Origin of the sequence: Neisseria sp. P0001.S007 (assembly GCF_051963655.1) — a bacterium.
GTDB classification, from domain to species: Bacteria; Pseudomonadota; Gammaproteobacteria; order Burkholderiales; family Neisseriaceae; genus Neisseria; species Neisseria subflava_A.
The window spans coordinates 360,438-418,108 of record NZ_JBQCUB010000001.1 but is presented as its reverse complement, the minus strand read 5'-3'; the positions used below and the strand labels follow the sequence as shown (position 1 = coordinate 418,108).

At 47.4% G+C, this 57,671-nt stretch carries 42 protein-coding genes, 1 other RNA gene and 2 pseudogenes (2 of these 45 cut by a window edge); 31 read left to right on the top strand and 14 right to left on the bottom strand.

The window, feature by feature from the left end; all coding sequences use genetic code 11:
• From ACTHRE_RS02040 to ACTHRE_RS02030, 3 genes are all read left to right on the top strand, one after another.
• Positions 1-118, top strand: partial view of a multifunctional CCA addition/repair protein gene (locus tag ACTHRE_RS02040; protein WP_377072812.1) — the end only. The gene continues 1,145 nt to the left of window position 1, outside the view; 118 of the gene's 1,263 nt are visible here — the last part of the coding sequence; its start codon lies off the left edge, out of view; its stop codon occupies positions 116-118.
• Positions 119-200: 82 nt separating this feature from the next.
• A complete protein-coding gene (locus tag ACTHRE_RS02035) occupies positions 201-512 on the top strand; it encodes a hypothetical protein (RefSeq protein WP_070585331.1) in 312 nt (103 codons plus the stop codon).
• A 167-nt stretch (positions 513-679) separates the two neighbouring features.
• Positions 680-1,897: a uracil-xanthine permease family protein gene (locus ACTHRE_RS02030; protein WP_070585333.1), complete on the top strand. Its 1,218-nt coding sequence runs from the start codon at positions 680-682 to the stop codon at positions 1,895-1,897.
• Between the two features lie 117 nt (positions 1,898-2,014).
• On the opposite strand, the gene ffs is transcribed toward ACTHRE_RS02030, so the two are convergent.
• Positions 2,015-2,111: signal recognition particle sRNA small type (gene ffs / locus ACTHRE_RS02025), an RNA gene on the bottom strand.
• Between the two features lie 260 nt (positions 2,112-2,371).
• Here ffs and ACTHRE_RS02020 point away from each other — a divergent pair.
• Entirely contained in the window at positions 2,372-6,205 is a 3,834-nt protein-coding gene (locus ACTHRE_RS02020; protein ID WP_440344755.1) for a DUF3683 domain-containing protein, read from the top strand.
• A 187-nt stretch (positions 6,206-6,392) separates the two neighbouring features.
• Here ACTHRE_RS02020 and ACTHRE_RS02015 read toward each other — a convergent pair whose 3' ends face one another.
• The 3 genes from ACTHRE_RS02015 to ACTHRE_RS02005 are packed head-to-tail and all read right to left on the bottom strand — an operon-like array spanning position 6,393 to position 9,321.
• Positions 6,393-7,847 carry a LutB/LldF family L-lactate oxidation iron-sulfur protein gene (locus ACTHRE_RS02015; RefSeq protein WP_049333852.1) on the bottom strand — a complete coding sequence of 485 codons (1,455 nt, stop codon included), beginning with the start codon at positions 7,845-7,847 and terminating at the stop codon, positions 6,393-6,395.
• Entirely contained in the window at positions 7,844-8,545 is a 702-nt protein-coding gene (locus ACTHRE_RS02010) for a LutC/YkgG family protein (RefSeq protein WP_371492925.1), read from the bottom strand. Before ACTHRE_RS02010 ends, ACTHRE_RS02015 begins: the two co-directional genes overlap by 4 nt.
• A complete protein-coding gene (locus ACTHRE_RS02005) occupies positions 8,542-9,321 on the bottom strand; it encodes a (Fe-S)-binding protein (protein WP_049323225.1) in 780 nt (259 codons plus the stop codon). The genes ACTHRE_RS02010 and ACTHRE_RS02005 overlap by 4 nt, the downstream gene beginning before the upstream one ends.
• Before the next feature lie 667 nt (positions 9,322-9,988).
• Between ACTHRE_RS02005 and ACTHRE_RS02000 the strand changes: the two genes are divergently transcribed.
• The 11 genes and pseudogenes from ACTHRE_RS02000 (at position 9,989) to clpP (ending at position 22,287) form a co-directional block, all read left to right on the top strand.
• Positions 9,989-11,899: an amylosucrase gene (locus tag ACTHRE_RS02000; RefSeq protein ID WP_440344756.1), complete on the top strand. Its 1,911-nt coding sequence runs from the start codon at positions 9,989-9,991 to the stop codon at positions 11,897-11,899.
• 153 nt (positions 11,900-12,052) lie between these two features.
• On the top strand, positions 12,053-12,877 hold the full coding sequence (locus ACTHRE_RS01995; protein WP_377072819.1) for an amino acid ABC transporter substrate-binding protein: 825 nt from the start codon (positions 12,053-12,055) through the stop codon (positions 12,875-12,877).
• Positions 12,867-13,583 (top strand): amino acid ABC transporter permease, encoded by a 717-nt coding sequence (locus ACTHRE_RS01990; protein WP_049336124.1) that lies wholly within the window; start codon positions 12,867-12,869, stop codon positions 13,581-13,583. The genes ACTHRE_RS01995 and ACTHRE_RS01990 overlap by 11 nt, the downstream gene beginning before the upstream one ends.
• Positions 13,584-13,592: 9 nt before the next feature.
• Positions 13,593-14,360, top strand: a complete 768-nt coding sequence (locus ACTHRE_RS01985) for an amino acid ABC transporter ATP-binding protein (RefSeq protein ID WP_377072821.1) — start codon at positions 13,593-13,595, stop codon at positions 14,358-14,360.
• 171 nt (positions 14,361-14,531) lie between these two features.
• The gene (locus tag ACTHRE_RS01980; RefSeq protein WP_377072823.1) at positions 14,532-16,451 is read left to right on the top strand and encodes an ATP-binding cassette domain-containing protein; all 1,920 of its coding nucleotides are present in this window, start codon (positions 14,532-14,534) and stop codon (positions 16,449-16,451) included.
• Positions 16,452-16,498: 47 nt separating this feature from the next.
• Positions 16,499-16,852 (top strand): nucleolar protein, encoded by a 354-nt coding sequence (locus tag ACTHRE_RS01975; protein ID WP_377072825.1) that lies wholly within the window; start codon positions 16,499-16,501, stop codon positions 16,850-16,852.
• A 36-nt stretch (positions 16,853-16,888) separates the two neighbouring features.
• Positions 16,889-17,440 (top strand): hypothetical protein, encoded by a 552-nt coding sequence (locus ACTHRE_RS01970; RefSeq protein WP_377072827.1) that lies wholly within the window; start codon positions 16,889-16,891, stop codon positions 17,438-17,440.
• Between the two features lie 188 nt (positions 17,441-17,628).
• Positions 17,629-18,331 (top strand): annotated as a pseudogene (locus ACTHRE_RS01965) (DNA translocase FtsK 4TM domain-containing protein); the annotation flags it as partial.
• A gap of 101 nt (positions 18,332-18,432) precedes the next feature.
• Positions 18,433-20,073, top strand: a pseudogene (locus ACTHRE_RS01960) (DNA translocase FtsK); the annotation flags it as partial.
• Positions 20,074-20,265: 192 nt separating this feature from the next.
• Positions 20,266-21,576 carry a trigger factor gene (tig, locus tag ACTHRE_RS01955; RefSeq protein ID WP_440345262.1) on the top strand — a complete coding sequence of 437 codons (1,311 nt, stop codon included), beginning with the start codon at positions 20,266-20,268 and terminating at the stop codon, positions 21,574-21,576.
• 90 nt (positions 21,577-21,666) lie between these two features.
• Entirely contained in the window at positions 21,667-22,287 is a 621-nt protein-coding gene (gene clpP / locus ACTHRE_RS01950; protein WP_377072829.1) for an ATP-dependent Clp endopeptidase proteolytic subunit ClpP, read from the top strand.
• Between the two features lie 65 nt (positions 22,288-22,352).
• Here clpP and ACTHRE_RS01945 read toward each other — a convergent pair whose 3' ends face one another.
• Positions 22,353-24,341, bottom strand: a complete 1,989-nt coding sequence (locus tag ACTHRE_RS01945; protein WP_377072831.1) for a site-specific recombinase — start codon at positions 24,339-24,341, stop codon at positions 22,353-22,355.
• A gap of 229 nt (positions 24,342-24,570) precedes the next feature.
• Positions 24,571-27,144: an ATP-dependent chaperone ClpB gene (clpB, locus tag ACTHRE_RS01940; RefSeq protein ID WP_377072833.1), complete on the bottom strand. Its 2,574-nt coding sequence runs from the start codon at positions 27,142-27,144 to the stop codon at positions 24,571-24,573.
• Between the two features lie 259 nt (positions 27,145-27,403).
• On the opposite strand from clpB, the gene trpS reads away from it, so the two are divergent.
• From trpS to tpx, 3 genes are all read left to right on the top strand, one after another.
• The gene (gene trpS / locus ACTHRE_RS01935) at positions 27,404-28,414 is read left to right on the top strand and encodes a tryptophan--tRNA ligase (RefSeq protein ID WP_377072835.1); all 1,011 of its coding nucleotides are present in this window, start codon (positions 27,404-27,406) and stop codon (positions 28,412-28,414) included.
• An 83-nt stretch (positions 28,415-28,497) separates the two neighbouring features.
• Entirely contained in the window at positions 28,498-29,037 is a 540-nt protein-coding gene (locus ACTHRE_RS01930; protein WP_285070137.1) for a hypothetical protein, read from the top strand.
• Between the two features lie 43 nt (positions 29,038-29,080).
• Positions 29,081-29,575 (top strand): thiol peroxidase, encoded by a 495-nt coding sequence (gene tpx / locus ACTHRE_RS01925; RefSeq protein ID WP_377072837.1) that lies wholly within the window; start codon positions 29,081-29,083, stop codon positions 29,573-29,575.
• A gap of 122 nt (positions 29,576-29,697) precedes the next feature.
• Here tpx and ftsH read toward each other — a convergent pair whose 3' ends face one another.
• Both ftsH and ACTHRE_RS01915 read right to left on the bottom strand, forming a co-directional pair.
• The gene (ftsH, locus tag ACTHRE_RS01920; protein WP_377072838.1) at positions 29,698-31,644 is read right to left on the bottom strand and encodes an ATP-dependent zinc metalloprotease FtsH; all 1,947 of its coding nucleotides are present in this window, start codon (positions 31,642-31,644) and stop codon (positions 29,698-29,700) included.
• Between the two features lie 70 nt (positions 31,645-31,714).
• Positions 31,715-32,335 carry an RlmE family RNA methyltransferase gene (locus tag ACTHRE_RS01915; RefSeq protein WP_070460733.1) on the bottom strand — a complete coding sequence of 207 codons (621 nt, stop codon included), beginning with the start codon at positions 32,333-32,335 and terminating at the stop codon, positions 31,715-31,717.
• A 111-nt stretch (positions 32,336-32,446) separates the two neighbouring features.
• Between ACTHRE_RS01915 and yhbY the strand changes: the two genes are divergently transcribed.
• The 7 genes from yhbY (at position 32,447) to mpl (ending at position 43,474) form a co-directional block, all read left to right on the top strand.
• On the top strand, positions 32,447-32,734 hold the full coding sequence (gene yhbY / locus ACTHRE_RS01910; RefSeq protein ID WP_377072840.1) for a ribosome assembly RNA-binding protein YhbY: 288 nt from the start codon (positions 32,447-32,449) through the stop codon (positions 32,732-32,734).
• A 225-nt stretch (positions 32,735-32,959) separates the two neighbouring features.
• Entirely contained in the window at positions 32,960-34,390 is a 1,431-nt protein-coding gene (locus ACTHRE_RS01905) for a tetratricopeptide repeat protein (RefSeq protein ID WP_377072842.1), read from the top strand.
• A gap of 592 nt (positions 34,391-34,982) precedes the next feature.
• Positions 34,983-37,646 carry a pyruvate dehydrogenase (acetyl-transferring), homodimeric type gene (gene aceE, locus ACTHRE_RS01900; protein WP_377072844.1) on the top strand — a complete coding sequence of 888 codons (2,664 nt, stop codon included), beginning with the start codon at positions 34,983-34,985 and terminating at the stop codon, positions 37,644-37,646.
• Between the two features lie 148 nt (positions 37,647-37,794).
• Positions 37,795-39,402: a dihydrolipoyllysine-residue acetyltransferase gene (gene aceF / locus ACTHRE_RS01895; protein ID WP_377072846.1), complete on the top strand. Its 1,608-nt coding sequence runs from the start codon at positions 37,795-37,797 to the stop codon at positions 39,400-39,402.
• Positions 39,403-39,479: 77 nt separating this feature from the next.
• Positions 39,480-41,264: a dihydrolipoyl dehydrogenase gene (lpdA, locus tag ACTHRE_RS01890; protein ID WP_070460743.1), complete on the top strand. Its 1,785-nt coding sequence runs from the start codon at positions 39,480-39,482 to the stop codon at positions 41,262-41,264.
• 89 nt (positions 41,265-41,353) lie between these two features.
• Positions 41,354-41,692, top strand: coding sequence for a P-II family nitrogen regulator (locus ACTHRE_RS01885; RefSeq protein WP_003683576.1), 339 nt, complete (start codon positions 41,354-41,356; stop codon positions 41,690-41,692).
• A gap of 405 nt (positions 41,693-42,097) precedes the next feature.
• Positions 42,098-43,474: a UDP-N-acetylmuramate:L-alanyl-gamma-D-glutamyl-meso-diaminopimelate ligase gene (gene mpl, locus ACTHRE_RS01880; protein WP_254342235.1), complete on the top strand. Its 1,377-nt coding sequence runs from the start codon at positions 42,098-42,100 to the stop codon at positions 43,472-43,474.
• 155 nt (positions 43,475-43,629) lie between these two features.
• On the opposite strand, the gene ACTHRE_RS01875 is transcribed toward mpl, so the two are convergent.
• From ACTHRE_RS01875 to lon, 6 genes are all read right to left on the bottom strand, one after another.
• Entirely contained in the window at positions 43,630-46,560 is a 2,931-nt protein-coding gene (locus ACTHRE_RS01875) for a class I SAM-dependent DNA methyltransferase (protein ID WP_377072850.1), read from the bottom strand.
• Between the two features lie 118 nt (positions 46,561-46,678).
• Entirely contained in the window at positions 46,679-46,807 is a 129-nt protein-coding gene (locus ACTHRE_RS01870) for a FeoB-associated Cys-rich membrane protein (protein ID WP_003683546.1), read from the bottom strand.
• Positions 46,804-48,672, bottom strand: a complete 1,869-nt coding sequence (gene feoB, locus ACTHRE_RS01865) for a ferrous iron transporter B (protein WP_063069033.1) — start codon at positions 48,670-48,672, stop codon at positions 46,804-46,806. Before feoB ends, ACTHRE_RS01870 begins: the two co-directional genes overlap by 4 nt.
• 27 nt (positions 48,673-48,699) lie before the next feature.
• Complete coding sequence (locus ACTHRE_RS01860) at positions 48,700-48,969, bottom strand: FeoA family protein (protein ID WP_377072852.1); 270 nt, start codon at positions 48,967-48,969, stop codon at positions 48,700-48,702.
• 350 nt (positions 48,970-49,319) lie between these two features.
• Positions 49,320-49,589 carry an HU family DNA-binding protein gene (locus ACTHRE_RS01855; protein WP_003683413.1) on the bottom strand — a complete coding sequence of 90 codons (270 nt, stop codon included), beginning with the start codon at positions 49,587-49,589 and terminating at the stop codon, positions 49,320-49,322.
• 185 nt (positions 49,590-49,774) lie between these two features.
• Positions 49,775-52,234: an endopeptidase La gene (gene lon / locus ACTHRE_RS01850; RefSeq protein WP_314765951.1), complete on the bottom strand. Its 2,460-nt coding sequence runs from the start codon at positions 52,232-52,234 to the stop codon at positions 49,775-49,777.
• 213 nt (positions 52,235-52,447) lie between these two features.
• Between lon and ACTHRE_RS01845 the strand changes: the two genes are divergently transcribed.
• The 6 genes from ACTHRE_RS01845 to ACTHRE_RS01820 form a co-directional block, all read left to right on the top strand.
• Positions 52,448-52,723: an HP0495 family protein gene (locus tag ACTHRE_RS01845; RefSeq protein ID WP_254323680.1), complete on the top strand. Its 276-nt coding sequence runs from the start codon at positions 52,448-52,450 to the stop codon at positions 52,721-52,723.
• Positions 52,723-53,325 carry a lipoyl(octanoyl) transferase LipB gene (lipB, locus tag ACTHRE_RS01840; RefSeq protein ID WP_049352317.1) on the top strand — a complete coding sequence of 201 codons (603 nt, stop codon included), beginning with the start codon at positions 52,723-52,725 and terminating at the stop codon, positions 53,323-53,325. Before ACTHRE_RS01845 ends, lipB begins: the two co-directional genes overlap by 1 nt.
• A 128-nt stretch (positions 53,326-53,453) precedes the next feature.
• A complete protein-coding gene (gene lipA, locus ACTHRE_RS01835) occupies positions 53,454-54,422 on the top strand; it encodes a lipoyl synthase (protein WP_440344757.1) in 969 nt (322 codons plus the stop codon).
• A gap of 62 nt (positions 54,423-54,484) precedes the next feature.
• Complete coding sequence (locus tag ACTHRE_RS01830) at positions 54,485-56,227, top strand: hypothetical protein (protein ID WP_107857087.1); 1,743 nt, start codon at positions 54,485-54,487, stop codon at positions 56,225-56,227.
• Positions 56,228-56,448: 221 nt separating this feature from the next.
• Positions 56,449-57,573, top strand: coding sequence for a GmrSD restriction endonuclease domain-containing protein (locus ACTHRE_RS01825; protein ID WP_107857088.1), 1,125 nt, complete (start codon positions 56,449-56,451; stop codon positions 57,571-57,573).
• Positions 57,570-57,671 carry the start of an MAE_28990/MAE_18760 family HEPN-like nuclease gene (locus ACTHRE_RS01820; RefSeq protein ID WP_070765485.1) on the top strand. It continues 654 nt past the right edge of the window, so the window shows 102 of its 756 coding nt (coding positions 1-102); its start codon is at positions 57,570-57,572; the stop codon falls past the right edge of the window. The genes ACTHRE_RS01825 and ACTHRE_RS01820 overlap by 4 nt, the downstream gene beginning before the upstream one ends.

Here is a 57,671-nt window from a genome sequence, read left to right as displayed (position 1 = left end):
CGAGTGCCGCACACAAGGGAAAGCCCATTTAATTACTGAACAAATCGATCATGCCCGCTTAGCACAAATTAGGTCGATTCAAAAAGCGTATAAGACAGAAAAATTAGGAAGCTATTGATGGTATAGACGGCCTTTGAAACAGCCGCAACAATATCCGCTATAATCCGTACCTTGACCATCTTATTTCAACAATAAAAATCATGACTATCCAGACCGATTTACTTCACGAAAAAATCAGCAATGAAGATTATCAACGCCTCATTGTCAAACACAGCGAATCTTTCAGCGACGGCGAAATCCGCCTATTAAACGAAATCCTTGAAAAATTCCACTTTGATGTCGTACAGGCGCAGGCTTTGGCGCAAGCCGTCATGCAGCAGGTGCGCTTCGATCCAAACGACTACCATATCGACAGCGACGATGAAGATACAACCGGCATCTGTCCGCACTGCATCAATCCGCCCATGCCGCCCCTACGCGATTATCTAGTTTGGCGCGAAACACGCGGCTAAAAATTTTCCTAATCGATTTTGATAAGCTATTAACCATTCGCTATCGAACAAGGCCGTCTGAACAGGTGTCATCGTTACATTTGTTCAGACGGCCTTTTGTAAATAAATGTTCATGACTAGGATAAATCAGTATAATCTGCGCCGTTTGAATTTTCTTCGGAGCTTTTATGAATCAGCTTAAAACGGCGGTAGCCGGTGCGCAGATTTTGTTTGTCGCATTCGGTGCCATGGTGCTTGTGCCGCTTCTGACGGGACTGAACCCGGCTTTGGCATTATTGGGCGCAGGCTTGGGCACCTTGTTGTTCCAATTGGTTACCAAACGTAAAGTGCCGATTTTCCTCGGCTCTTCTTTTGCCTTTATTGCACCGATTATCTACTCCATCGGCGAATGGGGCCTGCCTTCTACCATGTTCGGTCTGTTTGCGGCAGGTTTCATGTACTTTGTTTTTGCCGCTCTGATCAGATGGCGCGGTCTGGATGCGGTACACAAGCTGTTGCCGCCCGTGGTTATCGGCCCGGTGATTATGGTAATCGGTTTGTCCGTAGCCGCTGCAGCCAGCAGCATGGCCATGGGTCAGGCAGATGGAAAACAGGTCATCGACTATATCGACTCGCTGATTCTCTCCGGCTTTACCTTTGCGGTAACCGTCATTGTTTCTGTCTTCGGCAGCAAGATGATGAAGCTGATTCCGATTCTGATCGGCGTGGCTTCCGGCTATGTGTTGGCTTTGATCATGGGCTTGGTCGATACCAGCGCCATCATCAACGCTCCTTGGTTTGCCGTCCCTCATTTTGAAACGCCTCAAGTTAATTGGCAGGCTGCCTTGTTTATGTTGCCCGTTGCCATTGCCCCTGCCATCGAACACATCGGCGGCATTATGGCCATCGGTAATGTAACCGGCAAAAACTACACTAAAGACCCAGGCTTGGACAAAACCCTCGCCGGCGACGGCTTGGGCGTATGCGTGGCCGGTTTGATCGGCGGCCCTCCTGTAACCACTTACGGCGAAGTAACCGGCGCGGTGATGATTACCAAAAACAGCAACCCCATCATCATGACTTGGGCGGCAATTTTTGCGATTTTCATGGCGTTTTTCGGTAAGTTCAACGCGTTTTTGGCTTCGATTCCCATGCCGGTTATGGGCGGCATTATGTTGCTGCTGTTCGGTACAATCGCCTCTTTGGGCATCAAAACATTGATTGATGCGAAAGTCGATTTGATGCAGCCGAAAAATCTGGTTATCGTCAGCTCCGTATTGACGACCGGTATCGGTGGCATGATTATCAAAGTAGGTACTTTGAGCTTCGCCGGTGTAGGTTTGTGCGCCGTATTGGCGATTATCCTGAACTGCGTTTTGCCCAATACCAAATCAGAAGAAGCATAAATAGCTGGCTCATAAACTCAAAGGCCGTCTGAAAATGAGATTTCAGACGGCCTTTTTATTACGCTTTATACAATGAAAAATGCCGGAGACTTTATCATCTCCGGCATTTTTGAATAAGGTGGCGAGCCGAACCCCCGGCACTGGCTCATCAGAGTGGGCTGCTGGCTTCCGCCCCTGACCCGTTGTTCCGAATTACCATGCGGGGAGACCCGCCGTAGAAGAAACGCATTATAGCGGTTTTACAGAAAAACTCAAGCGATAAAATCTGTCAGGCCGTCTGAAAACCATTTACACGACAAGATTGTAAACAATATTGCCTAGTTGCAAATCATTCCCATTGAAATGTTTATTGTCTTTTCCGTTGAAAAATATCGAAAATTACACTACATTAACACTTTACGCCATCAAGAAGAAATTGCATTTTTCAGACGGCCTTTAATATAAAAACATTACATCCATCAACGGAACACAACCATGACCACGACTACTGCCCCTCAGCGTATTCGAGAAATTCCCTATAACTATACTTCTTATACCGACCGCGAAATCGTCATCCGATTATTGGGCGATGAAGCGTGGCAAATCCTGCAAGACCTGCGCGGTCAACGCAAAACAGGACGTTCGGCACGAATGCTGTTTGAAGTATTGGGTGATATTTGGGTGGTCGTGCGCAATCCGTATCTGGTCGATGATTTGCTGGAGCACCCAAAACGCCGCGCCGCGTTGGTACGCGAAATGCGCCACCGCTTAAATGAAATCCGCAAACGCCGCGACGACAATCCGCAAGTCGATGTATTGGTGGCGGCGGCGGAAAAGGCGGTCGAGCGTTTTGACGGCAGTTTTGACGAAACGCGCCAAAAGCGGCGGCAGATTTTGGAGCGTTTGAGCAAAATCACCAAGCCGCACAATATTATGTTTGACGGGCTGGCGCGGGTAACGCACGTTACCGATGCGACCGACTGGCGCGTGGAGTATCCGTTTGTCGTCGTCAATCCTGATACCGAGGCAGAGATCGCGCCTTTGGTCCGCGCTTTAATCGAGTTGGACTTGGTCATCATCCCGCGCGGCGGTGGCACGGGTTATACCGGCGGCGCAGTACCTTTGGACGCAAACAGCGCAGTCATCAATACCGAAAAACTCGACAAACATCGCGGTGTCGAATACGTTGAGCTGGCAGGCTTGGACGGCAAACATCCGATTATCCATTGCGGCGCAGGCGTAGTAACACGCCGGGTAGAAGAAACCGCGCATCAGGCAGGCTTGGTGTTTGCCGTCGATCCGACTTCCGCCGATGCGTCTTGCGTGGGCGGTAATGTGGCGATGAACGCAGGCGGTAAAAAAGCCGTGCTGTGGGGCACTGCCTTGGACAACCTCGCCTACTGGAACATGGTCAACCCTCAAGGCGAATGGTTGCGTATCGAGCGCGTGCGCCACAATTTCGGCAAAATCCATGACGAAGAAACCGCCGTATTTGACGTACATACGCTGGATTCAGACGGCCGCAATATCGTCAATACCAAACGTTTGGAAATCCCCGGCCACAAATTCCGCAAAGTCGGTTTGGGCAAAGACGTTACCGACAAATTCTTGAGCGGCCTGCCCGGCGTACAAAAAGAAGGCACGGACGGCATTATCACCAGCGTTGCCTTCGTATTGCATAAAATGCCGAAATACACGCGCACCGTGTGTATGGAATTTTTTGGTACGGTCGCCACCGCCACACCTTCCATCGTCGAAATCCGCGACTTCTTGCTTACCCATGAAAGCGTACGACTGGCCGGTTTGGAACATTTAGATTGGCGTTACGTCCGCGCTGTCGGCTATGCCACCAAAGCGGCAGGCAAAGGCCGACCTAAAATGGTCTTGCTGGCAGACGTGGTTTCTGACGACGAAGCAGCCGTAGAAGCAGCTGCCGAACACATCTGCGAACTCGCCCGCGCCCGCGACGGCGAAGGCTTTATCGCCGTGTCGCCCGAAGCCCGCAAAACCTTCTGGCTCGACCGCAGCCGCACCGCCGCCATAGCCAAACACACCAACGCCTTTAAAATCAATGAAGACGTGGTAATCCCACTCGAAAGACTCGGTGAGTATTCAGACGGCATCGAACGCATCAACATTGAGCTTTCCATCCAAAACAAGCTCAAACTCTGTGCCGCCTTGGAGCAATATCTGTCCGGCAAACTCCCCATCGACAAAATGGGAACAGACCTGCCAACCGCCGAACTATTGGGCGAACGCGGCAAACACGCCCTAGCCCACGTTTCCGCTGTCAAAGCGCGTTGGGAATGGTTGCTTGCTAACTTGGATGCGCCACTTGCCGACTATAAAGCTCGCTATGGCGCAGCCGTCCATGCCGCTCCCGAAGCCAAAGACAATGAAAGCTGCTTTATTGCCTTCCGCGATTTCCGCCTGCGCGTGTCTGTCAAAGCAGACGTAATGAAGCCTCTTTCTGAAATTTTCAGCGGCAAAACCGATACCAAAATTATCCAAGGCTTGGGCAAAATCCATGCCAAAACCGTACGCAGCCGCGTCTTTGTCGCCCTGCATATGCACGCCGGCGACGGTAACGTTCATACCAATATTCCGGTTAACTCAGACGATGCCGAAATGCTTCAGACGGCCTACCGTTCTGTAGAACGCATCATGAAAATCGCCCGTTCGCTCGGCGGCGTAATTTCCGGCGAACACGGCATCGGCATTACCAAGCTCGAATTTTTGACCGATGAAGATTTGCAACCGTTTTGGAACTACAAAAACCAAGTCGATCCCAAACACACCTTCAACCGTCACAAACTGATGAAAGGCTCGGACCTGCGCAACGCCTATACGCCGTCCTTCGAGCTTTTGGGAGCGGAATCGCTGATTATGGAAAAATCAGACCTCGGCACCATCGCTGATTCCGTCAAAGACTGTCTGCGCTGCGGCAAATGTAAACCCGTTTGCTCTACTCACGTTCCGCGTGCCAACCTGCTGTACAGTCCCCGCAACAAAATCCTCGGCGTAGGCTTGCTGACCGAAGCCTTCTTATACGAAGAACAAACCCGTCGCGGCGTTTCCATCAAACATTTTGAAGAACTGATGGACATCGGCGACCACTGCACCGTGTGCCACCGCTGCGTTAAACCTTGCCCTGTCAACATCGACTTTGGCGACGTTACCGTAGCCGTCCGTAACTACCTTGCCGATTCCGGCCACAAACGCTTTGCGCCTGCGGCTTCAATGGGCATGGCATTTTTGAACGCCACAGGCCCAAAAACCATCAAAGCTCTTCGTGCCGCCATGATACAGACCGGCTTCCCAGCGCAAAACTTTGCCTACAAAATCGGCAAACTTCTTCCGATTGGCACTAAAAAGCAAAAAGCCGAACCGAAATCCACCGTCGGTACCGCCTCAATCAAAGAACAGGTTATCCATTTCATCAACCGTCCTTTGCCCAAAAGCGTGCCCGCCAAAACACCGCGCTCCATGCTCGGCATAGAAGACGACAAAAGCATCCCCATCATCCGCAATCCCGCCGCGCCCGAAGATGCCGAAGCTGTGTTCTACTTCCCCGGCTGCGGCTCTGAGCGCTTGTTCAGCCAAATCGGGCTTGCCGTTCAAGCCATGCTTTGGCATGTCGGCGTACAAACCGTCCTGCCACCCGGCTATATGTGTTGCGGCTATCCACAAGACGCAGGCGGCAATAAGGCTAAAGCCGAAGAAATGAGCACCAACAACCGCGTGGCTTTCCACCGTATGGCAAACACCCTCAACTACCTCGACATTAAGACCGTCGTCGTCAGTTGCGGTACCTGCTATGACCAACTGGAAAAATACCGTTTTGAAGAAATCTTCCCAGGCTGCCGTATCATCGATATCCACGAATATCTGCTTGAAAAAGGGGTGCAACTAAACGGCGTGAAAGGTCAGCAATACCTCTACCACGACCCTTGCCATACCCCGATTAAAACTATGAACGCCACCCAAATGGCCAGCAGCCTGATGGGACAGAAAGTCGTCTTAAGCGACCGCTGTTGCGGCGAGTCCGGTATGTTTGCCGTCAAACGACCAGACATTGCCACTCAGGTCAAGTTCCGCAAACAAGAGGAAATTGAGAAAAACCTCAAAGAGCTGCCGCAGGGCGAACCTGTCAAAATGCTTACCTCCTGCCCAGCCTGCCTGCAAGGCTTGAGCCGCTACGCCGACGACAACAATATGCCTGCAGACTACATCGTCATCGAAATGGCAAAACACATCCTCGGCGAAAACTGGCTGGATGAGTTTGTGAAAAAAGCCAATAACGGCGGTGTAGAAAAAGTATTGCTCTAAGGACTTAGACAAAAACTTTTGGATGTAATAAAGGCCGTCTGAAAATCTTTCAGACGGCCTTTTTATTCAAAAGAATCAAAATACAATAATCAAATCAAATGCCTTTACAAATAGCGATGCTACACCAGCAGTATTTAATAAAAAATAAAACCTGAGGCTTTTATCCCTCAGGTTTTATTTTCAAGTCTTATGCTTTTTCTTGCTGACGTTTTCTTTCTGCCATCATCTCATGCAATGTTTGCTTGGCAGGTTTCATCGGAACATGGTTATTGGTCCAGCTTAACTGCTTGCTTGGCGTCAATGCACGGAATTTGGTAGCAGCCCAGCCGAATGCTCGATAAGCTTTACTGCCGCTGAAAATACCGTTAAACGTACGCCATGCCATTTGTTCGCCGAAAGTATGCGATGCACCTTGACCACGGATAGGATGAGGAACGGTTTCGGTTGGCGAACGTTGCGCTTCAACACGCAGACGTTGCATTTGTTCGGTAATCGGAATACGTACCGGACAAACCTCAACACAGGCGCCACACATGGTACACGCAGTCGGCAGATCGCGTGTTGCATCCAAGCCTAACAAATGTGGAGAGATAATCTCGCCAATCGGACCAGGATAAGTCGTACCGTAAGCCGCGCCACCGATACGGGTATAAACCGGACAGTGGTTCATACACGCACCGCAACGGATACATTGCAAGGTACGGCGCATTTGATCTTCTGCATACGCTTGGCTACGGCCGTTATCAAGCAGTACCAAGTGCATTTCTTGAGGGCCGTCCAGCTCTTCGCTACGGCGAGGGCCGGTAATCATATTGAAATAAGTGGTAATGTTCTGACCGATGGCGGAGCGTGGCAGCAGGCTGTACAAAGGCGGAACATCCGACAGCTTCGCAACCACTTTTTCAATACCGGTAATGGCGATGTGCACAGGCGGTACAGTGGTACTCAAGCGGCCGTTGCCTTCGTTTTCAACCAGACACAAAGTACCCGTTTCCGCAACGGCAAAGTTCACACCGCTCAAACCAACATCGGCAGTGCTGTAAATATCGCGCAATGCTTTACGGGCAAATCCGGTTAGCTGATCTACATCGTCTGTCAAAGGCGTGCCAAGGTTTTGATGGAAAAGCTCGCTAACCTGCTCTTTGGTCTTGTGAATGGCAGGCATCACGATATGGGTTGGTTTCTCGCCAGCCATTTGAACGATAAACTCGCCTAAGTCGCTCTCAACTGCTTTGATGCCTTGGTCTTGCAGATAATGGTTCAGCTCAATCTCTTCGCTGACCATAGATTTGCCTTTCACCATCAGCTTACCGTTTTTATCGGTAATGATGTTGTGAATGATTTGGCAGGCTTCGGCAGGTGTTTCCGCCCAGTGGACTTTAACGCCTAACTTGGTCAGGTTTTCTTCCAGTTGTTCCAATAATGCAGGCAATTTGGACAACGAACGTTGACGGACATGCTCACACAAATCACGCAGGCTTTGCAGCTCTTCTTCATCTGTCAAAACGGCTTTGCGCTTGGTCATCAGCATATCCATCGCCGTGCGCAAGCTTTTACGCAGAGGCTTGTCTTGCAAAGAAATCGCGGCGTTTTGCTTGAATGTTTCCGGCTTCATATGGAATTTAATGGTTTGGGAACTCATGCTTTTTCCTCCAACTTGGCAGGGGAAATGTAATCAGGCAGAACGGCCAAAACCACCAAATCGCGCGGGCCGTGTGCACCATAGGCCAAAGTCAATTGAATATCGGCAGTCTTAGACGGGCCGGAAATCAAAATAACGTTGGTAGGCATGCCTTTTTCTACCAGTTTTTCGCCTTCAACAGCATTATGGAATTCGTTGTACATTTTGCTGGTGTCAAACAGGCAGAAATGCACAGGCGGAACCAAACTCAGGCTGCGCGGCTCGACAGGGCTGGACTCCAGCATAATCGTACCGGTACGGGCAATACCGCATTTAGAGCCGCTAAATCCAGCCTCAATATCGGCAAAAAATTCATTTTTCCAGTCGTCGATTTTTCGCTCAAAACCGCGCGGTTCAATATTGGTATCGGCCAAAGCTGCACGAGCCAGCTGACCATGTTCCGTTTCCAATGGAAGCAGAATGTTTTTCAAGCCTTTGCCTTCGGCTGCTTGGCAAAATACTTGCGGCCAGTTGGTTTTAGTAACCCAATAGATTTCAGTTTTGACGGCACGCATGGCAGCCGCCCAATGTTTCAAGCGTTCGACATCGTTTGCCCAAGAAACACCCATTTCACGGTAATAATCGAAAACCGGCGGTTCTTCCATCGGCAAGGCATCGGCTTTTTTCAATTTCGCTAAAATATTTTCGCGCGCGCTCATGCTTTACCTCCGGTACGTTCCAACAGGAAAGATGCAATATGTTTCGGACGTGGCATATTGGGTTCGTCTTTGGCAATTTTGCCGCCAATATTCATCATGCAGCCACAGTCCGCGCTAATGATTTCAGTTGCGCCTGTTTCTTTCAGTGCTGCAACTTTGTCGGTTACCATCGCGCCGGAAATATCGGCTTGTTTTACAGAGAATGTACCGCCAAAACCGCAGCATTCACTTTCATGGTCGTGAACGATACGTTCAACATTTTCCATGCCGTCAATCAGCTGCCAGCCTGACAAATGGACATTCATCTCGCGACGTGCCGCGCAGGAAGTATGAACGGCCACTTTAACCGGCTCGCCTTTATCTTCAGGTTTGTAACCAATCGCCAGCAGGAAGTGGGTAAATTCAATGATACGATTGGCGCAATCAATGGCTTTTTGTTCGTACTCGGTGCCTTTGAACAAAGTCGGCCAGTGGTGTTTCATCATGCCGCCGCAAGAACCAGAAGGCACGACAATCGGCCAATTTTCAGGGAATAAATCCAGTTGCGCTTTGGCAACATCAAAGGCTTCTTTAGGATGACCTGACGAATAGGCCGGTTGACCACAGCAGCTTTGCTCCATCGGATAATGGATACGGATGCCCTGTTGTTCGATTAAAGTGATGGCATCCATGCCTGCTTCGGGCATGAAAAGGTCAAGAACGCAAGTACCGAAGAAATAAGCATCGGTTGGCTTGCTGTCGAATACGGTGATTTGTGGTGGTTTGATTGCGCTCATTTTTTTGGAACGGGACAACCCGTTTTCTTGTGTAAAAATAAGATGGGTACTTTAAGTAATTGCTTGTAATGGGTCAAGTCTAATTTTAAAAAATAATATTAAAAAAGCATGACAAACCAGACAAACACCTTTTCCTTATTAACTTGATAATCTACATAATAACCACTATCAATAAGAAAACTGATGGATTCATTTTTTAATAAATGAAACTCGTACATTCCTTCCCTCTTCAAAACACAATCACTGCCTCTTTATAGAATTTTGATTTACATCAGAAGTCATGAACTTAATCTCTATGACACGTTTTTAGATGAAACAAGCAATCCGCTATGCTGTAAATATGTTTCAGACGGCCATATTGGAATAAAAAGATATCTAAGACAATAAAAATAAAAGTTTTTCTCACAAGACTCAGGCCGTCTGAAAGATAAGTTCGTCAAAAGGCCTCTTTCCATCTGCTTAATCCTACTTTTAATCAAAATCAAACACTTGAAAAATCATCGTTCCTAACCTTGAAAACCCTTTGCACACTCAAGCACTTCCAGTATCATTGAGACAGTTTCTTGACGCAAAATTACAGTCTTAGCCGCCCACAATCGGCATGGATTTGCAAAAGAAGTGAAACCAAGCTTCAAAACAATTTCACCTTAATTTCGGAGTAGGCATTATGTTGACCCAGACTCAACAGGTTGATTTGACCTTGCATCACCTTAAAGAACGCACCCTATCGATATATACTCCCGAACAGCGTGCAAGCATCGAGGCATCTGAAGACTGGAAACAGTTTGACAGACGGCTTGAAGAACACTTTCCAAAACTGATGCACGAGCTGGACAACGTTTACAACAACAACGAAGCCGTCCTCCCCATGTTGGAGCAACTGATTGCCCAAGCATGGCAAAGCTATTCCCAACGCAACGCATCTTTAAAAGATATCGATATCGCGCGCGAAAACGATCCTGACTGGATTTTGTCCAACAAACAGGTCGGCGGCGTGTGCTACGTCGATTTGTTCGCAGGCGATCTGCAAGGTTTGAAAGCCAAAATCCCTTATTTCCAAGAATTGGGCCTAACCTATCTGCACCTGATGCCCCTGTTTAAATGTCCTGAAGGCAAAAGCGACGGCGGCTATGCAGTCAGCAGCTACCGCGATGTCAATCCGGCTTTGGGCACAATAGACGACTTGCGCGATGTCATTGCCGCACTGCACGAAGCAGGTATTTCCGCCGTTGTCGATTTCATCTTTAACCACACTTCCAATGAACACGAATGGGCAAAAGGCTGCGCCGCCGGTGATCCACTCTACGACAACTTCTACTACATCTTCCCCGACCGCTGGATGCCTGACCAATACGACCGCACCCTGCGTGAAATCTTCCCCGACCAACATCCGGGCGGCTTCTCCCAACTGGAAGACGGACGCTGGGTATGGACAACGTTCAACTCCTTCCAATGGGACTTGAATTACAGTAACCCGTGGGTATTCCGTGCCATGGCAGGCGAAATGATGTTCCTTGCCAACTTGGGCGTTGATATTCTGCGCATGGACGCCGTTGCCTTTATTTGGAAGCAAATGGGCACAAGCTGCGAAAACCTGCCTCAGGCACACGCTCTGATTCGCGCGTTTAACTCTGTAATGCGTATCGCAGCACCAGCTGTGTTCTTCAAATCCGAAGCCATTGTCCATCCTGACCAAGTTGTCCAATACATCAGCCAAGACGAATGCCAAATCGGCTACAACCCTCTGCAAATGGCATTGTTGTGGAACACGCTTGCGACACGCGAAGTCAACCTGCTCCATCAAGCACTGACCTACCGCCACAACCTGCCCGACCACACAGCATGGGTCAACTACGTCCGCAGCCATGACGACATCGGCTGGACGTTTGCCGATGAGGATGCATGGCAGTTCGGTATTCACGGCTACGACCACCGACAATTCCTCAACCGCTTCTTCGTCAACCATTTCGACGGCAGCTTCGCACGTGGCGTACCGTTCCAATACAACCCAAGCACAGGCGACTGCCGTGTCAGCGGTACAGCCGCGGCATTGGTCGGCTTGGCTCAAAATGACCCGTATGCCGTTGACCGCATCAAACTTTTGTACAGCATCGCTTTGAGTACCGGCGGCCTGCCACTGATTTACCTAGGCGACGAAGTCGGTACGCTCAATGACGATGATTGGTCGCAAGACAGCAATAAGAGCGATGACAGCCGCTGGGCACACCGTCCTCGTTACAATGAGGAGTTGTACAACCAACGCCATGACAGCTCGACCACTGCCGGTCAAATCTTCCAAGGTTTGCGCCATATGATTTCCATCCGCCAAAGCAATCCGCGCTTTAATGGCGGCAGATTGGTCACCTTCAACACCAACAACAAACACATCATCGGCTATATGCGCAACAACGCGCTTTTGGCATTCGGCAACTTCAGCGAACATGCGCAAACAATCAGTGCGCACACCCTGCAGGCCATGCCGTTTAAAGCGCGCGATTTGATCAGCGGTCAAACCGTTTCTCTGAATCAGGACTTGGTACTGCAACCCTATCAAGTCATGTGGCTTGAAATTGCATAAGCTGAATTTTTTATACATCATTCAAGGCTGTCTGAACAAATCAGCGTTCAGACGGCCTTTTAAGGCATAAGATGTATTTTGTATTTTGGGCAGTTTCGCTTAGAATGCACGCTTTAATACTAAATGACACACTTAAGTCAGGAGTAAAAATCCATGTTGAAAAAATTCGTACTCGGCACCATCGCTGCAGTAGTTTTGGCTGCTTGCGGCGGTGAAGGCAGCAACTCAGCTTCTTCTGCACCAGCCCAATCCGGCGCGGCCTCCGGTTCTCTGATTGAGCGTATCAACAACAAAGGTACCATCACAGTCGGTACGGAAGGCACTTACGCACCCTTCACCTACCACGACAAAGACGGCAAATTGACCGGCTACGATGTCGAAGTAACCCGCGCAGTCGCCGACAAACTGGGCATCAAAGTTGAATTTAAAGAAACACAATGGGACTCTATGATGGCAGGTTTGAAAGCCGGCCGTTTTGACGTGGTTGCCAACCAAGTCGGCCTGACCAGCCCTGAGCGTCAAGCGACTTTTGACAAATCCGAGCCTTATAGCTGGAGCGGTGCCGTATTGGTTGCCCGTAAAGACAGCAACATCAAATCCATTGACGACATCAAAGGTGTGAAAACTGCACAATCCCTGACCAGTAACTATGGTGAAAAAGCCAAAGCTGCAGGCGCAGAACTCGTACCGGTAGACGGCTTGGCGCAATCCCTGACCCTGATTGAACAAAAACGTGCCGATGCAACCCTGAACGACGAATTGGCGGTATTGGACTATCTGAAGAAAAATCCGAATGCCGGCGTACAAATCGTTTGGTCTGCCCCGGCTGACGAAAAAGTCGGCTCCGGCTTGATTGTCAATAAAGGCAATGATGAGGCATTGGCCAAATTCAGCACAGCCATAACTGAGCTGAAAGCAGACGGCACGCTGAAAAAACTGGGCGAACAATTCTTCGGAAAAGACATCAGTGTTAAATAATTTCCTTGCCTCTCTGCCGTTTATGACGGAAACACGCGCTGATATGCTCATTAGCGCGTTTTGGCCTATGGTTAAAGCCGGCTTCGCAGTGTCTTTGCCTTTAGCGATCGCTTCTTTCGTTATCGGCATGATTATTGCCGTAGCCGTTGCTTTGGTAAGAATCATGCCCTCCGGCGGTATTTTCCAAAAATGCTTGCTGAAGCTGGTGGAATTTTATATTTCCGTCATTCGCGGTACACCGCTTTTGGTGCAGTTGGTCATCGTATTCTATGGTTTGCCTTCCGTCGGCATCTATATTGACCCGATTCCTGCCGCCATCATCGGCTTTTCGCTCAATGTCGGCGCATACGCTTCCGAAACCATACGCGCGGCAATTTTGTCCGTACCTAAAGGCCAATGGGAAGCAGGTTTCTCCATCGGCATGACCTATATGCAGACTTTCCGCCGCATTGTCGCGCCACAGGCATTCCGCGTTGCCGTACCGCCTTTGAGCAATGAATTTATCGGCTTGTTCAAAAATACCTCGCTTGCCGCCGTAGTAACGGTAACCGAGCTTTTCCGTGTCGCCCAAGAGACAGCAAACCGCACTTATGACTTCTTGCCGGTTTATATCGAAGCTGCATTGGTTTATTGGTGCTTCTGCAAAGTGCTGTTTTTGATTCAGGCGCGTTTGGAAAAACGTTTCGACCGTTATGTCGCCAAATAAGGAGTTGTCATGATTAAAATCCGCAATATCCATAAGACCTTTGGCGAAAATACCATTTTGCGCGGCATCGATTTGGATGTCGGCAAAGGACAAGTGGTTGTTATCTTAGGTCCTTCCGGCTCAGGCAAAACCACGTTTTTACGCTGTTTAAACGCTTTGGAAATGCCTGAACAAGGTCAAATCGAGTTTGACAATGAGCAGCCGTTAAGCATCGATTTTTCCAAAAAACCAAGCAAACACGATATTTTGGCACTGCGCCGCAAGTCCGGCATGGTGTTCCAACAATACAACCTCTTTCCGCACAAAACTGCGTTGGAAAACGTTATGGAAGGGCCGGTTGCCGTACAAGGCAAGCCTGTCGCCAAAGCGCGTGAAGATGCTGTCAAATTGCTTAAAAAAGTCGGTTTGGGCGATAAGATTGACCTCTACCCCTACCAGCTTTCCGGTGGTCAACAGCAGCGCGTCGGCATTGCCCGAGCATTGGCGATTCAGCCTGAATTGATGCTGTTTGACGAACCGACTTCCGCGCTTGACCCTGAATTGGTGCAAGATGTTTTGGATACCATGAAGGAATTGGCACAAGAAGGCTGGACCATGGTTGTCGTTACGCATGAAATCAAATTTGCCTTGGAAGTGGCAACCACCGTCGTCGTGATGGACGGCGGCGTTATTGTCGAACAAGGCAGCCCGCAAGATTTGTTCAATCATCCCAAACATGAGCGGACACAAAAATTCCTGCGCCAAATCCGTGCGGACAATGGCGATCTTCAAATTTAATTGAAACGACAGACAATTTGAAAGCATTTCCTACTGTCATTTCATAAAGGCCGTCTGAATAAGTGAAATAGAAATCGTTGATTTCGTTTTCATACTTGTTCAGACGGCCTTTTATATGTCTTTTCAGGTAAAATAACGCCTTTCGTTTTACTTACCCCCTTGCCTGCCATCATGATAGAAATCAAAAAACTCACCCTGCAACGCGGTTTGAAAGTCCTGCTCGATAAAGCCGATGCCGTAATCAACCCCGGCCAACGCGTTGGTTTAATCGGTAAAAACGGTACAGGCAAATCCAGCCTGTTTGCGCTGATAAAAGGTGAAATCACTCAAGATGGCGGCGAAATCCTGATTCCAAAAACATGGCGCCTGGCTTCCGTCTCTCAAGAAACGCCTGATTTAGATATTTCCGCTTTAGACTACGTTTTGCAAGGCGATGCCGAATTGCAGGCTTTTCAGACGGCCTTGGCACAAGCAGAAGCGCAAAATGACGGCATGAAGCAAGCCGAATATCACGCCAAACTTGAAGAAATCGATGCCTATACCGCTCCGGCACGCGCTGCCAAACTGCTTAACGGCTTGGGTTTTGCACAAGAAGAACATACCCGCCCCGTCAAATCTTTTTCCGGCGGCTGGCGTATGCGCCTTAACCTGGCCCAAGCGCTGATTTGTCGTGCCGATTTGCTGCTTTTGGATGAACCGACCAACCACTTGGATTTAGAAACCGTGTTGTGGCTGGAAAACCATCTCGCTTCCCTGCCCTGTACGCAAATCATCATCTCCCATGACCGCGACTTCTTGAATGCCACCACAACGCACACCATCGAACTGTCGCAACAAAAACTGACCCAATACGGCGGCAATTACGATTTCTATCAAGCCGAACGCGCCCAACGTCTGGCGCAACAACAAGCCGCCCACGTCAAACAGCAGGCGCAAATCAAACATCTGCAATCCTTTATCGACCGTTTCAAAGCCAAAGCCACAAAGGCCGTACAAGCCCAAAGCCGCATGAAGGCATTAGCCAAACTCGAGCGCATCGCCCCTGCGCATTTGGATAGCGAGTTTTCCTTTGAGTTTGCCAATCCGACACACCTGCCTAATCCATTATTGAAACTCGACCATGCCGACTTAGGTTATGGCGACAATACCGTTTTGCACGATATCACCTTGTCTCTCGAAAGCGGCGCACGTTACGGCCTGTTGGGCGTTAACGGCAGCGGCAAATCCACATTTATCAAAGCATTGGCAGGAAAAATCGATTTACTTTCCGGCAGTATCGTCCGCTCCGAAAAGCTCAATATCGGCTATTTTGCCCAACATCAACTGGATACCTTACGCGCTGACCAAAGTCCGGTTTGGCATATCCAGCAGCTTTCACCCGAAGTTCGCGAACAGGAAATCCGCAACTTTTTAGGCGGTTTCAACTTTATTGGCGATATGGCGGTTCAAAAGACCGAGCCGTTCTCCGGCGGGGAAAAAGCGCGGCTCGCCCTTGCCATGATTATCTGGCAAAAACCTAATCTGCTGCTGCTTGACGAACCGACCAACCACCTAGACTTGGATATGCGCCACGCCCTGATACTTGCCCTGCAAAGTTTCCAAGGCGCATTGATTGTCGTTTCGCACGACCGCAGCCTGCTTGAAGCGACTACCGACAGCTTCCTATTGATTGACAAAGGCCGTCTGAACAACTTCGACGGCGATTTGAACGACTACCGTCAATGGCGGTTGGCACAAGAAAACGCTGCAGCAGCCCCCGCCGCTTCTGCACAAAGCCAAAGCCGCAAAGACACCAAGCGCATAGAAGCACAAATCCGTCAGGAAAAAGCCAAACGCAGCAAACCGATTCAGCAAAAAATCGACAAAGCTGAAAAAGAAATCGCACGATTGACTGATATTCAGACGGCCTGTGAAGCATTTTTGGCACAAGAATCTGCTTATTCAGAAGAAAATAAACCCAAATTGCAAGAGACACTCGCACAATTAACAGAAACTAAAGTAAAATTAACGCAACTGGAAGAAAACTGGCTGCAATGGCAGGAAGAGCTTGAGCAAATCCAAGTTGATGTCGAAGCCGAGTTTTCCCAATAAAAATAGAGCCATCAGGCCGTCTGAAATAAAACACAATACGGAAAAACATGACTTCAACCATCAAACAAGCCGGATACTTTCTCGTATCCTCTTTCGCCTTGGGCATTTCTCTTCACGCAGCCGCCGCAGTTTATTCCTGCGGCAACGGCAGCTATACTTCCGAACCCAACTCCTCCTGCGCACAGGCACAATTGCCTAAAATCAGCGGCCATCAAGGCAGCGGTTACCACCTCAACATCCGCAGTCTCAATGCCTCTGATGAACGCGCAAGTGCAAAGCCTAAGAAAAAGGCACGTACGGAAAAATTCAATAAACAAGAGAAAAAAGCCGACAAACCGAGCAAAAACAAAAACAGTGCAAAAGCTAAGAAACAGCAGCCCATGCCGTCTGAACAAGAATAAAATGCTCAAGTGCAACGAATCAGCCCTACCTGAATCATGAAAAAATATCTGCTTACCCTATCCCTGCTGCCGCTTGCCGTTTTCAACAGCCAAGCCCACGCCGCAAAAATCTACACCTGTGAAGTCAACGGCTCGATTGTCTATACCTCGCGCCCAAGCGGCAACTGCCAGGCCGTCAACGATTTGCCGATTGTCGGCAAATACAGCAGCAGCCGATACGACGCCCCGGTTAACGAGGCGCCCACACTCAACGCACCGACATCACAAACGGCTCCGGCAAAAAGCAAAAATACGGCTGCAAAATCCAACCATAAGGCAACGTCCAAACCTGCCCCTGTCCGCACTGCTTCTGAAACGGCTCCTCCTCCGGTTCCAAAATCCTCCGGCGTCAACAGCCGCCGCTCTATTCTGGAAACCGAGTTATCCAATGAACGCGCGGCTTTGGCCGATGCCAAAAAGCAACTGAGCCAAGCGCGGACGGCCAAAGGCGGCAGCGTCAATCAACAGGCCATCAGTACGCTGCAAGGTGCGGTTTTGGATAGAGAGAAAAACATTCAAGCACTCCAGCGCGAACTGGGCAGAATGTAAGTCCAAATCAATCAAAACATCAGGCCGTCTGAACAGGTGGAAACGAAATCCAAAATTTTCGTCACGCCAAACAGACGGCCTGAATCCTATAATGATTACGCCCGTTTCAATTTCTTGTGCCTAGTAAATACGGTATAATTTGCCCTTTACGCACATTACCTCCGGTCTTTTCAGACGGCCTTTATCTCATGACTGCAAAATCTTCTAAAACCCAAACAAAAAAACGCGTCTCTACCAAACCGGCAGCCAAACCGACCACACGCAAATCCACCAAAGCACAAACTCAAGCCGACAATAAAGTTTCCCAACGCCTCAAGGCCGCCAAAGAGCTGCAAAGAAACGAAGAAAAAAAAGCGCGCCCCGAGCATGTCGTCAACTTGATTAATGATGCTTTATGGCTGTTTGGCTTGGTTATCACCATTTATCTGGCCATTTCCCTGGCCAGCTTCAGCATGGACGACCCCGCATGGTCGCGCAGCGTTCCCAAAAGCCATGATGTCGCCAACCTCGGCGGTCTCTTTGGCTCCTATCTTTCCGATGTCGGATATTATCTGTTCGGCTTATCGTTTTGGTGGTGGATAGCCGCCTCTTGCGTTTTCCTCTACAAAAATTTCCGCCCCATGAAAAAGCAGGAAAACCACAAGCCCTACAATCATGGCGTAGCCGCTTTGGCATTGTTTCTCCTGCTGGTGTGTAGTCCGATTATCGAACATTTCCTGTTTGACAACGCATTGAGCGAATCCCTTCCCGTCGGTGCAGGCGGCTTGGTCGGCTTATTAGCGGGTTCAGGCTTGGCTTGGCTGTTGGGTAAGTCGGGCAGCCTGTTGATTATGCTGGTGATGTTGCTTTTATCCATTTCCCTGCTGGCTCAGGTGTCATGGTTGGAAGTCATGGCCAAATCCGGCAGCCATATGGGCGGCCTGTTTGGCAGCCTGATGAAAAAACTGTCTCAATTCCAAAATAAAAAAGAAAATGTCTGCTCCGAAGCTTTGGAAACCCAAAATACGCGCCGCATGGTTAAAGAAGCCAAAACCATTACCGCCACTCCGGTTGCTCCGTTGGCAGGCAGCAGCAGCAACCGTAAAACTGTTGCCGTATCTGTTGCGCCGCCTCCTAAAATCCAAACTTCCCTGTTTGACGATACTGAACCTAAAAACAATGGCGAATACCACAAGCCCAACATGAACCTGTTGCGTATGCCGTCTGAAGAACCGGTTGCCGTCAATCCGGATGAATTGCAACAGACCGCAGAATTGATCGAAGCCAAGCTGGCTGAATTTGGCATCGGCGTACAAGTTGTTTCCGCCACTTCCGGCCCTGTGATTACCCGCTACGAAATCGAACCGGCACAAGGCGTCAAAGGCAGTCAAATTGTCGCCTTGTCCAAAGATTTGGCGCGCTCGATGTCTCTGCAAGCGGTACGTATCGTAGAAACCATTGCCGGTAAAAACACCATGGGCATTGAATTACCCAATGAGAAACGCCAAGACGTGATGTTGAGTGAAATCCTCTCTTCTCCCGTATTTACCAATGCCAAGTCCAAACTGACCGTTGCTTTGGGTAAAGATATTGCAGGGACACCCGTTGTCGGCGACTTGGCAAAAATGCCTCATCTTTTGGTCGCAGGTATGACCGGATCGGGTAAATCCGTCGGCGTGAACGGCATGATTATGTCCATGCTCTTCAAAGCCTCGCCCGACGAAGTCCGCTTCATTATGATTGACCCGAAAATGCTGGAATTGAGCATTTACGACGGCATTCCGCACCTGCTCTGCCCGGTTGTGACCGATATGCGCGAGGCGGGACAAGCGTTGAACTGGTGTGTTGCCGAAATGGAAAAACGTTATCGCCTGCTTTCCCATGCCGGCGTGCGTAATTTGGACGGTTTCAACCAAAAAGTCGAACAAGCCAAAGCGGCAGGCAAACCATTGCTCAATCCGTTCAGCTTAAATCCTGATGATCCCGAGCCTCTGGAAAAACTGCCGTTGATTGTGGTCGTTATCGACGAGTTGGCTGACTTGATGATGACCGAACGCAAATCCGTTGAGCAGCAAATCGCTCGCCTTGCCCAAAAAGCGCGTGCAGCAGGCATTCACATGATTGTCGCCACCCAGCGTCCGAGTGTCGATGTGGTTACCGGCCTGATTAAAGCCAACATTCCGACACGCATGGCCTTTACCGTACAAAGCAAAATCGACAGCCGTACCATTCTTGACCAAATGGGTGCAGACGAATTGCTCAAATACGGCGACTCATTATTCCTGCAACCGGGCAGCGCAGAACCGACACGCCTGCAAGGTGCGTTTGTTTCCGATGATGAAGTACATCAAGTCGTCAATTTCGTCAAAGAACAGGCTCCAACCAATTATGTGGAAGGCCTGCTCAGTGGCGAAGCAGCCATCGAAACCACCAATATTGTTAATCCGAACGCAAACAGCGATGAGTTATTTGATCAAGCCGTCGCCTTCGTATTGGAAAGCCGGAAAACTTCCATTTCCGCACTCCAACGCCAATTGCGCATCGGCTATAACCGAGCCGCCAATTTGGTAGATGCGCTTGAAAATGCCGGTGTTCTCTCTCCGGCAGACATCAACGGCAGCCGACGGATTCTGGCGCAAAAAGACCAGCTGTAAAAAACAACAATATCGAAACACAAAGGCCGTCTGAAAAGAATTTCCCACTTTTCAGACGGCCTTTTTATGTTATTCGTGAAACATTGTGTTATACTAAGCAGCTAAATTTTGACCTTATGCACGCTTCCGAAATTCTTCGGAATACCGAGCAGAAGGATAACCGTTTAAACACAACAAATTTAAGGGCTTACGATGAGCGTAACTGTTGAAACTTTAGAAAATCTGGAACGCAAAGTAGTATTGTCTCTGCCTTGGTCCAAAATCAACGCAGAAACTGAGAAAAAACTGAAACAAACCCAACGCCGCGCAAAAATTGACGGCTTCCGTCCGGGTAAAGCACCGTTCAAAATGATTGCCCAAATGTACGGCGCAAGCGCACAAAACGACGTTATCAACGAATTGGTACAACGCGAATTCTACGAGGTTGCCGTTGCTCAAGAATTGAAAGTTGCCGGTTACCCACGCTTTGAAGGCGTTGAAGAACAAGACGATCAAGAGTCTTTCAAAGTTGCCGCTATTTTTGAAGTTTTCCCTGAAGTAACTATTGGTGACCTGTCTGCCCAAGAAGTAGAAAAAGTTACTGCGACTGTTGGCGATGCCGAAGTTGACCAAACTGTAGAAATCCTGCGCAAACAACGTACCCGCTTCAACCATGTTGACCGCGAAGCCCAAAACGGCGACCGCGTCATCATCGACTTTGAAGGCAAAATCGACGGAGAACCTTTCGCTGGCGGCGCGTCTAAAAACTACGCTTTCGTATTGGGTGCAGGTCAAATGCTGCCTGAATTCGAGGCCGGTGTTGTCGGCATGAAAGCCGGCGAAAGCAAAGATGTTACCGTAAACTTCCCTGAGGACTACCATGGTAAAGATGTTGCCGGTAAATCTGCCGTATTCACCATCACGTTGAACAATGTTTCTGAAGCTACTTTGCCTGAAGTTGACGCTGACTTTGCTAAAGCTCTGGGTATTGAAGACGGCGACGTTGCCAAAATGCGCGAAGAAGTGAAGAAAAACGTTGGCCGCGAAGTTGAGCGCCGCATCGGTGAACAAACCAAAGAATCTGTAATGAACGCCCTGCTCAAAGCAGCTGATTTGCAAGTTCCTGTTACTTTGGTCAACGAAGAAGCCGCCCGCTTGGCAAACGAAATGAAACAAAACTTTGTTAACCAAGGCATAGCTGACGCTGCCAACTTGGATCTGCCTTTGGATATGTTCAAAGAACAAGCAGAACGCCGCGTTTCTTTGGGTCTGATTTTGGCTAAATTGGTTGAAGAAAACAAACTTGAGCCAACTGAAGACCAAATCAAAGCCGTTGTTGCCAACTTCGCTGAAAGCTACGAAGATCCTCAAGAAGTTATCGACTGGTACTACGCAGAGCCTTCCCGCCTGCAAGGTCCGACTTCTTTGGCAGTAGAAAGCAACGTTGTTGATTTCGTTCTGAGCAAAGCTAAAGTAACTGAAAAAGCGCTGTCTTTTGACGAAGTAATGGGCGCACAAGCTTAATTGCTCTAAGGCCGTCTGAAACAGACAATCAAAAGCACCGAAGCGCTTTAAATGGCTTTGGTGCTTTTCCATCATTAACAGGAGACAAAAATGTCCTTCGATTTCAATAATTACCTTGTCCCTACCGTTATCGAACAAAGCGGTCGCGGCGAGCGCGCATTCGACATCTACTCACGCCTTTTGAAAGAGCGCATCGTTTTCTTGATCGGCCCGGTGACAGACGAATCTGCCAACTTGGTTGTTGCGCAATTACTGTTCTTGGAAAGTGAAAACCCTGATAAAGATATCTTCTTCTATATCAACTCTCCGGGCGGTTCGGTTACTGCCGGTATGTCGATTTACGACACCATGAACTTCATCAAGCCTCATGTCTCTACTTTATGCTTGGGCCAAGCGGCAAGTATGGGCGCATTCCTGTTGTCCGCAGGCGAAAAAGGCAAACGCTTTGCCCTGCCAAACAGCCGCATCATGATTCACCAACCGCTCATCAACGGCGGCTTGGCCGGTCAGGCATCCGATATTGAAATTCACGCTAAAGAGCTGCTGAAAATCAAAGAGAAACTGAACCGCTTACTCGCTAAACATTGTGATCGCGATTTGGCTGACTTGGAACGCGATACCGACCGCGACAATTATATGTCTGCCGATGAAGCTAAAGAATATGGTTTGATTGACCAAGTTTTGGAAAACCGCGTCTCTCTGCAAGCCTAATCTTTATAGTTTTTAAATCAAAAGGCCGTCTGAAAAATATATATTTAGACGGCCTTTCTTCAATCTTACTTCGTGTTTTCTTTGTTATTCACCTGAACCGGATACAGCAAAATCAAAGGATTGGCTTTCACTTGACTCCAGAAACTCTTCAGCAGATTACGCATACTGCCCAAACGCGTACCGCGAGAGCGGAGCGCAACGGCCAAAGCTAAAGAAAAGCTGACCACCAGATTCACCATGCCGATTGCCAATACGCTTGCCAAGCCAAGTATAAACGTAAATACATCTGCATGGCCGCTGATCGCGGCATAACCCAAATTTGCCGAAGAAAACGCCACATGGCGAATATCCAGCGGCAAGCCGAAAAGATGGCCGAAATAGCCGGTCATACCTAAAAGCATACCGAAAATAAAATTACCCATAAGCGAACCATAATGCTTATGAATATAAGCAGCCAACTGGCGGCGCGGCTGCGGACGCATTATTTTTCGTAACAACGGGTTAAACGGCAGGCGCTGACGTAGGTTCAGATAATCGGAACGGTTGTCAAAGAAGCCGGCAATAATCCCCGAGCAAAACAGCCATACACCAGCAATAGCGGCATACCATAAGGTCGGCTGAGTAAAAATCTCAATAGATTTAAGCTGGTAGGCTGTAACGGCCTCATTCAACAAGGGCTGGCCATGCGTGTAGGCATAGCCAAAAGCGATCCCCGCCGCCAACAATACAGCGATTGATACATTGCCAAATACAGCAACACTTTGCGAACGGCACACGTCAATCAGCAGTTTTGCCAATTTGTTGTCCACCGCTTTGCTGCCTTCATTTGAGTCCACCTGCTCGGCAAAACTCGCCGCCGTCATAGCAGGCTGCTTGGTCGCAACAGTACAGTGCAGCATATGAATCAGCATAAAGCCTAAGCCGTAGTTTAGTCCGGCAAGAAATGAAGTAGTAAACTCGCCGAATCCCAAAGACGAAATATGGATTTTATTCAATGCCATCAAAGCAATAATTACGCCGCCACCTGCTGCGGAATAAAACATTTTAAAATATTCGCTACGGTTGCGCGTAATGTAATGCTCACCATGATGGCTTTTGTTTTCCGTAATACTGCGCGCCAGCATTCGGATACTGCTTTTACGCAAGTGACTGGTACTGTATTGCTCTACCGCCGCGTAAATCATCGCATTCATCAGATTAATGGTTAAGCGGGTACGGCTGCCGGTTTCGATTTGAATATTGGTCAACAGTTTCAGACGGCCTATGGTTTGTTGCAGGCGCTCCAGCAAGTGTGCCACTTTCACTGACGAACCAGACCCTGCTCCTGTACCACGACGACGCAGATACTCAATTTGCTTGTCACACTGGTCAAACATGACATCCAAGTGCGCCGTATCGTAAGTTTCTTCGCTGTGGCGATAGTGTTCTACCAATTTTGCAATTTCACGTTGCAAAGCGACAAATGCCGAATCTGCCTCCAATAAACGAGGGGCAATTCGTATTAAATCCGGCTCAATCGCTTCGGATGCAATCCAAATAGACAGCATTTCTACCGCTCGTAAACGGGCATCCGCCAACTGTCGGCTGGCCGTCTGAAGCAAAGCAGGATCGGCTTTACCCTGCAACAATTCATACATACTCAACCATTGGCGCAAACTCAGGGTTTGCAACCATTTATCATCGTTTTTAGAGTGAAAAAGATATAAAAATACTTCGCGCAGATTGGAAAAATCTTTATAAGACGGGCTGAAACGTTCGTAAATCCGTATGCCCATCTCCCGAGTAAAACTATGGCGCGAAAAAATACCCAGCTTAATCAGCGCAGGATAGATGTGAACTTTGGACAGCCAGGTATAGAAGCGCAGGCTGAATTGACGGCATAAAGCATCGTCTTGTTTTAAAGTAGATAAAATCAAATCGAAACGTTCGGAAGCCTGTTTTTTACCTCCTCGGCGCAAAAATTTGATTAATGCATTGAGAATAAGAACAAAGTCGGTATCATTTAAGCGTTCCGACAAAATAATGTGAAGATTTTGATTAGTCAGTTTTTGCATTGTAGTATTATTACATAAAATGAGATATTTAGCAAGAACCTTGGCAAACAGGTCGGATTATATCGCATTCTTTATCAATCCATGATACAAGATTTTCAATTAATATTCTCTAAAATTCAATGAATAATCAAATTACATAATAAATATATGATATGAATCAATAACTAGGAAAGGCCGTCTGAATTCTTTCAGACGGCCTTTTACAACAGCATACTACATTGTTTTAACCTTATGCAAACAAGAGCTTACCACCCTCTTCTTTAACATGGATTGTGCTATCAGGTGCATATTTACCTTCAAGCAATGCTTTTGCCAGCGGGTTTTCGATTTCTGACTGAATGGCACGTTTGAGCGGACGGGCACCATACACAGGATCAAAACCGGCTTCGGCAATCAGATCCAAGGCAGCATCATCGACTTTCAGATGCAGATGTTGTGCTTCCAAACGTTTTTCCAAACCTTTAAGCTGGATTTTCGCAATGCTGCGGATATTGGCCTGATCCAAACCATGGAACACGACTACTTCGTCAATACGGTTGATCATTTCAGGACGGAAATGTTCTTTCACATCCTCCATCACAACTTCTTTCACCGCTTCGTAGTCCTGAGTACCCATTTGTTGGATATGTTGGCTACCGATGTTGGAAGTCATCACAATAACGGTATTTTTGAAGTCCACTGTTCGACCTTGTCCATCGGTCAAGCGGCCGTCATCCAATACTTGCAGCAAGATATTGAACACATCCGGATGGGCTTTTTCCACTTCATCCAAAAGAATCACGCTGTATGGTTTGCGGCGGACTTGCTCAGTCAGGTAGCCGCCTTCTTCGTAGCCGACATAGCCGGGAGGCGCACCGATTAAGCGGGCAACAGCATGTTTTTCCATGTATTCGGACATATCGATACGAATCAGGTGATCTTCGCTGTCAAACAGGAAGCCTGCCAATGCCTTACACAATTCGGTCTTACCCACACCGGTCGGGCCTAAGAACAAGAAACTGCCATAAGGTTTATTCGGATCGGCCAAACCGGAACGGCTGCGGCGGATAGCGTCAGACACGGCGCGCACGGCTTCGTCTTGACCAACCACACGGCGGTGCAATACTTCTTCCATCTTCAGCAGCTTGTCGCGTTCACCTTCCATCATTTTTGACACAGGAATGCCAGTCATACGAGAAACGATTTCGGCCACTTCATCCGCGCCGACTTCAGTACGGAAAAGTTTGTTTTGTTTTTTGCCGTCAGGATTGCTTTCTGCCGCTTGCAACTGCGCGCTCAATTTAGGCAGCTCACCGTATTCCAGCTCGGATGCGCGGGCAAAATCTCCTTGGCGTTTGGCCTGTTCGATTTTGACTTTGATGTCGTCCATCTGTTTTTTGATGTCGGCGGTGCTGGAAGAGGCGGCTTTTTCTGCTTTCCAGATTTCGTCCAAATCGGCGTATTCTTTTTGCAAGCCGTCGATTTCTTCGTCTATCAATTCCAGACGTTTCTTGCTGGCATCATCGCTTTCTTTGGCAACGTGCATTTTTTCCATTTTGAGCTGGATAATGCGGCGGTCGAGTTTATCCATCTGCTCGGGTTTGCTGTCCAACTCCATTTTGATACGGCTGGCAGCTTCGTCAATCAAATCAATCGCTTTGTCGGGCAAGAAGCGGTCGGTGATGTAGCGGTCGCTCAACTCCGCTGCGGCAACGATAGCAGGGTCGGTAATATCGATACCGTGGTGGATTTCATAACGCTCTTGCAAACCGCGCAAAATAGCGATGGTATCCTCCACACTTGGCTCGCCAACCAATACTTTTTGGAAGCGGCGTTCGAGTGCCGCATCTTTTTCGATGTATTGACGGTATTCGTCCAAAGTAGTCGCACCGATACAGTGCAATTCGCCGCGTGCCAAAGCCGGTTTCAACATATTGCCCGCATCCATTGCGCCGTCAGTTTTGCCTGCACCAACCAAAGTATGGATTTCATCGATGAAAATCAAAGTGTTACCATCATCTTTAGCCAAGTCGTTCAACACGCCTTTCAAGCGTTCTTCAAATTCGCCACGGTATTTCGCGCCAGCAATCAAAGCCGCCAAGTCCAAAACCAAAAGGCGTTTGTTACGCAGGGATTCAGGCACTTCGCCGTTAACAATACGTTGCGCCAAACCTTCAACAATAGCGGTTTTACCCACACCCGGCTCACCAATCAGCACAGGGTTGTTTTTGGTACGGCGTTGCAATACCTGAATTGCACGGCGGATTTCATCATCACGACCGATAACAGGGTCGAGCTTACCGTCTCGGGCGCGTTGAGTCAGATCGAGTGTATATTTTTTCAAAGCATCGCGTTGGTCTTCGGCATTGGCATCATTCACGTTCTGTCCTCCTCGTACCGCGTCAATTGCGGCATTGATATTTTGTTCGGTCGCACCGGCTTCTTTCAAAATTTTGCCGGTCGCATCATTCTGCTGAACCAAAGCCAGCAGGAAAAGTTCGCTGGCGATATAGGCATCACCGCGTTTGGTTGCAGCCTTGTCCATCAAGTTCAATACAGCTTGCAGCTCACGGCTAGGCGTAATATCGCCACCTTGTCCGGATACTTTTGGCAAGCTGCTCAAATGTTGCTGCAAACGTTGTTTTACTTGAGGCACATTCACACCTGCATGAGCCAGTAACGCAGCTGCACCACTGTTTTGATCGTCAAGCAACGCTTTTAAGATAAAGCCAGCCTCAAGGTAGCTGCTGTCCGCAGCCAAAGCCAAACTTTGACCTTCTTGCAGAGCTTGCTGAAATTTGGCAGTCAATTTATCAAATCTCATTTTAAGTTCCTCTTCAAATATATTTCCGTTGAAGCCTATATAGGCGCAAATGTGGATAACTCAAGAGCTATTTACTCCATTATCAACAATTTTTTACTATATTATTGTTTTATAACGTTTTAATTTTATAATTTTATGTGTATAACTTTTATTATCCATCTACCCTTTACTCAAAAGGCCGTCTGAAAAATCAAGAATAATCAGGTATAATCGGCACCATATTTATTTTCAGACGGCCTTTGTGCCGAAGGATACTTTCATGAGCAAAAAACGAGTTTTAACAGGCGTTACCACAACAGGTATTCCACACTTGGGCAACTATGTCGGAGCCATCCGCCCGGCTATCCGCGCGGCGCAAGATTCCAATACCGAATCATTCCTCTTTTTGGCCGACTATCACGGCATCATCAAATGTCATGAGCCGGAAATGATTCATCAATCTACTCAAGCTGTTGCCGCCACATGGCTCGCCTGCGGACTCAATCCGGAACAGACCACTTTCTACCGTCAAAGCGATATTCCCGAAGTGATGGAGTTGAACTGGATTCTGACCTGTATCACCGCAAAAGGCCTGATGAACCGCGCCCACGCCTATAAAGCCGCAGTACAGGCAAATACCGAAAACGGTCAGGAAGATCCGGATCATGGCGTGGAAATGGGCCTGTACAGCTACCCTATCCTCATGACTGCCGACATCCTGATGTTTAATGCCCATGAAGTACCAGTCGGTCGCGACCAAATCCAACACGTTGAAATGGCACGTGATATTGCCGGTCGCTTTAACCACCGCTTCCAAGAACTCTTCACCCTACCTGAAGTAAAAATCGACGAAAATGTCGAACTCTTGGTCGGCTTAGACGGACGCAAAATGTCCAAATCCTACGGCAATACCATTCCGCTTTGGGAAAATGACAAGAAAACCCAAAAATCGGTGAACAAAATCATCACCAATATGAAAGAACCCGGCGAGCCGAAACAGCCTGATGAAAGCCCTCTGTTTGAAATCTACAAAGCCTTCTCCACGCCATCTGAAACTGCCGAGTTTACACAAATGCTGGCCGAAGGCCTTGCTTGGGGTGAGGCTAAGAAACTCTTGGGTGCAAAGATCAATGCCGAGCTCGCAGAACCGCGCGAGCGCTACAATGAATTGACAGCCAAACCATCTCAAATTGAAGACATTTTGCAGGCCGGCGCACAAAAAGCGCGTAAAGAAGCACGCGAATTGTTGGATAAAGTACGCGATGCAGTAGGTATTCGTCCGGTGAAATAATAATAGTAAGGTCGTCTGAATATTTCAGACGGCCATAATATCGTTTATTATTTGAAATATAATCGTTTTCTAGGGTTTCTCATATGAAAAAAACCTTCCCCCTTATCTTGCTCAGCCTTTCATTGGCTGCCTGCGGCGGTAAATCTGAAGATACTGCAGCCAATGATGCTTCTTCAGGCAAAGCACCCAAGCCTACCTTCAAAGTTAAATATATCGATGAACAAGCCATAGCCGGTTTGGATTTAGGTACAGCTCAAGAAGGCGAAACTAAAGAAGGTAAAAAACAACGTACCTATCCGATTAACGGCATAGAGGGCGGCATCATCAATCTGATTGGCAAGCACCCTACCGACTTAGAAGTCATCAGCGGCCAATGCATGGAAAAAAATGAAAAAGGCGTTTCAGCCGGCTGGTCAGCCAACGGCATCTGCCACACTGTCTTTGCAAAAATGGTGGACAATATTGCCCAAGACGGCAACAAACTGACCGACTATCTGATTTCACACGCTGCTTTGCAGCCTTATACCGAGGGCAAAAGCGGTTATGCCGCCGTACAAAACGGCCGCTATATTTTAGAAATTGACAGCGAAGGCATGTTCTATTTCCGTCGCCGCCATTACTAAACCCCTGACCATCCTATTTTCCCCCTGACACAAGGACTGAATCATGGCTCAAGTTACTTTCCAAGGCTCTCCTATTTCTACAAACGGCAATTTGCCTGCCATCGGCCAAGTTGTACCTGATTTCACATTGGTAGCGGCAGACCTATCTGAAAAATCATTGGCTGACTTTGCAGGCAAACGCAAAGTGCTGAATATTTTCCCTAGCATTGACACCGGCGTATGCGCCCAGTCCGTCCGCACTTTCAACAAACATGCCTCTTCTTTGGATAATACCGTTGTTTTGTGCATTTCTGCCGATTTACCGTTTGCACAAGCCCGTTTCTGCGGCGCAGAAGGTTTGGAAAATGTAGTGACACTTTCCACATTCCGCAGCAGCTTTTCTAACGATTACGGTGTTACACTGACAGAAAGCCCATTACGCGGCCTGACTGCCCGTGCAGTGGTGGTTTTAAATGATCAAAACCAAGTTCTCCACGCTGAGTTGGTTTCTGAAATTGCGAACGAGCCTGACTACGAAGCAGCTTTAGCTGTTTTGTAATTAACCAAATAAAATCAGGCCGTCTGAAGCTTTTCAGACGGCCTTTAGATTATCTTCAAAATAAAAACGGTAGCTTAAAAGCTACCGTTTTCTGTTTCAAACCTTATACAGATTTATCTGTTTTATCTGCCTGCTTCCACTGAATCAGTATTCTGAACCTCATTTTGCTCAACAGGTTCAGCAGCTTCAGCAACAGGCGCTTCAGGCTCTTCTACTTTGTCATCACGGACATTGTGGCTGTAATCTTTAGGCGGGCTAGGTTGTTTACCAGCCATAATTTCCAAAACTTGGTCTCGATCGATGGTTTCCCAATCCATCAGTGCTTTGCACATGGTTTCCATCTTATCGCGATTTTCATCCAAGATTTTGTAAGCCACTTGGTATTGCTCATCCAAAATACGGCGGATTTCCGCATCGATATCTTGTTGGGTTTTCTCGGAAATATTTTGAGAACGGGTTACGCTGCGACCCAAGAATACTTCACCTTCGTTCTCAGCATAAACCATCACACCCATTTTGTCGCTCATACCATAACGCGTTACCATCTCGCGTGCCATTTGAGTTGCACGCTCAAAGTCGTTAGATGCGCCGGTAGAAATACGGCCGACAAAAATATCCTCAGCAATACGGCCACCAAACAAGATTGAGAGCTGGCTCAGCATTTGGTCTTTGTACATACTGATACGGTCACGCTCAGGCAGCTGCCAAGTCAAACCCAATGCACGACCACGAGGCATAATGGTTACTTTGTGAACCGGATCGGTAAACGGCAGGCTTTCCGCTACGATTGCATGACCGGCCTCATGATAGGCTGTCGCACGTTTTTCATCTTCGTGCATTACCATGCTGCGACGCTCCGGACCCATGTAGATTTTGTCTTTCGCATCTTCAAAGTCGCTTTGATCGACTTTAACTTTATTACGACGGCCGGCAAACAAAGCTGCTTCATTGACCAAGTTTGCCAAATCCGCACCTGAAAAACCCGGTGTACCGCGTGCTAAAGAAGTCAAATCTACAGATGCATCCAAAGGCACTTTTTTAGCGTGAACTTTCAAGATTTGCTCACGGCCACGAATATCAGGCAACGGAACAACGACTTGACGGTCAAAACGGCCTGGACGCTGCAACGCAGGGTCAAGTACATCAGGACGGTTGGTTGCTGCGATCACAATAACGGTTTGGTTACTTTCAAAACCATCCATTTCAACCAACAATTGGTTCAATGTTTGCTCACGCTCATCATTACCACCGCCCAAACCGGCACCACGCTGACGGCCAACCGCATCAATTTCATCGATAAAGATGATACATGGCGCGTTTTTCTTAGCCTGCTCGAACATATCGCGGACACGGCTCGCACCGACACCGACAAACATTTCTACGAAGTCAGAACCTGAAATACTGAAGAATGGCACACCGGCTTCACCAGCAATCGCTTTAGCCAGTAATGTTTTACCCGTACCAGGGCTACCGGCCAACAAAATACCGCGCGGTACACGACCACCCAGGCTTTGGTAACGGTTAGGCGATTTCAGGTAATCCACGATTTCTTGTACTTCTTCTTTTGCCTCATCACAACCTGCAACATCGGCAAAAGTCACTTTATTGGAATCTTTGTCCAACAAACGTGCACGGCTCTTACCAAAAGAGAATGCGCCGCCTTTACCGCCACCGCCGCTTTGCATGCGCATGAAGTAGAACCATGCACCGATCAACAACAAAACAGGCAGCAGGCTGTAAAACAGACTGGCCAGCATGCTTGGTTTTTCTTCCGGAGTCACTTTGACGCGTACTTTGTTGTCCAACAGTGTTTTAACCAAGTTGTCATCCAAAGGCGCATTGGTATAGAAGGCAGTTTTATCGGTGCGCTCACCTTTAATCAGATAGCCGCTGACAACAGATCCTTCAATATTGACATTGGATACTTCGCCACTATTAACTTGCTGAATAAATTGAGAATATTCGATTTGCTGTTTATCTTCCTGCTTATCGCTGAGTGCATTGAATGCTGCTAAAAGCATAGCACCACCCACTACCCAGACTAATATGTTTTTAATGGTATTCCCCACTGAACAGGCTCCATGGTTACAAAATAAATAAAATCAAGGGAAAGAATTTTAAAGCACCCACCCTACATTGTCAGCGTTTATTTTTACCTAATAGGTAAATCTCACTGGAACGATTGCGGGAAGCATCCGGCTTTCGAGTTTGTACACTGGCAAAAATTTCACGCATAGCCGCCGTATACTCTTGATAACCCGCGCCTTGAAACACCTTCACTAAAAAACTGCCTCCGGTTTTCAAATGTTGGGAGGCAAAATCCAAGGCCAGTTCACACAAATAAAAACTGCGTGCCTGGTCTGTTACGGCATTGCCTGACATATTGGGTGCCATATCACAGATTACAAGGTCTAGCGGACGATTATCCAATAAAGCTTCAAACTGCTCCAAAACAGCATCTTCCCTAAAGTCGCCCTGAATAAACGACACACCTTCAATAGCTTCCATTGGCAAAATATCCAAAGCAAACACTGCCCCAGTTTTACCGACCAGCTTGGCCGCAACCTGTGACCAACTTCCCGGCGCGCTGCCCAAATCCGCCAAAACCGTACCTGGTTTGATTAATTTGTCTTTTTGATTGATTTCCAATAACTTATAAGCCGCTCTGGCACGATATCCGTCCTTTTGTGCCATATGGACATAATGATCGTTGACGTGCTCATGCAGCCATGCTTTTGAAGATTTTGAGCGTACAGCCATCTTGATTTGAAATGCTTAAGTTAAAATCAGCATTGTACGTTATTTCCCCCGTAAATGTTCTAAATCGCGTACAATATAGCCATTATTCTTTTGAATTGGATACTTATTAATATGAGCGACAACAAATTAAGCACCAAAGAAATTTTGGCCTTGAAAGCCCAAGCACACCACCTCCACCCTGTCGTTATGGTTGGCCAACAAGGCTTGACCGACTCAGTCATCAAAGAAGCCGATGCCGCATTGACAGCGCACGAATTGATTAAAGTCCGTGTTTTTGGCGATGATCGTGCTGAACGTATTGAAATTTGCAATGCCCTGTGTGAAACACTGGGTGCTCAACTGGTGCAACATATTGGCAAATTACTTGTTTTGTGGCGTAAGAAACCGGACGACGAATAATTTAAACTGAATAAACAGCAGAAGTATTTTCTCGACCCACTTTAATCATATCCTTCTGTTGTATTTATGCAGTACGAAATGATTTATTCCATTATTCTAAGCATCAAAATACAAATACGGTTGTCTGTTTTTGTAAATAACCTCAAAATTACAAAATCATAACGGCCGCACTCTGTCGGCCGATTATTTTATTCTTAATCCTTCGCAAAATATAAAAGCAAACCGATGAATGCTCAACAATATGAAGAATCTTTTCTTCTAGCAGAAAAATTGATCACTCAAGACCCTCCTGACTTTGCACGAGCCATCCCATTGCTCTGCGAGGCAGCAGAAGCCGGGCATGTTGAGGCTGCATTTCAACTGGCAGGATACCTGATCGAACACCACGAAAATGCTCAAGATTTAGCAATTGCAGTTGAATATTTAAAGCAAGCTGCAAGAGCTGGTCATCCATACGCCCGCTATAATCTTCTCCAGTTACAAGAAAATAATGGAATAGAAATAGAAAAACTCATTGCAGCCTATCAAGAGCTTGCTGAAGAAGGATTAGCCCCAGCACAACTACGCCTCATGCGTTTATATGCAGATAATGGCAATGACCAAGAAGCAGTCAAATGGGCATTGAAAGCTGCCGAACAGCAAAATCCTCAGGCGCAATACTTCTTAGCCCAACATTACCAATATTCCAGCTCTTCTGATTTGGAATATTCCCATAAACTTTATCAGAAATCCGCTGCACAGGGATTTATTGCAGCACACTGGCAACTCGGTCTCCAATACAAATTGGGGCAAGGTGTCGCACAAAATCCTGAAAAAGCAATCGAACATTTACGTATTGCCGCCGATTACGACATTGTTCCAGCGCAAACTTCTCTTGCGGAACTCTTAGCCGCATCAAATCCTGCTGAAGCATTGGAATGGTTTGAAAAAGCTGCCGCACAAGGTGACAGCAATGCGAATGTAGCACTTGCCGAAATCTATCTGCTAGGCAAAAACACCGAACGAGACCCTCAGAAGGCCTATCAGCACGCTAAATTTGCTGCTGATCAAAATGATCCGGAAGGTTTGCGCCTTTTAGGTGATATCTATCGCTACGGATTGGGACGAGCAGTTGATGCTGACACCGCACGCCAATATTATCAACGCTCGGCTGATTTAGGTAATCTTGCCGCTTACCAAAAACTTCTGTCTGACAGCGCATTGAATAACCAGCAAAACTATGAGCTAACCAAAGAAATCGCCCTCCAACGTCAGGAAGCCGAGCGTCTGTACAAGCTGGCATTTGCAGCGCACTATGGCTTAAAACGCAAACAGAATTACGCTGAAGCACTGGAGTTATACCATCAGTCCGCAGAACGTGGACACAGTAAATCCCAAACCAATCTAGGTATGATGTATTACTGCGGACAAGGCGTACCTGTCGACTACGCCCAAGCTGCAAAATGGTTTGAAGCAGCGGCCAAACAAAGAGACACGATGGCTCAATATAATCTTGCCTGCCTGTATTATCACGGCATGGGTGTAAAAAAAGACATCAACAATGCTTGCTTCTGGTTGCAAGAAGCCATCCAACATGGACATGAACAGCAAGACGTTCTCAAAGAGCTTCTGACTCAATGGAAGCAATTCTCTCAAAAAGGCTCTACTGATAATTAGAGGCCGTCTGAAATTCTAACTTCCTACATAAATGACATGTCAGCGCTAAAGTAGCCTGTACATGTCATTTTTTTCATTTACCCTTCCTCAACAATCGCCATCTTCAAATCCCATTTCTCCTTAATCTCTTTAGAGTCTTCAGACGGCCTATTCTCTTTGTAAAAAACCAGATAATCTAAATTTAATTTTCTATTTACAACAAAATTTGAAAAATATTTTTCGTATTCGAATAAACTTTCTCAAATATCTGATGCTTTTTTACTGTATCCACTCAATATCTCGATTTAAAAACAAGCTACATAACTCTTTTAAAAAATCTTAATTTCAACCTCTAAATCCTATCAATATCTACAGCACAATTTGCCAGTTTGCCCAATTACTGATAGCATTTGCAGGTTAGCTGGTTTGTAAAAAGTTCAATTCTTTCTGATTTTTTATCAACGGTTATAACGTATTGATAATATTTCAGTAATTAAAACTTTTTTCGAATTTAACTCTAGGAATTTTCGTTTTAAACTCACATCTGTTCGCAAACGAAAATATCGGAGTAATACTCCGTCATTGAAAAACACTCAACACAAGGATAGATATTATGTCCACCCAATTACACGATGTTGACCCAATTGAAACCAAAGAATGGTTAGACGCGTTAAGCTCTGTTTTAGAATATGAAGGTAGCGAACGCGCCCAATACCTGCTGGAAAGTTTGGTCAAATACAGCCGTGACAAAGGCATCCGTATGCCTCACGGCACCACTACTCCATATTTGAACACCGTTTCCGTAGAAGACGAAAAAGGCATCCCTGGCGACCAAAACATCGAACACCGCATCCGTGCATTCGTTCGTTGGAACGCTGCCGCTATCGTTTTGCGCGCAGGTAAAAAAGATTTGGAATTGGGTGGACATATTGCATCTTTCCAATCAGCCGCCACTATGTACGAAGTCGGCTTCAACCACTTCTGGAAAGCTAAAGGCGAAGGCGAAGAAGGCGATCTGGTATTCTTCCAAGGCCACGTTGCCCCTGGTATCTACGCACGCGCTTTCGTTGAAGGCCGTCTGACTGAAGACCAATTGAACAACTTCCGTCAAGAAGTTGCCGGTCATGGCCTGCCTTCCTATCCTCACCCTCACCTGTTGCCTGACTTCTGGCAATTCCCAACCGTATCTATGGGTCTTGGCCCATTGATGGCGATTTACCAAGCCCGTTTCCTGAAATACTTGGAATCTCGCGGCCTGGCTAAAACCAAAGGCCGTAAAGTATGGGTATTCTGTGGCGACGGCGAAATGGATGAACCTGAAAGCCAAGGTGCTATTGCTCTGGCTTCACGCGAAGGCTTGGATAACCTGGTATTCGTCATCAACTGTAACCTGCAACGTTTGGACGGTCCAGTACGCGGTAACGGCAAAATCATTCAAGAGCTGGAAGGCAACTTTGCCGGCGCCGGCTGGAATGTTGTGAAAGTCGTCTGGGGTCGTCGTTGGGACCGCCTCTTGGCAAAAGACAAAGATGGCATCCTGCGCAAACGTATGGAAGAGTGCTTGGACGGTGACTACCAAACTTACAAATCCAAAGACGGTGCATACGTTCGCGAACACTTCTTCAATACACCTGAACTGAAAGCATTGGTCGCCGATATGACTGATGACGAAATTTGGGCATTGAACCGCGGTGGTCATGACCCTCAAAAAGTCTACAACGCTTACGACCGCGCTGCGAATCACGCTAACGGCAAACCTACTGTAATCTTGGCAAAAACCATTAAAGGTTACGGTATGGGTGCATCCGGCGAAGGTCAAAACGTTGCCCACCAAGCCAAAAAAATGGACAAAGCGTCTCTGAAACAATTCCGTGACCGCTTTGACATTCCTGTAACTGACGAGCAAATCGACAGTGGCGACCTGCCTTACCTGACTTTTGCTCCTGACAGCGAAGAATACAAATACCTGCACGCACGTCGCGAATCTTTGGGTGGCTACCTGCCTCAACGCAACCCTACCCAAGACGTTCTGGAAGTGCCTGAACTGTCAGCATTTGATGCCCAACTGAAATCCAGCGGTGACCGTGAATTCTCCACCACCATGGCTTTCGTACGCATCCTGTCTACTTTGCTGAAAGACAAAAAAATCGGCAAACGCGTTGTACCTATCGTTCCTGACGAAAGCCGTACTTTCGGTATGGAAGGTATGTTCCGCCAATACGGCATTTGGAACCCTAAAGGCCAACAATACACCCCTCAAGATAAAGACCAACTGATGTTCTACAAAGAATCCGTCGACGGTCAAATCTTGCAAGAAGGTATTAACGAGCCAGGCGCAATGGCTGACTGGATCGCGGCTGCAACCAGCTACGCCAACAGCAACTTTGCGATGATTCCTTTCTACATCTACTACTCTATGTTCGGTTTCCAACGTATCGGCGACTTGGCATGGGCTGCCGGCGATATGCACGCACGCGGCTTCCTGTTGGGTGGTACTGCCGGCCGTACAACGCTGAATGGTGAAGGTCTGCAACACGAAGACGGCCACAGCCATATTCAAGCAGATTTGATTCCAAATTGTGTTTCTTACGATCCAACATTCCAATACGAAGTAGCCGTTATCGTTCAAGACGGTCTGCGCCGTATGTATGCCAATAACGAAGACGTGTTCTACTACATCACCCTAATGAACGAGAACTACGCTCACCCGGATATGCCTGAAGGCGCAGAAGAAAACATCCTGAAAGGTATGTATCTGCTGAAAGCCAGCGGCAAAGGCGACAAGAAAGTTCAATTGATGGGTTCCGGTACTATCCTGCAAGAAGTAATTGCCGGTGCCGAATTGTTGAAAGCCGACTTCGGCGTAGAAGCAGACATCTGGTCTTGCCCATCATTCAACCAGCTGCACCGCGATGCCATCGAAGTGGAACGCTTCAATCGTCTGAACCCATTGGAAACTGCAAAAGTACCGTTTGTTACTTCTCAACTGCAAGGTCATGACGGCCCAGTGATTGCCGCTACCGACTATATCCGCAGCTACGCTGACCGCATCCGTGCCTATATCCCTAACGACTACCACGTCTTGGGTACTGACGGCTTCGGTCGCTCCGACAGCCGTGCCAACCTGCGCAGCTTCTTCGAAGTTGACCGCTACAACGTTGCCGTTGCTGCATTGAGCGCATTGGCCGAACAAGGCAAAGTCAGCAAAGAAACCGTTCAACAAGCCATTGAAAAATATGGTATTAAAGCCGATTCAGCTCCTAGCTGGAAACGCTAATTGATGTTTCAGACGACCTGTTTGCTTCATTCAGACATCAGGCCGTCTGAAAACCGAATGCTTGAATGGTTTGAACAAACAAACTGTACCGATGCCGTGTGAAACAGTTTTCAGACGGCATCAAACTGAAAATATTAAAGGAACTCAAATGAGTATCGTAGAAATCAAAGTCCCTGATATCGGCGGTCATGAAAACGTCGACATCATCGCCGTAGAAGTTAAAGTAGGCGACACTATTGCCGTTGACGACACCCTGATTACTTTGGAAACCGACAAAGCCACTATGGACGTACCTGCTGATGCAGCCGGCGTCGTGAAAGAAGTTAAAGTTAAAGTGGGCGATAAAATCTCTGAAGGCGGCGTTATTCTGACCGTTGAAACCGGTGCTGCCGCTGCTGATGCCGCTCCGACCCCTGCAGCAGAAGCTCCTGCTGCTCCAGCTGCTGCGCCTGCAGCCGCTCCTGCCGGTGGTGCTACTGTACAAGTTGTTGTACCTGATATCGGCGGCCACTCTGACGTAGACGTTATTGCCGTTGAAATTAAAGTTGGCGACACTGTTGCCGTTGACGACACCCTGATTACGTTGGAAACCGACAAAGCCACCATGGACGTACCATGTACCGAAGCCGGTGTGGTTAAAGCCGTATTTGTAAAAGTTGGCGACAAAGTATCCGAAGGTTCTGCCATTATCGAAGTAGAAACTGCCGGCTCTGCCGCAGCGGCTCCTGCTCCTGCCGCTCAAGGTGCCGCACCTGCACCTGCTGCAGCTCCGGCTCCTGCTGCACCAGCCGCTGCACCTGCACCGGTTGCTCCTGCTGCTGCAAAAATCGATGAAGCTGCATTTGCCAAAGCTCATGCCGGTCCTTCTGCACGTAAACTGGCGCGCGAATTGGGCGTAGATTTGGGCCAAGTCAAAGGTACCGGTCTGAAAGGCCGTATCATGGGCGAAGACGTTAAAGCCTTCGTTAAATCCGTTATGCAAAGCGGTGCTGGCAAACCTGCAGCTGCCTCTTTGGGCGGTGGTCTGGACTTGTTGCCATGGCCTAAAGTTGACTTCTCAAAATTCGGCAGCGTCGAAGTTAAAGAACTGTCTCGCATTAAGAAAATCTCCGGTCAAAACCTGTCTCGCAACTGGGTTGTGATTCCTCACGTTACCGTACACGAAGAAGCGGACATGACCGAATTGGAAGAATTCCGCAAACAACTGAACAAAGAATGGGAACGTGAAGGCGTGAAATTGTCCCCATTGGCGTTCATCATTAAAGCCTCTGTTGCTGCGCTGAAAGCCTTCCCTGAATTCAATGCCTCTTTGGATGGCGACAACTTGGTGCTGAAAAACTACTTCAACATCGGTTTCGCAGCAGACACGCCAAACGGCTTGGTTGTTCCAGTAATCAAAGACGTGGATCAAAAAGGCTTGAAACAAATCAGCCAAGAGCTGACCGAATTGTCTAAAAAAGCCCGCGAAGGCAAGCTCAAACCGCAAGAAATGCAAGGCGCATGCTTTACTATTTCCAGCTTGGGCGGTATCGGCGGCACAGGCTTCACGCCGATCGTGAATGCTCCTGAAGTTGCTATCTTGGGTGTGTGCAAATCCCAAATCAAACCGGTTTGGAACGGCAAAGAATTCGCTCCTCGCCTGATGTGCCCATTGAGCCTGTCCTTCGACCACCGCGTCATCGACGGTGCCGCCGGTATGCGCTTCACCGTATTCCTGGCTAACCTGTTGAAAGACTTCCGCCGCATTACTCTGTAATCCGAGCATTTTCAGACGGCCTTTTTACTCAGGCCGTCTGAAAAAAGAAGTCCGAACATCATTCAGAAAGATTAGACATGAGCTTAGTTGAATTAAAAGTGCCAGACATTGGCGGTCACGAAAATGTAGATATTATTGCGGTTGAAGTAAATGTAGGCGACACCATTGCCGTGGACGATACCCTGATTACTTTGGAAACCGATAAAGCCACTATGGACGTACCTGCCGAAGTTGCAGGTGTCGTTAAAGAAGTTAAAGTTAAAGTGGGTGACAAAATCTCCGAAGGCGGCTTGATTGCAGTCGTTGAAGCCGAAGGTGCGGCTGCCGCTCCTAAAGCCGAAGCACCAGCTGCTCCTGCACAAGAAGCGCCTAAAGCTGCTGCTCCAGCTCCTCAAGCTGCACAATTTGGCGGTTCTGCCGATGCTGAATACGATGTGGTCGTATTGGGTGGCGGCCCTGGCGGTTATTCCGCTGCATTTGCCGCTGCTGACGAAGGCTTGAAAGTTGCCATCGTCGAGCGTTACAAAACTTTGGGCGGCGTTTGCTTGAACGTCGGCTGTATCCCTTCAAAAGCTCTGTTGCACAATGCTGCCGTTATCGATGAAGTACGCCACTTGGCTGCCAACGGTATCAAATACCCTGAGCCTGAACTCGATATCGACATGCTGCGCGGCTACAAAGACGGCGTGGTTTCCCGCTTGACTACCGGTTTGGCCGGTATGGCGAAAGGCCGCAAAGTAGACATTATCCAAGGTGACGGCCAATTCTTAGATCCGCGCCACTTGGAAGTTTCGCTGACGACCAGCGAAGTGTACGAACAAGCTACGCCTACCGGTGAGAAAAAAATCGTTGCCTTCAAAAACTGTATCATCGCAGCAGGCAGCCGCGTAACCAAACTGCCTTTCATCCCTGAAGATCCACGCATCATCGATTCCAGCGGCGCTTTGGCTCTGAAAGAAGTACCGGGCAAACTGCTGATTATCGGCGGCGGTATTATCGGTCTTGAAATGGGTACGGTTTACAGCACGCTGGGTTCTCGCCTGGATGTGGTTGAAATGATGGACGGCCTGATGCAAGGCGCAGACCGCGACTTGGTTAAAGTATGGCAAAAACAAAACGAATACCGTTTTGACAACATCATGATTAACACCAAAACTGTTGCTGTTGAGCCTAAAGAAGACGGCGTTTACGTTACCTTCGAAGGTGCAAATGCGCCTAAAGAACCACAACGTTACGATGCCGTACTGGTAGCTGCCGGTCGTGCGCCTAACGGCAAACTCATCAGCGCTGAGAAAGCTGGTGTTGCTGTAACTGATCGCGGCTTCATCGAAGTGGACAAACAAATGCGCACCAATGTGCCGCACATCTACGCCATCGGCGATATCGTCGGTCAACCGATGTTGGCACACAAAGCCGTTCACGAAGGCCACGTTGCCGCTGAAAACTGTGCCGGCCACAAAGCCTACTTCGACGCGCGCGTTATTCCGGGCGTTGCCTACACTTCTCCTGAGGTGGCATGGGTTGGCGAAACCGAGTTGTCTGCCAAAGCCTCCGGCCGCAAAATCACCAAAGCCAACTTCCCATGGGCTGCTTCCGGCCGTGCGATTGCCAACGGTTGCGACAATGGTTTCACCAAGCTGATTTTTGATGCTGAAACCGGCCGCATCATCGGCGGCGGTATCGTTGGTCCTAACGGTGGCGATATGATCGGCGAAGTCTGCTTGGCGATTGAAATGGGCTGTGATGCAGCCGATATCGGTAAAACCATCCACCCACACCCAACCCTGGGCGAATCCATCGGTATGGCTGCGGAAGTGGCATTGGGCGTATGTACCGACCTGCCTGCTCAGAAAAAGAAATAAGTTCACTCAAATAAAATTTGAACGAACTTGATGGAACAAAGGCCGTCTGAATGTTTCAGACGGCCTTTTCGCAAATAAGGAGACTCAATATGAAAAAAATCGAAGCCATTATCAAACCTTTCAAACTCGACGATGTACGCGAAATCCTGACTGAAATCGGCATTACCGGCATGACTGTCAGCGAAGTCAAAGGTTTCGGCCGCCAAAAAGGCCATACGGAAATTTATCGCGGCGCGGAATACGCAGTCGATTTTCTTCCTAAAGTGAAAATCGAATTGGTATTGGCTGACGATAAAGTCGATCAAGCTGTTGATGCCATCTTGGAAACCGCGCATTCTGGCAAAATCGGTGACGGTAAAATCTTTATTTATCCGGTTGAAGAAGCTATCCGTATCCGTACCGGTGAACGCTCGGAAGCAGCGCTTTAATAGAAATCGCAAAATACAGAATACAAATGCCGTCTGAAAATAAGTCGTAGCGTGGTTTGCTCAGGACTTATTTTTCAAACGGCATTAATTGAATCCCCCCCCATTCTCTAAAGTCTATCCAAGTAAACCTATTATCGAAAACTTCACGCTATCAAGCATGGAGGAGTTCGAGGCAATGCTTCACCTGACCTTCGTGAACAACTTTACCGTATCAAATAACTCTTTCCAAAGCAGGGCTAACCCCAATCCCATACTTGCAAAACCTCAACGCCCTCCTTTTAAAATCAATTCTTCGCATTTTTTCCTATTCTTGTTGTTGCCTAACTTTTCAGACGACCCCTTTCTTTATCCAAACTCCGTTATAATGACGGCTTTAAAATTAATTTATCCAAAGACAGTCTTATCATGAAACACATCCACATTATCGGTATCGGCGGCACATTTATGGGCGGCGTAGCGGCTATTGCCAAAGAAGCAGGTTTTAAAGTCAGCGGTTGCGACGCAAAGATGTATCCGCCGATGAGCACCCAGCTTGAAGCCTTGGGCATAGACGTACATGAAGGTTTTGATGCCGCTCAATTGGACGAATTTAAAGCCGATATTTACGTTATCGGTAATGTTGCCAAACGCGGCATGGATGTGATTGAAGCCATTTTGAATAAAGGCCTGCCTTACATTTCCGGCCCGCAATGGCTTGCTGAAAACGTATTACACCATCATTGGGTACTCGGTGTAGCCGGAACACACGGCAAAACGACCACAGCCTCCATGCTGGCATGGGTCTTAGAATATGCCGGCCTTGCACCGGGCTTCCTCATCGGCGGCGTACCGGAAAACTTCAGCGTTTCCGCCCGCCTGCCGCAAACGCCGCGCCAAGACCCGAACAGCAAATCGCCGTTTTTCGTTATCGAAGCCGATGAATACGATACCGCCTTTTTTGACAAACGCTCCAAATTCGTACACTACCGTCCGCGTACCGCCATTTTGAACAATCTGGAATTTGATCACGCCGATATTTTTGCCGATTTGGGCGCCATTCAAACCCAATTCCATCATTTGGTACGCACCGTGCCGTCTGAAGGCCTCATCGTCTGCAACGGCCAGCAGCAAAGCCTGCAAGATACTCTAGACAAAGGCTGCTGGACGCCCGTAGAGAAATTCGGTACCGAACAAGGCTGGCAGGTTGGTACCGTCCATGCCGACGGCTCGTTTGATGTACGCCATCACGGCGAAACGGTCGGACACGTCGCTTGGGAACTGATGGGCGAACACAACCGCATGAACGCCCTCGCCGTTATCTCTGCCGCGCGTCATGCCGGAGTCGATATTCAGACGGCCTGCGAAGCTTTGAGTGCATTTAAAAACGTCAAACGCCGTATGGAAATCAAAGGTACAGTAAACGGCATCACTGTTTACGACGACTTTGCCCACCATCCGACCGCCATCGAAACCACCATCGAAGGCTTACGTCAGCGCGTCGGTAACGCACGCATCCTCGCCGTCCTCGAGCCACGTTCCAACACCATGAAGCTCGGCACCATGAAAGCCGCCCTGCCCGCAAGCTTAAACGATGCAGACCAAGTATTCTGCTACGCCGGCGGCGTGGACTGGGACGTCGCCGAAGCCCTCGCACCTTTAGGCGGCAAGCTGCATGTGGGCAAAGACTTCGATGCCTTTGTTGCCGAAATCGTGAAAAATGCCGAAGCAGGCGACCATATTTTGGTCATGAGCAATGGCGGTTTCGGCGGAATACACGGAAAGCTGCTGGAAGCGTTGAAATAAAGGTTTGTTGAAAATTTTGAATGATTGAGGCCGTCTGAAAACCGGAATTTGGTTTTCAGACGGCCTTTTGGTTGTGAAGTAATGAGATGGGGAAAAACCGATATTTCCGGCGAATCAGGTTTGGTTATAAACCAAGCCGGATTTGCCGTTTGCCTTTATTTGGATTTTTTGGGCGGCTTGGTATTTTGGCTTTCTATTGCCTTTCGGTATAGGTCAAACAGAAAGGTGACGCGTTCTGCCTCATCGTCAGTGTTTTTGCCTTTTTTGTAGCCGTAGGCTTTATCTACTGCTTTGTCGAGGGTGGCGTGTGCTTTGACGAGGTCGGGATAGCCTGCGTCGGACGCATAAAGTTCGGCGAGCGTAGGGGGAGGCAGATCGTTAGCAAGCGCATCGGCACGGTATTTCTCGCGAGTGTCAAGGATGGCTTGGGCGGCAGCTTCGATGGCGGAACGGAGGGGATTGTTTTCAGACGGCCTTGGCGTTTCGCCTTTTTTGCCCGAAGCTTCCTGACAGGCAGTTTCGTCATCGTTGGGTTTACGGCAGCTTTCTGGGAAGGGAAAGTTGTTGTACACAATTAAACTGGAATAGCTGTAATCGCTTTTCAGACGGCCTGAAACAGTACGCATAAAGGCATTATGCATGGTGGAGCAGAGAATGCCAAAGTGGTAAAGAGTGGCATTAGGTAACATGAATAGCTTATCTCCGGCAATAGTTTGGGAATCCAAATAGCCGATGGGAATGAAACGGCGATTTTCAGAAGATACTTTAGGGATGGCAAGATAATTGCCGTCTGAAATATTGCGTAATTGCTGGAAAAGCCAAGGAGTCATAGCATCTTTTTGAGTTTGCTTATCTTTACTAGCCTCACGCATGGCTTTGACTGCCTGAATACGGGCTTGGACTTGAGGCATCTGTTTCAGGTCGTGGTTGCGTTTGACATCAGGTACGCCGTTAAACCAAATGCACCAACGTTCGATACCATTAAGGAATTCGTTACCCATCGAGAAGGCACGGATGTAGTTTGCCGCCAATGGTTCGGTAGCAATCAAGGCTTCTTTTTCATCGGTGGAAAGGATAAGGTTGCCGCCTTCGGTAGGCTTGCCTCCACTAACCATTTCAATTTCTCCGCTGATTTGGGTTTTGCGCTTGGCAATAATCAAATCGGGCGCATCAATCAGATAAGGATTGATGTTGGCTACGGCGTGTTTTTGGGGTTCACCTTTGATGTCGGGATAGTCGTAGAGGTATTTGGGCAGAGCGGGATTTGCCGAAGCGTTTGCGCCGCCGTTTTCAGACGACGTTTGCGGTTTGCGGCTAAAGCCGACGATGATGCAATGGACGGCGGCTTTGCCTGCGGCTTGGCTCGTCCATTGGAAGGTACGGTGGGCAAAGTTGATTTCGATGCCTTGGTTCAAAAGGCTGCCCCAGAGGATTTCGACCTGCTGGCCTTGGCAGATGGAATTGGTGGAGACAAATGCCGTCTGAACTTGGGAATTCTGCGCCATGATGCCGGCGGCTTTGACATACCAGTTGCAGACGTAATCCAACAGGCCGTAGCCTTTGATATGGCCGCAAATGCTTTCGAGGTCGTTTTTCTGCTCTTTAGTTTGGTAGGTCGAGCCGATAAAGGGCGGATTGCCGAAGATGTAGTCTGCCGCCTGCCAAGGTGTGCGGAGGCTGTTGGCGTGGATGATTTCGGCGGCGTCTTCGAGCGGCAGCGTATGGCAGGCGACTTCGCCGTCGAAGCGGATTTGCGTGCGGATGTTGCATTGGTGGTTTTTGAGCCACATGGCGGTACGGGCGATAAGGACGGCAAATTCGTCTATTTCGATGCCGTGGAATTGTTTCAGACGGCATTGGACGGACGGGCTGTCGAATAAGCCGCCTGCTTTGTCTTTGAGCGCTTCGGCGATGATGTCGTCTTCAAGGGCGCGGATGCGGTCGTAGGCAACGATAAGGAAATTGCCACAGCCGCAGGCCGGGTCTAGGAACTGCAGGTTTTGGATTTTTTGGTAGAAGGCGGCGAGTTTTTTGGCTTTGTCGCGTTTGAGGGCTTTGACGGCTTCAAATTCGGCGCGCAGGTTTTCTAAAAAGAGGCCGTTGATGACTTTGTCGATGTTGGCGGCTTCGGTGTAGTGTGCGCCTGCTTCGCGCCGCTCTTGCGCGTCCATGACGGATTGGAAGAGCGTGCCGAAGATTTCTGGACTGATGTTGCGCCAGTCGAAATTGCCGCAGTCGATTAAGGCGCGGTGCTGCTTGGCAGTGAAGTCGAAAGTGCGCAGGCGTTCTTTGAAAAGGCCGCCGTTGACGTATTCGAAACCTTTAAATTTTTCGCTTTGGGTCTTGCTGCGCTTTTGGTCGGGTGTGTTGAGAAATTCAAAGAGTTGATTGAGCTTGTCGCCGAGCGTATCGGCTTCTTTGCAGCTTTCTAAAAAGTCTTGAAAGAGGTAGTTGCGCTGGAAAACGGCGCTGTCATCGGCAAAAAAGAGGAAAAGCAGGCGCGTGATGAAGAGCCTGAGTTCGTGTTCTTCGTAAATGCCCTCTTCCTGCAAGGCATCGTGCAGTCTGCCAATGGCCGTCGCCGCTTGAATGTTGGCTTCTTCTTGAATTTGGCGAACTTTGGCTTCGATGCCGAACATAAAGTCAAAAACGCCGCGCGTAATGTATTCGGGCAATGCTCCCAACGGGAATTGCCATTGGTTTTCTACGCCTTCTTTAGGCTCGCGACGATAAAGGTGGAAATGGGCAAAATCGCTGACAGCGTAATATTCAGGTAATGCAGACGGCTTGGTGCGCTCGATTTCCTGCAAATAACGCTCCGCCTGTTCTTTGGCTTTGGCTAGGTTTTTGTTGGCGGATTTGTGTTCTGCCAGGAAGATGCCTTCCCAAAAGACATCGACAAATTGGGTGTTGTTGCTCGGGTCTTTAACGGCATATTCGAAGTGAACGACGTTTTTGCGGTCAATGCCGAAAATCGCAAAAAATTCATTCCAAAAAGTGTCTTTTTCACGGCGTTCGTCGGTTTGGTTTTTATAGTGGTCGGCGAAATTTTGTGCAGCGCTTTGGAGTTGGAGCAGGGTTTTCATGACTTTATGGAATGAATGTATTGTGTAAATGGATGGGGCGTTATTATAACGGTTTGCGTTAAAAAGGTCGTCTGAAACTTCTTTTCAGACGACCTTTCTTCTTTCTGGTTATCAATATTTAACCGCAACCGCCACATTTGCCGCAGCCGCTGCTGCAGTCGCGTTTTTTCGGTTTGAACACGAATTTTCGCAAGAGGAAGAATACGCAGGCGAGCATAATCAAGCCGACGATAATATATTGAGTCATGACGATAGTATCCTTGAAGAAAGTTGGTAAACCACGAATGCGGCAAAATAAGCCATCAGGAACAAATAGCCTGTAATCATAAGCATATTTTTCGTGGATTTGGTTTCGCGTCTAATCACGGTCAAAGTCGCGGCACACATCGGAGCATACACATACCAAGCCAAGAAGGCAAAGGCGGTCGGCAAGCCCCAGTTGTTGTGTATGATGGGAATCAGTGCGTTTTGTACGGCATCTTCAGACGATGCGCTGACGGCATAAACGGTACCCAATGCGGCAACGACCACTTCGCGCGCGGCAATACCCGGAATCATGGCGATACACATTTCCCAAGTAAAGCCTAAAGGTGCAAAAAACGGCTGAATAGCATGACCAAGCGTACCTGCCAAGCTGTAATCGATGGCGGCACCGGTTGCGCCTTCAGGCGGTTGCGGCCAGCTTACCAAGCCCCACAGAACCACGGCCAATGCAAAAATAATGGTACCCGCGCGTTTCAGGAAGGCTTTTACCCTATCCCACAAGCTGGTCATGATGTGTTTGAAGTTAGGCGTACGGAAAGTCGGCAATTCCATCAAAAGTGGGAATTGTTGCACATTGCCTTTCATCCGCGCCAAGCGTTTCATGATATACGCCGCCAATGCAGCCGACAGAATGCCTACGATATAAAGAATAAACAATGTCAGGCCTTGCAGGTTGAAAATCCCACCCACTGTACGGTCAGGAATAACAGCGGCGATAATCAGCGCATACACCGGCAAACGTGCGGAACAAGTCAGCAACGGCGCAACCGCGATGGTAACAAGGCGTTCGCGCGGGTCGTTAATGGTACGCGCCGACATCACGGCAGGAACGGCACAGGCAAAGCTGGACAAAAGGGGAATAAACGAACGGCCGGACAAACCGCTTTTTGCCATGATGTTATCCAGCAGGAAGGCTGCACGCGGCAGATAGCCTGAATCTTCCAATAGCAGGATAAAGGCAAACAAAATCGTAATCTGCGGCAGGAACACCAACACGCTGCCCAAACCGGCAATGACGCCGTTGACGAGCAAGTCGCTGAGGATGCCCGGCTCCATGTTGGCGCCTATCCATTCGCCCAGCGCGGTAAAGCCACCTTCGATGGCGTCCATAATCGGCGCCGCCCAAGTGTATACCGCTTGGAACACCATAAACAGGATCACCAGCAGCATAATCATGCCCCAGACGGGGTGCAGCACGATGTCGTCGAGTTTTTTGTGCCATGCGGGCAGCGTCATCTGGGTGCGTACCACTTGTGCCAAAATCGATTCGACTTCTTGATAAAGTTTGTCGCTATCCAGCGCATCGAGCGTGCGTTCGGCAGAGGCGGGGTTTGCGGGGAAAGAGCGTTTGCGCGGCAGCTTCGCCACGGCTTCGCGTACAGCCTGTACACCCGACGCGCTCACTGCAACTGTTTCCAAAACAGGTGCATCCAACAACTCGCTCAGTTTGGCCGCGTCGATATTCAAGCCCCTTTTGCGGGCCACGTCGCTCAAATTCAGCGACACCACCATAGGCAGTCCCAGCGTTTTCAGTTCCAAAATCATGCGCAGGGTCATACGCAGGTTGGTCGCGTCGGCAACGGCAATAATGGCATCGGGCGGAATGCCCATCTTGCCTACCATTACATCTTTCGCCACCGCTTCGTCGGGGCTGGTCGTGCGTAGGCTGTATGTGCCCGGCAGGTCGATAATGCGGACGGCCTCGTCGTCGAGGAAGGCGCCCTCGCGCTTATCGACAGTTACGCCCGGATAATTGGCAACCTTGGCATGTGAGCCGGTCAAACCGTTGAACAAAACGGTTTTGCCGCAGTTTGGCGCGCCAATCAAGGCAAAATAGCTTAGTTCCATCATTTTTCCTTATTCTTTCAGACGGCCTTAAACGGCCTCAACGATACGACACATAATCTTCCCGGCCTCTTCCGAACGCAGGGAAAATTGGGATTGATTGCCCAAGCGTACTGCAAACGGTCCTCTTCCAAAACCGCCCACGGCAATCACTTGCAACGGCATTCCGCTGGAAAAACCCAAATCCGCAAGACGACGGGTTACCAAGGTATCCAAATCACCAAAAACAGGGTTGGGAGCAATGGAATCAATATGTACGACTGCGCCTTTTTTAAGGCGCGACAAAGGAATGGTAGACATAAGCCTCTCTTTTCATTTGTTTTAAAAGTAGATTATTAAAAAAACGTGAGAAGAATGACGAATGTGTGGCACATTTAAAAGGTTGGTTATGAGTGGCTATTTGCCCCTTCTTTCAATAAGTGCGGTTTGTTTTAAGTATTGTTATTTTCTTTGCTAATGATAAATCTTATTAATGTAAAAATCAAATGTAACAAGATAAACTAAAAAAGCTGAAATCCTTTTATCATTAGGATTTCAGCCTTTTTATACACTCAACAAACTAAAGGCCGTCTAAAAGGTTTCAGACGGCCTTCAAAATAAAAAACCGAATCAAATCGGTTTTTTATTCCCATTCAGGGAAAGACTCTAAATTACAGAGCGTCTTTCAATGCTTTACCGGCACGGAATTTAGGAGTTTTAGCAGCAGCAATAGTCAAAGGCTCGCCAGTTTTAGGGTTGCGGCCTTGACGTTCGGCGCGTTCGCCGACGTAGAAAGTACCGAAACCGACCAGAGTAACAGTGTCGCCGTTTTTCAACGCGTTGGTTACGGCATTAGTAGTAGCATCCAAAGCTTTTTGCGCAGCAGATTTGGAAATGCCGGCTTCTTGAGCAATTGCTTCGATCAATTCAGACTTATTCACAATTAGTCCCTTCCTATCGTAAAAAATGATGAAATGCCCGAATACTCGGGTCTTAAGCACTTTTAAAGCACATACGCACTTTATAGCAATTCTGAAATTATCATGTCAAGTAAAAAATGTGGAATTGCCCTATTTTTGGGGCATTCAGGGCAAAACCACATTTTTTGCAACATCAGACGGCCAACTTAATGCTTGGTTGCTTTTGTTCTTGACTTCGTCTTAGAAGTTTGCGGAGTTTCGTCAACCGCCAATTCAGCCGCCCATTGCTCAGGCTGAGCTTCTAAGCCCAAAGCCAACACTTCATCAATCCATTTGACCGGATGAATGGTCAGACCGGTTTTGACATTTTCAGGGATTTCTTCCAAATCTTTGACGTTGTCTTTTGGAATCAATACATGCTTGATACCGCCGCGCAAAGCAGCCAGCAGTTTTTCTTTCAAACCTCCGATCGGCAACACTTCGCCACGCAAAGTGATTTCGCCGGTCATAGCTACATCAGCACGCACTGGAATTTTGGTGAAGGCAGAAACCATCGCCAAAGTCATGGCGATACCTGCGCTCGGACCATCTTTTGGCGTCGCCCCTTCAGGCACATGGACGTGAATGTCTTTCTTCTCATAAAAATCAGGAGCCAGACCCACTGATTCAGCACGAGAACGGACAACCGACCATGCAGCCGATACCGATTCTTTCATGACATCGCCCAGTTGGCCGGTACATTGAATCGTACCTTTGCCCGGCAAAGCTACTGCCTCAACAGTCAACAACTCGCCACCGACTTCGGTCCAAGCCAGACCGGTTACCTGACCGATGCGGTTCTCGCTTTCGGCCACACCATAGTCGAAACGGCGCACGCCCAGATAGTCATGCAGATTTTTTTCAGTAACTTTAATCGCTTTAGGTTTAGCCTTGCTTACTGTTTTGGATTTGGACGCTTTTTTCTTGTCCTCACTCAAGGTAACCTGCATGACCACTTTGCGGCAAATTTTGGCAATTTCACGATCCAACGAGCGAACACCGGCCTCGCGGGTGTAGTAACGGATAATATCGCGCACCGCACTTTCATCAACCACCAACTCGCCCTCTTTCACACCATTGCGCTTCATTTGTTTCGGCACAAGGTATTGCATGGCGATATTGATTTTTTCGTCTTCCGTATAACCGGACAGACGGATGATTTCCATACGGTCAAGCAGCGGAGTCGGGATATTCAAGCTGTTTGAAGTGGCAATAAACATCACATCGCTCAAATCATAATCGACTTCGGCATAGTGGTCGGCAAACTTGTTGTTTTGCTCAGGATCAAGCACCTCAAGCAATGCACTGGCCGGATCACCGCGGAAATCGCTGCCCATCTTGTCGATTTCATCCAGTAGGAACAATGGGTTTTTCACACCCGCTTTCGCCATGTTTTGCAGGATTTTGCCCGGCATAGAGCCGATATAGGTACGGCGGTGGCCGCGGATTTCGCTTTCATCACGCACGCCGCCCAAGGCCATACGCACATATTGACGGCCTGTGGCTTTGGCAATCGATTCACCCAAGGAAGTTTTACCCACCCCCGGAGGACCAACCAGACACAAAATCGGGCCTTTGAGCTTGTCCATACGTTTTTGAACGGCCAAATATTCCAAAATGCGCTCTTTGACTTTTTCCAAACCATAGTGGTCGGCATTCAAAATTAAATCAGCTTTGGCAATATCTTTGCTGACACGGGATTTTTTCTTCCACGGCAACTCAAGCAAAGTATCGATATAGTTGCGCACGACAGTAGATTCCGCAGACATCGGCGGCATCATTTTCAGTTTTTTCAATTCAGACAGACATTTTTCTTCAGCCTCTTTGCTCATGCCTGCTTCTTTGATTTTGTTTTCCAGCGCATCCAGCTCGTCGCGCTCGTCTTCTTCGCCCAATTCTTTCTGAATCGCTTTTACTTGCTCATTCAAGTAATACTCGCGTTGGGATTTTTCCATTTGACGTTTCACGCGGCCACGGATGCGTTTCTCAACCTGCATGATGTCGAGTTCGGCTTCCAACTGCGCCAGTAGAAATTCCAAACGGTCAACAATGCCGGCAGTCTCCAGTACATATTGACGCTGCTCCAATTTCAGCTGCAAATGCGCGGCAATAGTATCGGCAAGACGGCTGTTGTCATCGATACTGCTGATGGTGCTGATGACTTCGGCAGGGATTTTTTTGTTCAACTTCGCATATTGCTCAAATTGAGTCAGCAGAGTACGGCGCAAGGCCTCAATTTCAGGATTGTCCTTGTCGCTATTCTCATCAATCGCCTCAACATGAGACAAAAACAATCCGCCTGTTTCATCAACCGTCAACGCGCGCGCACGACGGATACCTTCTACCAATACTTTAACGGTACCGTCAGGCAGCTTCAAAACCTGCAAAACTTGGGCAACCGTACCGGTCTGGTGCAAGTCTTCAGCTTTAGGGTCTTCTGTATTAGGGTCAAGCTGGGCCAACAGGAAAACCGGATCATCATTGGCCATTGCCGCCTCAAGGGCCGCAATCGATTTAGGACGACCGACGAACAGCGGCAATACCATATGCGGATACACCACGACATCGCGTAAAGGCAAGGTAGCCAGCGCACTGTATTCCTCGAAATATTTGTCTTTTGTCGGCATAGTTAATAATCTCAATCATTGTTAAATCAGAATGTAGCTCAAAATTGGGCTGAAGCGCTCCATTTCAAGACTTGAAAACAGCTTATCCGCACCTATTTTCGAAAACATCATTTTTAATAGCCCGATATGGACGTTTACGATAAAATATATCGGATTTCGGGCCGTCTGAAAACTTTTCAGACGGCCCTGGCTAACCAAACAAGGTAGTAAACCATGACAGACTCAACCGAAAAAAAATCATTAATTGAATTCCCTTGCACCTTTCCTGTAAAAGTCATGGGCGTGGTTCATCCGGAATTTGAATCCGCCATCTTGGAAACCGTGCGCAAACACGCTCCCGATACCGAGCCGCACCACATTACTACGCGCCCAAGCAGCAAAGGCAACTATACCGGCGCAACCGTCAAAGTAAATGTCGACAATCAAGAGCAGCTCGACAATATCTACCGCGACCTGACTTCACACGAATTGGTAAAAGTGGTGCTGTAATGAAAATCGTGCACAAAGGCTTGGTCGATTACCTGCCGACTTTCGAAGCCATGAAGGCATTTAATGCCTCGCGTGACGAAAACACCGAAGACGAATTATGGGTGGTCGAACATCCGCCCGTATTCACCCAAGGCTTGGCCGGTAAGCCCGAACACCTCCTCATTCGCGACGATATACCCGTTGTCCAAATTGACAGAGGCGGTCAAATTACCTACCACGGTCCCGGTCAATTGGTCGTCTATACGATGATCAATTTCAAACGCCGTAAAACCAGCGTCCGCCATATCGTTTCCGCACTTGAAAACAGCATCATCGCCACCTTGGCAGAATACGGCATCGAAGCAGCCGCCGACCCAAAACGTCCTGGCGTTTACGTCGGCGAGCGTAAAATCGCTTCCCTAGGCCTGCGTATTAAAGACGGCTCCGTTTACCACGGCTTGGCGCTTAACGTGAACATGGATTTAAGCCCGTTTACCCACATCAACCCCTGCGGTTATGCCGGGATGGAAATGACCCAAATTGCCGACTATGTTTCTCCGGCACCCAGTTTGGCAGAAGTTTCAGACAAACTGACCAAGCATTTACAAAAAGAGCTGGCATAAGGCCGTCTGAAATATTCGACCCAAACGCCATCTTTTAACTGCCCCTCTGAATCAACAAACCCTTAGGCCATAAAGGCCGCAATCAGCTTTTCAGACGGCCTTCATAACGACAGAAAGAACACATCACCATGAGTGAAGAAGTAAAACACGACCCCAAACGCGGCATCAAACTGAAAGGCGCAGACAAAACTGCACGTATTCCGATTAAAGTTGTTCCATTGGAACAAAAATTGAAAAAGCCCGAATGGATCCGCGCCAAATTACCGGGCAAGAAATTCTTTGAAATCAAAAATATTCTTCGTGAACAAAAAATGCATACCGTGTGCGAAGAAGCATCTTGTCCAAATATCAGCGAATGCTTTACCAAGGGTACGGCCACATTCATGATCATGGGCGATATTTGTACCCGCCGCTGCCCGTTCTGCGACGTTGGTCATGGCCGCCCCAATATGTTGGATCCTGATGAGCCTAAACACTTGGCCGAATCCGTCAAGTCCATGAACCTGCGCTATGTCGTAATCACTTCCGTCGACCGTGACGACCTGCGTGATGGCGGCGCCCAACACTTCGCCGACTGCATCAAAGCCATCCGCGAAACCAGCCCGAATACCAAAATCGAAATCCTTGTTCCCGATTTCCGCGGCCGTCTGGACATCGCATTGGAAATCTTGGCAGAAACACCGCCCGACGTGATGAACCACAACTTGGAAACCCATCCAAGCCTGTATAAAAAAGCCCGTCCGGGTGCCAACTACCAACACTCCCTCGAGCTTCTGCGCCGCTACAAAGAAATGATGCCACATATCCCGACCAAATCCGGCATCATGGTCGGCTTGGGCGAAACAGACGAGGACGTGCGCGAAATCATGCGCGATATGCGTGCCAACAATATCGAGATGATTACCATCGGCCAATATCTGCAACCTTCAGACGGCCACTTGCCAGTCTTGCGCTATGTAACGCCCGACCAATTCAAAGTTTTTGAAAAAGAAGCATACGAATTGGGCTTTACCAATGCCGCCATCGGCGCAATGGTTCGCTCCAGCTACCACGCAGACGAGCAAGCAGCCGAAGCTTTACGTGAATGTGAATTCTGACGCTATTTGAGACTGAACTACGCTATTTGCGACTTTATAACGCTAAGTTCGACTGGGCAAATATGGATCAACAACCAGTTATTGAAATTGCCGAATTCCCACATGATAATAAATTGTGGCGAATTGATGGGTTAGGGAAGATTTTTTCCCAATTGAAAAATAACAATAACCTGTTTATTGAAGTCTATTTACGCCCAGTTAACTTTCACGATAATTCTGTATATAACTTTGCTAGATTTGATAGCTCTGGTAGAGAAATTCCAGAATATAATCAATTGAAAAAGATTCCTGTTAATATAGGCTTGCTTCCTATTTTAAGAGTGGGATCTCTTTGGATAAAAGGAAAACTTCAAAACAATAATGCAGTTACAGATATAGCCACTCTTAAAAATATTGAAATAAATGCAAATACAGTAGAAATAATTAATAGCAATTACAAAATAAAATATTTAGATTCAAGCAGAAGAGAACAAGAGTGCAAACTATTGTTGCAGAAAAATTTTGCAACAGATGCAAAAGTACCTTTTTCTTGCTTCAAAATTCAAAATGAGAATTACAAATATGGAATAATTATTCCAGTAATAGAAATTATCCGTTTTTATTATGCCTGTTCAACTAGACTAGCTCATTTAACATTTTCTAATCCAGAAGAAATTACAAAAATTTCATATGCGATAGATAATGAAACAGATAAGGTAGTCATTAAATTACCACAACAATATACAGATCAAGAGGCCTTTATTTTAGCAAGAATATTGACTTCAGATATTGCATTGTCTGGATTCTTTCAGATTAAAAACTCCCTAATAAAAATAGGAGTTAACGAACAACCAACTACATTATTATCTACCAATTTCCCATTTATTAATCCAACCAATTTAATGGTTCGCGGTATTAAAATTGTTGATAGATTCTTAGTTACGGAGATTTGTTCTTGTTCGGCTCCTTTTCCCGATATTTCTGTTGATAGGAGTAATGACAATCGAAAGGGAGATAAAAAAACAGATATACCTGATGATAAAAAGAAAGAGTATCGAAGAGAGGGGCGAACTCCCAGTCTCAAGGGAAATTCTATTATTCAAAATCAATATGAATCAGTCAATTGCGTATCAACATTACAATTTAACTTAAACATAAATTGCTTTTCAGATTTAATCGGTAAAAAGATTGAAAAACCCAAAAAGCCCTTTAATGAATACAAAGCACAGAAACTTGCCATAAATGAAAAAATTAATGTAACTAGCTTAGGAGTGGATTTAGGTACATGGAGCCAAACTACAATTGCACCTGCGTCCATTAGCACTTTTAATACCCAATCTGAAAAACAAAATAGGGCTGCCTTAGCTGCGACTTTTGATAATTCCGTACGGGCTATCGAACATTTGAATGAAGAATATTCAGATATTAAGGCAACTATCTACATGTCTAGCTCTCCAGCTTGTGAGTTTGTTCCATTAACTGACTCAGCCCATAAAGCCCAATGGTCGTATCTTGTTTCCAAAACCAAAACAAGGCGTAAGGTATTATTAGGAAAAATTGAGTACAAAGATAAAACATTTTGGTTGATTGAAATTCAAGCTCGAAAAAGTGAACATTTTGTTACGGCGATTATTTATTTTCAGGCAATTGACGAGACAAAGTATCTGACTCAATTATTATATGTCTTAGCAAAACAGCGAGGAATTTGGGATAAAGTTCCAAAAAACTCCAGTTTACAAATTAATACTCTAAAGCATACACATAAAGATATCAAAAACTACGCTCAAAAAATACACAAAAAAATATTAAATTTTATTTTAAAATAAATTAGTCAGTAATTTATAAATTACCAACTCTCTTATTGATAAGGCTGAGGGTATCGTAACTACTATATAGGGGTAATTATTACCATCTGCATTACCATCTGCTAACATAAATGTTAAGTAAATTCTAAAGACACAAAAGAAAAGGGTTCTTTTGATATTTCAAGGTTATGGTTTTTAATCTAAGACATAATATTAACAATTTCTATTTTTAGGTATTCAAAATGAAAAATCGAGATACTCCGCATAAAAAATTTATTAACCCTACAGGATATAGTCTATTTGCAGAAGAAGAACAACATGATTTTGAATTAATGATTGAAAATCAGATAAAAGAACATGAAAAAGAAATTGATTACTATGTAACTGATTACCCAATAGAAACACTAGTTGCCAAATTAGATCGGCAAGAATTGTTTATTCCAGGCTACCAGAGAAAAAACATTTGGGAAAAACATCGTAAAAGTAGGTTCATTGAGTCTGTTTTAATTGGCCTACCCATCCCATTTTTATTTTTTTGGCAGGATCCTTCAACTGGAAATATGGAAGTGGTAGATGGTGCACAACGACTAACAGCATTGTCTGAATTTATTCATGGTAATTTAAAATTATCCGATTTGGAAAAGCTTATTTATCTTAACGGCCAAACTTATCACCAACTCCTAGAAAGTCGTCAAAAGATTTTCAAAAATAAACCTATCCGAGGCGTAGTACTTAGTAATAAAACAGACAAAGAAGCTCGACTTGACTTATTTGAACGTCTTAATACAGGTAGCAAAAATGCTACACCTGCAGAAATTCGTCGAGGTCTGCTTCAAGGAGCATTTTACGATATGGTTGAGACTTTATCTGAAGATAAAACATTTAATGAATTAGCAAAAATTAGCAAGAATATGCAGGATATGGGGGAGCGAGAAGAATTCATTACTCGCTTTTTTGCCTATGGTGAGTATTTAGACCATTATTCTGCTAATGTTCGTAAATTTATCTTTGATTATACAGAAATCATGAATGAAGAATTTGCTAAAAATCCAAACATGCGTGCGACTTACGAACAAAAATTCCATGAAATTATGGCTTTTTTCAAAGAAAAATATCCAATTGGTTTTAAAAGAGATGGAAAGGGTCAGTCTTCTCGTACTCGTTTCGAAGGCATGGCTGTTTCAGCTTATCTCGCTGAAAAGGAAAATCCAGGCATTTTAGCTCAAGTTACCCCAAAGGAGTGCGTTGATATTTTTGACAGTAAAGAATTCATTGAAGTAACTGGTAGTGATGGTGCAAATGCCACTAAAAAGCTACATGCTAGATTATTTTTTGCTAAAAATGCCTTTAAACGGAATCATCCATGAACTCAGTAAAATCTATGATGGAAAGTCGTGAAGAGGAAATAAACCTATATATGGATCTGCTAAAGTATATCCATGATAGTACTCAACATGGTTTACCA

Coding starts and splice junctions, on each gene's coding strand:
- ACTHRE_RS02035 (WP_070585331.1), top strand. CDS start 201: ATGACTATCCAGACCGATTTACTTCACGAAAAAATCAGCAATGAAGAT.
- ACTHRE_RS02030 (WP_070585333.1), top strand. CDS start 680: ATGAATCAGCTTAAAACGGCGGTAGCCGGTGCGCAGATTTTGTTTGTC.
- ACTHRE_RS02020 (WP_440344755.1), top strand. CDS start 2,372: ATGACCACGACTACTGCCCCTCAGCGTATTCGAGAAATTCCCTATAAC.
- ACTHRE_RS02015 (WP_049333852.1), bottom strand. CDS start 7,847: ATGAGTTCCCAAACCATTAAATTCCATATGAAGCCGGAAACATTCAAG.
- ACTHRE_RS02010 (WP_371492925.1), bottom strand. CDS start 8,545: ATGAGCGCGCGCGAAAATATTTTAGCGAAATTGAAAAAAGCCGATGCC.
- ACTHRE_RS02005 (WP_049323225.1), bottom strand. CDS start 9,321: ATGAGCGCAATCAAACCACCACAAATCACCGTATTCGACAGCAAGCCA.
- ACTHRE_RS02000 (WP_440344756.1), top strand. CDS start 9,989: ATGTTGACCCAGACTCAACAGGTTGATTTGACCTTGCATCACCTTAAA.
- ACTHRE_RS01995 (WP_377072819.1), top strand. CDS start 12,053: ATGTTGAAAAAATTCGTACTCGGCACCATCGCTGCAGTAGTTTTGGCT.
- ACTHRE_RS01985 (WP_377072821.1), top strand. CDS start 13,593: ATGATTAAAATCCGCAATATCCATAAGACCTTTGGCGAAAATACCATT.
- ACTHRE_RS01980 (WP_377072823.1), top strand. CDS start 14,532: ATGATAGAAATCAAAAAACTCACCCTGCAACGCGGTTTGAAAGTCCTG.
- ACTHRE_RS01975 (WP_377072825.1), top strand. CDS start 16,499: ATGACTTCAACCATCAAACAAGCCGGATACTTTCTCGTATCCTCTTTC.
- ACTHRE_RS01970 (WP_377072827.1), top strand. CDS start 16,889: ATGAAAAAATATCTGCTTACCCTATCCCTGCTGCCGCTTGCCGTTTTC.
- tig (WP_440345262.1), top strand. CDS start 20,266: ATGAGCGTAACTGTTGAAACTTTAGAAAATCTGGAACGCAAAGTAGTA.
- clpP (WP_377072829.1), top strand. CDS start 21,667: ATGTCCTTCGATTTCAATAATTACCTTGTCCCTACCGTTATCGAACAA.
- ACTHRE_RS01945 (WP_377072831.1), bottom strand. CDS start 24,341: ATGCAAAAACTGACTAATCAAAATCTTCACATTATTTTGTCGGAACGC.
- clpB (WP_377072833.1), bottom strand. CDS start 27,144: ATGAGATTTGATAAATTGACTGCCAAATTTCAGCAAGCTCTGCAAGAA.
- trpS (WP_377072835.1), top strand. CDS start 27,404: ATGAGCAAAAAACGAGTTTTAACAGGCGTTACCACAACAGGTATTCCA.
- ACTHRE_RS01930 (WP_285070137.1), top strand. CDS start 28,498: ATGAAAAAAACCTTCCCCCTTATCTTGCTCAGCCTTTCATTGGCTGCC.
- tpx (WP_377072837.1), top strand. CDS start 29,081: ATGGCTCAAGTTACTTTCCAAGGCTCTCCTATTTCTACAAACGGCAAT.
- ACTHRE_RS01915 (WP_070460733.1), bottom strand. CDS start 32,335: ATGGCTGTACGCTCAAAATCTTCAAAAGCATGGCTGCATGAGCACGTC.
- yhbY (WP_377072840.1), top strand. CDS start 32,447: ATGAGCGACAACAAATTAAGCACCAAAGAAATTTTGGCCTTGAAAGCC.
- ACTHRE_RS01905 (WP_377072842.1), top strand. CDS start 32,960: ATGAATGCTCAACAATATGAAGAATCTTTTCTTCTAGCAGAAAAATTG.
- aceE (WP_377072844.1), top strand. CDS start 34,983: ATGTCCACCCAATTACACGATGTTGACCCAATTGAAACCAAAGAATGG.
- aceF (WP_377072846.1), top strand. CDS start 37,795: ATGAGTATCGTAGAAATCAAAGTCCCTGATATCGGCGGTCATGAAAAC.
- lpdA (WP_070460743.1), top strand. CDS start 39,480: ATGAGCTTAGTTGAATTAAAAGTGCCAGACATTGGCGGTCACGAAAAT.
- ACTHRE_RS01885 (WP_003683576.1), top strand. CDS start 41,354: ATGAAAAAAATCGAAGCCATTATCAAACCTTTCAAACTCGACGATGTA.
- mpl (WP_254342235.1), top strand. CDS start 42,098: ATGAAACACATCCACATTATCGGTATCGGCGGCACATTTATGGGCGGC.
- ACTHRE_RS01875 (WP_377072850.1), bottom strand. CDS start 46,560: ATGAAAACCCTGCTCCAACTCCAAAGCGCTGCACAAAATTTCGCCGAC.
- ACTHRE_RS01870 (WP_003683546.1), bottom strand. CDS start 46,807: ATGACTCAATATATTATCGTCGGCTTGATTATGCTCGCCTGCGTATTC.
- feoB (WP_063069033.1), bottom strand. CDS start 48,672: ATGGAACTAAGCTATTTTGCCTTGATTGGCGCGCCAAACTGCGGCAAA.
- ACTHRE_RS01860 (WP_377072852.1), bottom strand. CDS start 48,969: ATGTCTACCATTCCTTTGTCGCGCCTTAAAAAAGGCGCAGTCGTACAT.
- lon (WP_314765951.1), bottom strand. CDS start 52,234: ATGCCGACAAAAGACAAATATTTCGAGGAATACAGTGCGCTGGCTACC.
- ACTHRE_RS01845 (WP_254323680.1), top strand. CDS start 52,448: ATGACAGACTCAACCGAAAAAAAATCATTAATTGAATTCCCTTGCACC.
- lipB (WP_049352317.1), top strand. CDS start 52,723: ATGAAAATCGTGCACAAAGGCTTGGTCGATTACCTGCCGACTTTCGAA.
- lipA (WP_440344757.1), top strand. CDS start 53,454: ATGAGTGAAGAAGTAAAACACGACCCCAAACGCGGCATCAAACTGAAA.
- ACTHRE_RS01830 (WP_107857087.1), top strand. CDS start 54,485: ATGGATCAACAACCAGTTATTGAAATTGCCGAATTCCCACATGATAAT.
- ACTHRE_RS01825 (WP_107857088.1), top strand. CDS start 56,449: ATGAAAAATCGAGATACTCCGCATAAAAAATTTATTAACCCTACAGGA.